The sequence below is a fragment of the Bacillus sp. FSL W8-0848 genome (genome assembly GCF_038007805.1).
In the GTDB taxonomy this organism is placed as follows: domain Bacteria; phylum Bacillota; class Bacilli; order Bacillales; family Bacillaceae; genus Bacillus; species Bacillus glycinifermentans.
This window is the reverse complement of record NZ_JBBOYB010000002.1, coordinates 1-57,247: the sequence shown is the minus strand read 5'-3', so window position 1 is coordinate 57,247 and position 57,247 is coordinate 1. Positions and strand designations below refer to the sequence as shown.

Sequence of the window (57,247 nt, the reverse complement as noted above, 5' to 3'; positions counted from 1 at the left end):
GCTTGACGCAAGGCCGATTTTTAGTCCGAGTTCTTTTGCCGCCGTCAAGTAGGCCTCGACTCCGGGGCGCGCTTTTTCGCTTTCAAGCCGTTTCAAAAAGCGTTCTTTCCGCAAGCTTTCCAGCCTTTCCTGATCAAGCTTCTTTTGCACCTGTTCTTCCAGGTAAACAAAAGGCTGAAAGCCTGCAGCCGTTCCGATCACCTTCCCCCATACCGACATCGGAAGAGCTGAGCCGTGCTCTTCAAAAATTTCTTGAAGCACTTCATAATCGTGTGTTTCTGTATCTAAAATAAGGCCGTCAAAATCAAAGATCACTGCTTTTATCATCGTGCTTTGTCCAACTCCTTTTGCCTGTTTGCACACTAATTGTATCCTTCTTACTTTCCCTTGAAAAGCCCGGAGCATTCAAAAATGTTATGTTAAACACAAGAAGAGCCTGCTCATTTCGGCAAGCTCTTTTTGCTTTATTGCGTTTGAGTCGGAGTGGAAATGTTCGTGAGCGCCTGTCCCGCAGACTCGTTTGACAACTCGTTTACCGCGAGGTCCCCAAGCGCGACAATGCCGACTAAATGATTGTTATCCACAATCGGCAGACGCCGGATTTGACTCTGTGCCATAAGGTGTGACGCTTCTTCAAGGCTCATGTTCGGATTGCCTGATACAACATCCGTCGTCATGACATCAGAGACCGGTGTCTGGCCGTCCTGGCCTTGAGCCGTGGTTCTGAGCGTAATGTCGCGATCAGTGATCATCCCTTTCAATACACCCTGGTCAACGACCGGAATCGCTCCGACATTATGCCGGCTCATCAGTTCCGCCGCTTCTTTTACCGTCTGATTCGATGAAACCGTCACCACCTGCTTTGACATCGCATTGCTGACTTTATTCAATAGACTGCACCCCTTTCGGTTGTTAGTATGCACAGACAACGAACAGGCTACAAAGGAAGTTGAAACCATCCTTGTGTTTTTCGTATTTTTCCTTTATAGTCTTTTCATAAAAAAGAAGAGCTCTCCCCTGGGGGAAAGCTCATTACATCAGCAATTCCTGTTTTTCACTGTGCGGGATATGGAAGTCGGACGATGTTAACGGAAAGTGCAGGCCGCAAGTATTGAGCTTCCGGCTGTTTTTATCAAAAAGCTCGCGGTCTTTTAATACCCATTGTCGTTTCGATTTTGTAAGCAATGTGTGGATCAGCTGCAGGCTGGTGATGATCTGAAATGCTTCATCGAGCGTCCCCTTGTATACATGCTCCTTAAAATCGAGCACACCCTGCTGTTTCAGCTCTTTCAATTGTTGTTTGCTAAAGTAAATCGGAAATACTTGATAAAGCTCTGAGACAAGTTCTTCAATATAGATTTCCTGTTCTTCTGTTGCTGCTTTCACAATGCGCATATGTATCACCCTTCATCCCTTGTTGAAATCTCTTCAAACAGAATAGCATACAAAAACCCGGGGCTGTGAAGGTAAGTGTTTCCTGACGGCTGAAAGGCTTTAGACAGAAAGGAGAGTAAAAATGAACCAACAATATCGCGGCTTGACTTTCCTTGCAGACAGCCGCCACGACGGCGTCCATTTGTTTACGTTTTTGAAGCGGGAAACGAAAGCTTCCAAGCCGGTCATTCAATATTGGACCGTCAATCAAAAAATAAAAATCAATCATAAAGCGGTATCTGACAACGTGCGGCTGAAAAAGGGGGACAGAATCGACATCGATCTTAGAGAAGAAGAAGACAGCGGCGTTATTCCCGAGTACGGCGAACTGTCCGTTTTATTCGAGGATGAACATATGCTGATCGTGAATAAGCCCCCTGGCATGGCGACGCATCCTAACGAAAAGGGGCAGACAGGAACGCTCAGCAATCTTGTCGCATTCTACGATCAAACATACGGTGCGGAACGAAAAATCCGCCATGTCCATCGCCTTGATAAAGATACGAGCGGGGCGGTCGTATTCGCCAGGCACCGCCTTGCCCACGCACTATTGGACGAACAGCTGCAAAGAAAAGAGCTCGCAAGAACATACATCGCCATAGCGGAAGGCGCCTTCAAAAACAAAAAGGGAACCATTGCAAACCCGATCGGGAGGGACAGATACCATCCTGTCAGAAGACGTGTATCCCCGACAGGACAGCCGGCCGTCACCCATTATGAAGTAAAAGGCTACCGGCCAAAATACGATGTCTCATTGTGCGAGCTGCGGCTGGAAACGGGCAGAACCCATCAAATCCGGGTTCACCTTTCCCATCTCGGCCATCCCATTTCAGGAGACGCTCTGTACGGCGGCTCAACCGGCCTCCTGAAAAGGCAGGCGCTGCACGCCGCAGAAATCAGCGTCACCCATCCGATCAGCGGTGAACGTCTGACCGTCAAAGCTCCGCTTCCCGATGATTTGAAAACCGCTGCCGCAAAAGCGGAACTGCTATGATCACGCAAAAAAGGATGATCCTCTGAAGTTTTCAAGATCATCCTTTTGCATTTAATTTTACCCTTTAAGCGGGGAAAGTGTCCGTTCCAGCCAGCTCATGAGAAGATCGGCGATAATCGCCATGAGGGCGGTCGGGATTGCCCCCGCCAAAATAATCGCCGTTCCGTTTGTTGCATTTGATCCCCTGACGATGATATCGCCAAGACCGCCCGCCCCGACGAATGTTCCGATTGCCGTTATGCCGATCGCGATGACAAGCGCGGTTCTCAAGCCTGCCATGATGACGGACAGGGCAAGCGGAAGCTCCACCATCCGAAGCACCTGCAATTTCGTCATGCCCATCGCTTTCGCGGCTTCTAAATAGGCGTGGTCAATGCTTTTGATCCCAGTATAAGTGTTCCTGATAATCGGTAAAAGCGAATAGAGAAACAGCGAGACGATCACCGTATTCGCTCCGAGGCCAAGCACAAGCATCAAAACGGCGAGCATCGCCAATGCCGGAATCGTTTGAATCACATTCGTTACGGTAAAGATCCAGCCGCTCAATGTTTGATAGCGGGCGATGAAAATTCCCGCCGGAATGCCGGCAATTGCCGCAAACAGCACGCCGTAAGCGGACATCAGAAAATGCCTGTAACATTCTTCAAGAACATAACCGCCGTTATGAGCATAATACGTGCCAAGCTGCTGCAACACATCCATTACCATCGATCCCTCCGTTTCATTCAAAATAGTGATGTTTTTCTAAAAACTGCTTGGCGACGACAGACGGCTCCTTGAGCTTTCCGTCAACCTCATAGTTCAGTTCCTGCATCGTCTCCGTGTCGATTTTTCCGATCAGCTTATCGATAACGCCTTCAAGCTCCGGGTGCTCCTTCAGCACGTTCTCGGGAACGACGGGAGAGCAGTCATACGGCGGGAAAAACCGTTTGTCGTCTTTTAACATTTTCAGGTTGTACGCTTTAATCCGCCCGTCTGTTGAATACGCGAGAACGACGTCCATCTTCCCGTTTTTTACCGCGTCATAGACGAGGCCGATCTGCATCGGGTACGTGGAGCCGAATGCGATGCGATAATCGTTCATAAAAGCGTTGTATCCGTCTCCCTCTCTTTTCATCCAGTAGTTATCGACGCCAAGCTTATATTGGGATGCGTCCTTTTTCAAATCGGATATCGTTTCAAGGCGATGTTTTTCCGCCAATTCCCGTGTCACGGTGAACGTATAGGTGTTATCAAACCCGTACGAATCAAACCATTTCATTTGATACCGTTTTTTAAATTCCTTTTGCGTCATCTTGAGCGCCTTTTCAGGATCCTTTTCAGGCTTCATCCTCAGCGTTCCTGTTAAAGCATCCCCTGTGTAGCGGGTTGCCGCCACATCGATTTCGCCCTTTTGCAAAGCCTGCTGCTGTACCGCATTGGATCCGAGGTTTTTGATCGTTTCCGTTTGTAAACCTGTGTCGTGTTCGATCAGCTGGGCGAGTATGCTGGCGATGATTTCCGATTCGCTCATGCTTTGCGCCCCGATCTTTATCGTTTGTCCGGCGTCTCCTTTTAGTCCGGGGAGGGCGCAGGCGCTGAGCAGGATAAAAGATGCGGCGATCAGTGTTCTCCTGACATATGTCATGATCATATTCAGCCAACTCCTTATGAAACTTCTTTCAGCCCTTTTAATCCGTTCGGCGTCACTTTTCGTTCCGTCCGTGATAATACAGCGTCGGTTATCATGGCGAGAAGCGTTACCGGTACGGCGCCTGCGATGATATATTCCGGCTGATACAAATTAAGCCCGATGAAAATGTAGTCGCCAAGGCCGCCGCCGCCGATGAAAGATGCCAAGGTCGCCCAGCCGATCAAATAAATCGCCGATGTCCTGATCCCTGCCATGATCACCGGAACCGACAGCGGCAGCTCCACGAGGCGGATCTGTTCCCATGCAGTCATACCGATTCCTTTTCCCGACTCCAATAAATTGCCGTTCACACTTTTTATCCCTGTATATGTGTTTCGTAAAATCGGTAGGACTGAATAGAAAAATAAAGCTGCGATCGCCGGTACCTTTCCAACTCCTAAAAGCGGAATAAAAAATGCCAAAATCGCAAGGCTCGGCAGCGTCTGAATGACATTTACAACCGCGATGACAGCACCCGCTCCCCTTTTCATTCTCGTCAACAGCACACCGAGAGGAACCGCCGCAATGATTCCGAGGAATAGAGAGATGAACGAAATATAAAAATGCTCCCATGTTTTATAAAGCAGTTCTGATCCGTTTGTCTGCAAAAAATGAAGAGCTTCAGCCAAACGAAGCACCTCCTGCGCTCAACAGATTTTCTTCTCCCCAAATCGATTCGTATACGATTTCGACGAGGCTCGCTCTTGTGACGATGCCTGTGAGGCGGTTGTGCTCATCGACGACAGGCACATATTTGATGCCCCGTTTTAAAATTTTCCTTACGGTATCGCGAAGAAGCTCGTGTTTTTTCACCGTATAAATGCCGGTATGGACGACCTCGCCGATGAGCTTTGCTTTTCTTCGCATCTGATCGATGATTTCAACATCGACATATCCGCGAAACCGCCGCTTTTCATCGATGACAAGCAGCGAGTCGACGCGATGCCGCCTCATGATTTGAATCGCCTCTGACAACGTTTTATCAGCCGTTACGGTGACGGGATCGGCATTCATGATCTGTTCCACGCGTTCGATTTCGGGGGTCGATTGAATGAGCCTGTCTTTTCCGATAAAATCTTCGACAAAATCGTTTGCAGGGTACCGCAAGATGTCATCGGGAGTGCCGACCTGGACGATCTCGCCGTCTTTTAATATGACAATCCGGTCCGCAAGCTTGATCGCTTCATCCATATCATGTGTCACAAAAACGATCGTTTTGTTTAAGGTTTTCTGCAATTTTTTAAACTCTTCCTGGAGCGTATCACGGGTAATCGGGTCAAGCGCGCCGAACGGTTCATCCATTAAAATTAACGGCGGCCCGGCGGCGAGTGCCCGCAAAACGCCGATTCTCTGCTGCTGTCCCCCGCTCAGTTCGTGAGGGTAGCGGTCCAAATAATCCGGCCCCATATCAACAAGCTTTAACAGATCGCGCGCCCGTTCTTTCCGTTTTTCTTGAGGCCATTTCAGCAGCTTCGGAACGAGCGAAATGTTCTCCTGAATCGTCATGTGCGGAAAAAGCCCGATTTGCTGAATGACATAGCCGATCTTTCGGCGAAGCTTGACGGCGTCCTGAGTCATGATATTTTCACCGTCAATATAGATGCTGCCTGACGTCGGTTCGATCAGGCGGTTGATCATTTTCATCGTCGTCGTTTTTCCGCAGCCGCTCGGGCCGATGAAACAGATAAATTCGCCTTTTGCGATGTCCAAATGAATGCCGTTAACAGCTTTTTTGCCTCCTTTATACACCTTTGAGACGTTTTTCAGTTTCAGCAACAACTGCACCTCCACAATTTTGTTAAAAATATTAAAATCGTTAAATTTATTTTTGTTTTTTCAGAAAAATTTAACGTTTATATTATAAATGATCATCTGAAAAACCTAAAGCTGATGAAGCGGCCATATTAGATGTGAAATATTTGTGAATGCAAGTGTCCTCTGTTCAACTGCCGTATCCTCAAGTTTGCTCCATATTCCTTTGGAATCCTCGTGAAATAAGCAATTTGTCACGAATAGGAAAACGGCTGTCAGCCATGTGACAGCCGTTGCTTTCTTAAAGCGGCTTCGCGTATATAATATAGCGCTGCGGCGCGTTTCCGATGTAAGAAAACGGATAACACGTCGTCAACACCAATTCCTCTTTTTTGTTTTGCAGCGTGATGATCGAAGTATCGTCTTGGTCAACGATTTTTGTTTTGATGATTTCGTATGCATAACGGCCATACGGCACTTCTATTTCCAGCCGGTCTCCGAGTTCAAGCTCTCCCGTTCTGCGAAAAACCGTGTCCCTGTGCCCGGAAAGAACGATTTGGCCGTTCTGCTTAGGATAGTAGCTGCCTTTATAATGGCCGACGCCTTTTTCTAAATCATCAGCACCCGTACCTTCCATGATCGGCAATTCGGCCTTTAATCTCGGAATGTATAAAATGCCGACAGCTTCTCCCATTGCAGGTTTGAACGATTCGGCAGACGATCCGTCAAGGGAGCCTCCCGCGGCGACCGCCTTTTTGGCATCTGTCAATGAATCTCCCGTTTGCCTGTTCGTGTCGTATATTTTCCAGCCGCCGTAAACGATAATCAATAAACCGGCTGCAATAAGCAGCAAAGAAAACACCTTCATTTTCATAGATTGGATGACCCCTTTTTCCGCATATAAACGATTATACCGGAGAAAAGAAGCACAATTCCCAAAAACAACGGCCTGTACAGATTCGCGGCGGTTTCCGGAAGGAAATGCCGGTTTTGTTCGTCATCGCTTCTTTTCCCCGGAAATATTCCGTCCGAACGTTCTGCTGTATGGGTACCTTGAGTAGCGCTAATATCGTCTCCGCCCCGCCCGGGCAAAAATCCTTTTGCGCCTTTAGGCGAGCCCGGCAAAGAGCCGCCTGCATCATCAGGTTTTTCATCTTCTCCGGGCAAGGGATCGTTCGGAGCATCATCAGGCGGTTCACTGCCGCCGTTTCCCGGTTTCTCTCCCGTACCTCCGTCGGCCCCGAGCTTTTTAATTCTTCCTTCAGAAGTATATGATATCGGTTCTTTAAAGCTTTTGATAAATTGCACCGTTGCCTCAATATCTTCAGGCCCTGTCACCGGGTTTTTTCCGAGGCGGGAAATCGGCTGATATTTGCTGCCTGATGCAGATGCCATAAAATGATTGACGGTCACCGTATAGGTCCGATCTTTGTCAATCGGTGAGCCGTCCTCTATGAGGATTTCGACCGTTTTGTTTGTTTTTGGATCCCAGGTGTATGTAAAGCCGCTGATACTGTAGTCAGGACCGTATACCGGAGAAATTTGCGCATCGATGATGTCGTACAAATCCCTTCCTTTAATCTCAAGCTGGACAAGGACGTTTCCGAATGGCTGGATATTGAAAGCATCTCCCCATGTAATCGGGCCTTTTTTTAAGTCCTGGCGGATTCCGCCGCCGTTCATTAAGGCAAAGTCAGAGTTCATCGCGTGCTTCATTCCATCGGCGATTAAATTTCCGAGCGGGGTATCCCCGTCGTTTGAATAGCCGCCGGCCATGTCATGAGCCGCCTCACCGATTTTTTCTCCGATGATTGGGCCGACCATCTGCTCATATTTTTTTAATATGCCGGCGGCAGCCGGATCGGGGTTGATCGTTTTCTGGTTGACGTATTCGACTTCCGCCTTTTTTCGGACGATATCCTTCGTGTCCTTGTCGATTTCCAGGTCAACCACACCAATCGCTTTGCCGTATTCTGAGGCTTGAACGATTAAAGCCCCGCCTGCCTCGCCGTTTACTTCTTCATGATTATGCCCGGCAAAAATCACATCTACTTCAGGATCCACCTTTTTTGCAAGCTCGGCCGACTCACCCGTTACACCGGTGCCATGTTGCGAAGCCGGCATATGAGCAAGCACGGCGATTGAGCGGACGCCTTTTTGCTTCAATTTACTAACGGCCTGATTGACAGCTTTTGTCTCATCGGTGAATTCGATGTCCTTGATTCCGTCAGGCATGACCATATCGGCGGCAGACCTTGTAACCACGCCGATGAAAGCAACCGGAACGCCCTCCACGTCAAAAATCTCATACGGAGGCAAAAAGGCGGCACCGCTGTTTTTCAGCTTGCAGTTGGCGCAGACGAGCGGAAAATTCTGCCCGTCGTAGCCTTTCGTCCCTTTGCCTTCCGGATGCTCTCCGCCGTGCAGGATTCGAAGAAGCTCGTCTGTCCCTTCGTCAAATTCGTGGTTTCCGACCGTACCGACATCAAAGCCGATTTCCTCCATGAGTTCGACCGTCGGTTCGTCTTGAAGCAAAGAAGATACAGGCGAGCTTCCGCCAATCATATCTCCCGCATGAACGAGGAGCACGTTTTTCCGCTCGGCTTTTCGCTCTTTTATTAAAGCGGCGGCATAGTCCATTCTGCCGAAGGTTCCGTCCGTTTGTCCGTCACCGTTAAGATCAAGCTTATACTGCTGATCGATTTTGCCGTGCAGGTCGTTCATACTTAAAAGGCGCAAAGAGATATTTCCGCTGTTTTCCTTTTTCGAATAGCCGGCCCTTTCCGCTTCCTCTGAAGATGCGAAGAAGATTCGTCTTTCAACCGGAACCTCGCGCCATTTGTCAGGCGCCACATACGTTTTGTCCTCCGAGTCGCCGACATACCTCGTCAGCCCTTTCTCCTGCTCTCTTGCACGGAATTCAAACGGCAGTTCAAGAAGCGGGTCATCTGGGTCCCACATGCCAAGCCGCTCGTCTTTCGCTTGTTTGACCGCCTGTTGGAACAGCTCGTAGTCCGTTCCGCTGCTGACAGGCCAAATAAAATATGTCACAGCCAGCCCTTTTTTGACGAGTTCCAAATTCGTGTTTACGCCATCCTCTGTCATGACCTGGGCGAGCAGCCTGCCGTAGCTGTCCTTCGCTTCTTTGCCGACTTTTACGGTTACCTTGTCTCCGCTTGACAACATCGACTGCAAGTATTGTTTCGCACGGTTTCCGTGTTTCAGCTGGTTTTCATCCAGCTCGTTTTTTGGTGTATGATACGTTTCAGGCGTATCCATATTCACAAATCGCACCTTTGTCGTCCCGAGCACCGGTTCCTTTAAGTGGATCGTATCCCCGTCAACGACGCGGTCCACAACGCCTTCATACTCGCCTTCCGAAACGGGAGGCGGATTGTCGATCCCGTCCAGCTTTTTGATGTCCTCCCGCTTTCTCGGCAGCAGCTGAAGCGTATTATAACGGCTTAAAATCCCAGTAACCTCGAACCATTTGCCTTGTTCAATCACGTGAGCGGCGTTCGTGTCTTCCATTACCCGGAGCGTCAGCGGGTTGTAGCTTGCATCGATCATCGTGATGTTGTAGCCTCCCCCCGCCGGGGAGTCAGGCTTTGTTTCAATAAATCCTTTTATTTTCACGAGGCGCCCTTCATATTGATCCGCGATTTCTGCGCGTTTCAGTTCTTCTATGGTCAATAAGAACGGATTCGGCAGGGTCGCACCTTCACCTGTTACCTCGATTCCGCCGGAGGCGGGAATGATTTCTGTCAGCCCTTTATATGACGCGACTTTTCCAGTGACCGTAACGTTCATCCCTTCCTTCAGCTCCGGAAAATCAGCTTGGGAAGCAGAAAAAATGTTGATTCCCCCCGTATCGTCCTGCATGTAGGTTGACAGTTTCCCGCCGCCTATCGCAGACTGGTTCGCCGTGACGGTCCCTTTGATTGTAACGGTTTCATTCATACGCTTGCGTGCTTCCGATATCGTTACGTCCGGGCGGGGAGGTTCTCCGCTGCCCTCCGTCAGCTTGATGGATTGAACAGATTTTAAACCCGGGGAATGAAAATATGAGGAACGTTCTCCTTTGACGATCAGTTTTTTTCCGATAAGGTGCGGATTCGTTTTTAAGCCGAATTGGCTTCTGAATGCTGCGGGAATTTGAACGGGAAGTATGTTCTCAGGCGTTGTTTCATCTTTTTGATCAGCGATTGCCATGTTGTAATCATTCTCAAATGGGCCGGTGAATCTGTAGCTTCCTTTCGAAACGGTGTGGCCGACGATATACCCTTCAACAAGAGCGCTCCCCGAGTTATTGCCGATCGCTTCCCTTACCGTTATCGGCTGCTCCTCTCCTTGAGACACTTGTGTATACGGCGCGAGGAACGATGACGCCATAAACATTGCGATGACCGCCAAAAGCGCAAAACGCTTCTTTAACATTTTGACCATATATTCGCCCCCTTTTTGTTGCTTCCTGTCAAATGTACCTGATGTTTATAAAATCCATATAAGGATTTTGTAAACATTTAAAAAAAGAATGAGAACAGGGCTGACCTTATTCTCATTCTTTAGCCGGAAGCTTCAATGTCACCTTGGTTCCCTTGCCTTCTTCACTTTCAAAATGAATGCTTCCCCCGTGATTTTCGATGATTTTAAACGTAACCATGAGCCCGAGGCCCGTACCTTTTTCTTTGGTCGTGTAAAAAGGCTCGCCGAGCTTTTCGAGCGCTTCTTTCGAAATGCCTTTGCCTCGATCTTCAAAGGATATGAAGACGCTGTCTTTTCCCCTGTATGAGCGGATGGAAATCACTCCTTCGGCATGTTCCATCGCTTCGATCGCGTTTTTAAGAATGTTAAGAAACACCTGTTTCAGCTCATTTGAGACTGCGAGAATCTCAGGAAGTTCCTCGCTCAGCTCCTTCTCGATCCGTACATTGTTCAAAACGGCTTGCGATTCCAAAATCATGCAGACATCGTTGAGGAGCGTGTTCACCTGGACCTGATCAAATGTCGCCGATTTTGTTTTCGCCAATACGAGAAACTCGTTGATGATCGACTCAAGCCTGATAAATTCCGACATCATCACTTCGGCGTATTCCTTCTCGTATGTTTTCGTCTGAATCATCAATTGGAGGAATCCTCTCAGCGATGTAAGAGGGTTGCGGATTTCATGGGCAATGCCTGCTGCAAGCTGTCCGATGGCTGAAAGCATTTCCGATTTGATCAGCATTTTTTCCGATTGCTTCTCATTTGTGATATCTTCGGAAATCTGTAGAACCTGCTGCACATTCCCCATCCTGTCTTCCACGGGAACGAGCGAGACCTGCTCCCACCTGTCGCGGCCTTTCTCATCTTGATAATGAATTTCGCCGGTCCAGGGCTGCTTTTCAGCGGCCAGTTTCCAACGGGCAGAAAGTTCATCACACATAAAATGATGTTCGTACAAAGCTAAAACGTGTTTGCCGATGATCTCGCACTGTTCTTTATCGATCAGCTGACAAAACCGTTTATTCGCATATTGGACGGTTCCGTCGACAGAAGCGATCAAAATATTGGCCGGGCTTTGTTCAATCGCCTGAGCGCTGATATGCAGCGCCTCATTCGTCGCTTTCAGCTCGGTAATATCGGAAAACGTCATCACGATCCCCTCCGCTTTTTCGCCCGAATAGGAAGGGATCATTTTGACGGCGTACCAGTCACCGTTCCCCGCTTTTATTTCCTTTTGAATCGTTTTTTTCTCAACCAGCGTCCTTTTTAAGTCTTCCGTATAATCGGCATATTCTTTGAGATCGCCTATCGGTCTGCCCGTGTCACTCTGCTTCAATTGAAGCATCTTTGCCGCTTCAGGAGTGAACCATTTCACGTTCAAATTCCCGTCCAAAAAAAGCGCGGCTATGTTCGTGTTGATCAGCAGATGGTCCAAATGGTCATTGAGGGAAGACAGCTCTTCAATTTTCCTTTCAAATGTCTGATTGATCGTGATCAATTCCCTGTTTGCGGTCATAAGCTTTTGATTGGCGGCGGTCAATGCTTCATTAGAAGCCTCAAGATCCTTTATCATCCGGTACAAATGCCGAATGTCGGGATGGGTCTGGTCTTCGTCATCTTCAATAGGCGGCTGCTTGTTTGTCCCCGTTTTTTCTTCTTTCATAAACAGCACGTAAAGCGTATGGTATTGGCGGGGGAAACGCTTCAGCTTCAAGGTGACGAAAGAAAGCTTTCCGTTCAAATAAACCGGAGCGTGATTGAACTCGACTTCCCTTTTTTCTTTTCTTGCCTTTTGCAAAGCTGCGCTGACCGGAACGGAGAGACCGGCGGGAAAAACGCGGCTGCTGTTTCCTTTTGAACATTTTAAAAATTGATCTGCACTGACCGAAGACGCCACGATTTCTCCCCTGTCATTGAGGATCAGGCACGGATTTACATACTGATCGATCAATGACAGATAGATATCATCCAGTTTGTGGAATTCACTTAGCTCATGGATTTTTTTATATACGTCCGTTTGCACCTTTGAATACACAGTTTCAGCATCAGAAAATAAACCTGATCGTTTTCCGATTGTTTCACTTGAGCCCAGCATATAAAATCCTCCTTTTCTAAGCGCAATATAAAAAAGGAACAAACCTTTTTTTCTCAAGAATCATGATGAAAATAAATGCTTCGGCAGCTGATACGTTTTTTCCGGAGGGAGAATCCTTACAGATGAACGCGGAGAGGCGGTAAGGGATGTTAGAGAGTACACTTCCTTTCATTTCAAAAAGCTTTCATGACGAAAAACCGGCCGGTTTCGTAAGTTCCGAAATTCCGGCGGGCCCTCTGATTTGGGCACAATCATGTTTTACTTTCGCCGGCCTTTCGCCCATAACAGACGGGGGATCTGACAAGATTCGGAGACCGCCATTGTTCGCGGGCTAAACCCTAAGGAGGATTCAGCTATGAACCCCTTTTAATTTGTTCTTCTGAACTACTCTATTCGACGGTTCGTACAAAATCCCTTTAAATCCATTCCAGCGAATACTCCTTTTTTGAATAAAAATGCAGGTTCAGACAAAAAATAACACCTGTACTAAATTGAAGGAGGATTCCACAATGAATCAGCAAAACCAGGATCAAATGCAAATCAACCAGGGCAACGAAGGAATGCAGCACATGAATCACGGGGGCCACGAGGTTTTTGACATGCACGAAGTGCTGTCTGGTATGATCGGCATCCTTGAGCAGTACATGATGTTCAGACAGCATGTCCAGGATCGTGAGCTGATGGACATTTTAGACAGACAGCATCAATTTATTATGTCACAGTACAACCTTACGGCGGAGTGCTTCCGGACGGGACAAAAGCCTAGCCAGGAAACCGCTACTTATATGATGAAAGAGAATCGTCAATTCGTATACGGCTTAAAGGAAACCCAGCCGAAAAAGCCGAAGATGTCCCCTCAGCAAATTGATGATGCGTGCATCAGCAGTTTCATGCTCGGCTTGCTTAAATCGGGCACTTCAGCTTTGGCGATGGCTGCTCCGGAAGTGACAAACCCGGTTTGCAGAAGGGTGCTGGCGGACCAAATTCCTCACTATATTGAAATGGCCTACGAAATTTTTGTTTATCAAAACAAGCACGGCTATTATCAGGTTCCGCAGCTCGCTCCTCAGGACATGCAAAAAATGCTATCCCTTTACGCCCCGGTCCAAGGCCAAATGCAGATGCCAACTAAAGGCGCAGGACAGCAGGGACCCATTCATTAACAAAGAAAACGGCATTGGAGCGCACAATGCCGTTTTTTCGTGATCATATTTTCGTTTAAACTCCTCTTCAAACTGTGATATATCCTCGCTGACGGCGGCTTTGAAGCCTTGTTCGAAAGTATGGCCCTCCGCCGTCTCTTTCATGATATCGAGGATAACGCTTTTGCCTTTTTTTCTGACAAGCTCATCAATCATGTAATAGCTCTGCAAATAAATGTCCGCTTCATCCTCCTCGCGCATTTTTTGCCATTGCCGGTCAGTCTTTAATTTGGCAAAGGGGACGACGGACGGCAGCGCCCGCACATATGCCGTATCATGGGCCGCAGCCCATTCGGCGACACCCTCATGAAACCAGAGCGGATAGTCCTCAGGCTCTGATCCGAGCTCCCTGAGCTTTTCATGAAAGGCATAATGAGTATATTCATGAATCAACACCCGCTCGTAAAGAAAAACGGCAAATCCTTCTCCTTTAAAAAGGCGCTCCCGTTCCTCAGGAAGCAGTCCGATTATTCGCGTTTCATCCGAATAAAAGCCTGTGATATTTGACAGCTTTGAAAATGCTTCGATTTCCTTTGGGCTTGAAAAAAAGACGAGATCAATCCCGTGTACACGCAGGTTTTGAAACAGCATCCGATTGAGATCTGCGGCATCGTTCAGCGTCTGTTTCGTCAGCTTCAGCAAAGGCTTTTCCCGTTCTGAATAATACATGTTGACTTGGCGAAAACGGGTCATCTCCTTCGACTTGAGCAATTCCTGCGTTTCCGGGCCGCCGGAAACGGGAATATCGCCTGCCTTGTCTTGATGAAAAACGGCCGCAAACAATATGCCCGCCGCCAATAGAACGAGGGCCGCTTTTACACGTTTCCCCACCTCTGCACCCCCACTTTAAGAGTGTGTCTCTTACTTTATGCAGGGAACTCTAAATGTGTGCTTTCGGCCAAAATAAAAAAGGCCGGCGATTTTTAAATCGTCTGCCTTTTTCAACCTGGTGTTATTTTTGCTCAGGGAACACCCTGCGGGTCATTTGGCCAAATTCATCAAACAAACCTTTAATTGGTTCGCCTTTTTGAATTCTTCTTCCATAATCGGTCATTCGGTCAACAAAGTCCGGATTAGCCGAAACATAAACGTTGTCAATGCTTTTATCTTTTGCTTTAACCTTATCGGAAATTTTGTTTTTCAGGCTTTCGCTGACTTTGCTTTGCTTATTTCCCGTCAAAACAACCGCCACATAAGCGTTGTTGTCTGTCACGATGACAGTCGCATTTTTAACTTCTTTCATGTCAGTGATTCTATCCGCAAGATCGTCAGCCACTCTCATATTGTTTCCATCGCGGTTATCATCATTTACATTGTTGACATCATTGACGTCTCTGACATTATTTCTATCTGCGACATTGTCCATCGGGGTACGGTCATTAGCATCGCGGTTATCCCTGTATGTTACGTTTCTAAAATTATCGTTGTTGCGGCCGTTCTCTCCTTGATTCGCCATTCCGCACCCGGTGACCAACATTAACGGGAGAAGAAAAGCGGCAATCGCGCTTATTTTCTTGTTAAACATGAAGAAAGTGCCTCCTTTAATGATTTATCTTTAGGTTTTTCTTTTTCGTGTTATTTATTCGTACAAAGCACGATTTTTATACCCGCAAATCTGTTATGATGATCTTTGAGGACATACAAAAATTGGAGGTGTTTTGAGAAGTGCAGCATAACGATGCATTGAAGAAGGCGAAACAAATATTTGACGTTTTGCGCATTACCGATTTTGCCGTCCATCCTGAGGAAACCCAGCTTGTCTTTGATACCAACCTCAACGGAAAATCAAACCTGTGGGCGATGGATCTTCCTCACCTCTATCCTTATCAGCTCACCTTTTTGAATCAGAATTCAAGCGGAATCGCCTACAGCAAAGACGGTTCAGAGCTCTTTGCCGGATTTGACAATGACGGAGATGAACAAAGCTGTTTATACCGCTTCCCATCTGAAGGCGGGGAGATGCGGCTTTTAAACGGAAATCAGCTCGACCGCCATTTTTCGCCGATCCCCGTAAAACATGCTGTTTATTATTCATCTGAAAGCGGCAACCGGACATTCTTGAATACATACAAGTACGATTTGCAGACAGGCGAAGAACGGCTCGTCTTTGCAGGAAAAGACGGTTCATCGCAGCTGGGTGATGTAAGTCCGGGCGAGAAAGCCGTCAGCATCCATGTGTCATATGTCAACAGCCATTCCGTCTGTATGGTTCAAACCGGGGACGGACACACGAAAGCGGTCGTTCCCGATGAAAAAAAGCCGCACATGGTGCATTCATCATATTTTCAATCAGATGACATACTATATGTGACAACGAATTACGATTCAGAGTTTTCCTATCTTGCGTCATACACCATCTCTACCAACACATTCACTCCGCTTCTTTTACTCGACAAAACAGAAATCACATCGATTTGTGCAGACCGGGAAGGAACAACCCTTTATGTCACCGGAAAAAAAGGCGTCCTAGATCTGCTGTATCAGTATGACACAACAACCGGAGAAAGCCGCGTCATCGATTGCCCGTGCACGTCGATCACCAAAGTCGTCTGCGTAAAATCCGGATCGCTTTACGTTCTCGGGTCAACCCCGACGAAGCCGGCTAACATTTTTATGAAGGCGAAAAACGAATCCGAATGGCAACAATTAACAAAACATCAAGTTCCCGGTTTTGCCGGAGATGAGCTCTCCTATCCGGAAATTGTCATATATCCGTCCTTTGACGGGCTGCCGATTGAAGGCTTGCTCTTTAAACCAGATTCAGAGGAGGCAAACGGCTATACCATCATTTGGCCGCACGGCGGACCGCAAGATTCTGAGCAATTCAGATTTTTCGATATCTTTCAAATTGCAGCCAAAATGGGCTACCAGGTTTTCGCGCCGAATTTCCGGGGCTCGGCGAACTACGGCCACACGTTTTATCAAATGGTAGAGCAGGATTGGGGGGAAGGACCGCGCCTCGATATGGTGTCAGGGATCGACTGGCTGATTGATAAGAAGCTCGCAGACAGGGACAAGCTGTTTTTGATGGGCGGCAGCTACGGCGGGTATATGGCTCTTCTTCTGCACGGGAGGCATCCCGAGTATTTCCGTGCCGTCGTCGATATTTTCGGTGTGAGCAACCTGTTTACGTTCGTCGAGTCGGTGCCTGACTTTTGGCGTCCCCTTATGGAAAAGTGGGTCGGGCATCCGGAGCGTGATCAGGAAAAAATGACTGCCGACTCACCGATCACCTACTTGGAGCAAATGACAAAGCCTATGCTGATCATTCAAGGAGCTAACGACCCCCGCGTCGTAAAGGAAGAATCCGATCAGATCGTAGATAAACTGAAGCGTTTGGGGAGGACGCCTGAATACATCGTCATGGAAAATGAGGGGCACGGTTTTTCAAAAAAGGAAAACAGAGTGATGGTGTTTACTGCGATTTTCAGCTTTTTTGAAAAACACCGGTTACGCGCAGCCGCCGGTACTTTAGAATAAAACGAAGACGTTAGGGGGATGGTATACATAAAAAGGAGGTAATCCCTTTGTTCAGAAGAAAAACAGGCATTCATCCGGCCGTTTTAGTTCTCGGATCTGCTGCGCTCACTCTCGCCTTTTCCCCGGAGCTTCGCAAGAGAGTCACCGGCATGTTTGCAGGCCGAATGGGCGGACAGCGTCAAAACAGCTCCGCGAAAAACATGATGATGAACCCGGCCGATTTCATTAAACAGGCATTCACTCAAGGAAACCAAATGCAAAGCAATCAGGGGAGCACCCAGAACCAGTACAGCACAGCAAGCAGCCAGGGAGCTTCCGGACAAATGGCGGAAAGTCACACAAACGCCGCATATCATCACGGACAGGCACAGAGCCATACGAACCATATGCATTAAAAAAACCCGCACACGCTTAAAAAGCGGTGCGGGCTCTTTTTTATACTTCAGCTTCGATGATGTTCGTTCGGTCTTGATACGTGTCTGTTTCAAGCTCCTTCGTCACTTTGCTTGTGATCAGACCGGACGTCATGCTGCCGCTGACGTTAAGGGCCGTACGTCCCATATCAATGAGCGGTTCGACCGATATCAATAAGCCTGCAAGAGCAACCGGCATATTTAAAGCAGACAGCACGAGAAGCGCCGCAAACGTTGCACCGCCACCGACACCGGCTACACCAAAGGAGCTGATCGCAACAACGGCAACAACGGTGACCAAAAATGACGGATCGAGCGGATTTTGTCCGATAGTCGGCGCGATCATAATCGCCAGCATTGCAGGATATATTCCCGCACAGCCGTTTTGACCGATCGACAGCCCGAATGATCCGGCAAAGTTCGCAATTCCTTCAGGAACCCCGAGGCTTCTTTGCGTTTTAATGTTCAAAGGCAAGGCCCCTGCGCTTGATCTTGACGTAAATGCAAAGATGAGGACAGGCAATACTTTTTTCAAGTACGTCACCGGATTCAGTCCGCTGAACGTAATCAGCAGCAAATGAATGATGAACATAACGATCAACGCCGCATAAGAAGCGATCACAAATTTACCGAGCTTGACGATGCTGTCGAGATCGCTTGTTGCGATCGTATTTGTCATAATCGCCAATACTCCGTAAGGCGTCAGCCTTAAAATCAGCGTGACGACACGCATGATGATCGCATAGACGGCATCAACCAGCTTTTTGAAGAGCTCGGCTTGTTCCGGCTGTTTTTTCTTGACGCCAAGGTATGCAATCCCGAGAATAGCGGCAAAAATAACGACTGCGATCGTTGATGTCGGTCTTGCTCCCGTAAAGTCTAAAAACGGATTGCCCGGCAGCAGCTCGACGACTTGCTGCGGAAGCGTTTTGGCTTCCATATCCTGAGATTTCTGCTCAAGCTCCGCGCCTCTTGAAGCTTCCGCGCTGCCGTGGTCCACCTGAACGGCCTGAAGATCGAAAGCGAGCGCTGATGCGATCCCCACCGCCGCAGCGACAGCGGTCGTTGCAATCAGAATCCCGATGATGAGACTGCTGATTTTTCCGATATTACTTGTCAGTTTAAGCTTTGTAAATGCCCCTAAGATCGAAATGAACACAAGCGGCATGACAACCATCTGCAAAAACTTGACATAGCCGCTGCCGGCTATATTAAACCAATCAGATGTCTGAGTGATCGTTTCTGAAGACGAACCGTATATAAAATGCAAAGCAAACCCAAAGACGATTCCAATTCCGAGCGCAGTAAACACCCTCTTCGAAAACGAAACGTGCTTTTTTTGCATGATATAGAGGAGCGCCATCAAGCAAAGCAGAATGAAAATATTTAAAATAACCAAAAATGCCATAAAACACATGCCCCCCAGAATTTTTTAACAATATAAAACTATAGTACAATAAACCTTATTGGTCAAGTAGGAATTAACGATATTCGCCATTCTCTCAAAAAGTTTATTCCCCGATTTTTTTTAGCGGTACAAATGTCGGAAGCTGGGCTCCGTTAAATTCTTTTTTGATGAATTCAGCCGTATCGTCAGACTGATAGAGCTTGACGATCTTTTTTAAGTCTTCGCGGTTTTTGTCTTCGGTTCTGGCCGCGATGATATTGATGTAAGGCGTTGCCGTTTCGTCTTCAAGCTCAATCGAGTCTTTGACGGGATTCAGTCCGGCATCAACGGCGATTCCGTTGTTGATGACAGAGGCGGCGACATCCTGGAGCACCCGCGGCGTTTGTTCTGCAGCCACTGTCGTGATCTGAAGCTTCTTAGGATTTTCCTTGATCACGTCAAGCGATCCGTTCCCGTCAAAGCCGTCCTTCAGCTTAATTAACCCCGCCTGCTGCAATAGGAGAAGCGCTCTTCCCATGTTTGTCGCTTCATTCGGCACAGCAATTTTTGCGCCGACCGGAATGTCTTTAACCGATTTGTAATGATCCGAATAAATGCCCATCGGCGCGATGATCGTCGTCCCGATCGGCGATAAATCAAGGTTGCGCTCTTTTTTAAATGAATTGAAATACGATATCGTCTGGAAGGCGTTTGCGTCGATGTCCCCGCTCGACAGGGCCATATTCGGCTGTACATAGTCCGAATATTTGACGATTTCGATTTTTAAGCCTTCCTTTTCGGCTTTTTTCTTTACAAAATCCCACACCCTCGTATCCGTTCCGCTGACACCGATTTTAATCGACCCGCTTTCGGAATTTGAACAGCCTGCAAACACGCTTAAGATGAAAAGAACAATCGTGATGAAAGCAAATTTTTTCATAGCTGGTTACCTCTCTTTTTATCGTCTTCTTATTTTTTTGCTTAGCACATTACCGGATGACTGCAATCCCTGGACAACGATGACCAGAATCGCAACCGTCACGATCATCGTCACAGTATCAAATCTCTGATAGCCGTATGTAATCGCCAAATCTCCCAGTCCTCCGGCGCCTATCGCACCTGCCATCGCCGAAGCGCCGACCAGGCCGACTGTCGCTACCGTAAAGCTTAGCACTAAAGAACCGAGCGCTTCGGGAATCAAAAACCTGAAAATGATCTGCCGCGGAGTCGCCCCCATTGCTTCAGCCGCTTCAATCACCCCCGGATCGACTTCCAAAAGCGAATTTTCAACAAGCCTTGCGATATATGGCCCTGCATAAAACGTAAGCGGAACAACCGCGGCCCACGTGCCGATCGACGTCCCCACAATCAGCCGTGTCAGCGGTATAAGGGCAACCATCAAAATGATAAACGGAACAGACCGGAAAATGTTGATGATAACATTGACAACCGTAAACAGTGCCGTATTTTCGAGAAGGTGCCCCTTTCTCGTGACCACGAGGAGAATCCCGAGCGGAACGCCGATCACGCTTGAAAACAAAAGCGAAAACACCGTCATTTGAATCGTTTCGATCAAGGCATCAATGATTTGGTCATATGTTACAAGCATGTCACTTTACCTCCTTAACTTGAATGTTTGCTTGCCTGATAAAATCGAGCGCCTTGGCAATTTCTTCGTCTTGGCCCGCGAGTTCGACCGTAATGCTTCCAAACGGAATTCCCTGCAGCTCTGTTATCGTGCCGTGAAGAATATTGACGTCCACGTCAAAGCGTTTTGATACTTGGGAGAGAAACGGCCTTCCTGACGATTCCCCGACAAATTGAAATCGGTAAAGGTGCTTGATATTCAATGTTTTGATCGATTCCGGAAGTTCAAAATCGATCTCCGAACGGATAAAGTTTTTCGCCGTTTCGGTTTTTGGGGCGGAAAAGACGTCAAACACGCTGCCCGATTCGATGATTTTCCCTTTTTCGATCACCGCGACTTTGTCGCAGATTTCCCTTGCGACATTCATTTCGTGGGTAATTAAAAGAATCGTAATATTATATTGTTCATTGACTTGCTTTAACAGCTTGAGAATATCGCTCGTCGTCTGCGGATCAAGGGCTGATGTCGCTTCATCGCAAAGCAGAACCTCCGGGTTTGTCGCAAGCGCGCGCGCAATGCCGACGCGCTGTTTTTGCCCCCCTGAAAGCTGATCCGGATAGGCGTCAGCCTTATCCTCAAGACCGACAAAGCGGAGCAGCTCCGTCACCTTTTTCTTGATTTTGGCTTTCGGTGTTTTGACGAGCGTGAGCGGAGCCGCCACATTCGCAAAAATCGTCTTCGAATTTAATAGATTAAAATGCTGAAAAACCATTCCGATTTTCCGTTTAACCGAGCGGATTTCGTTTTTTGGCAAGGACGTCAAGTCCCGTCCGCCGACGAAAACCTTTCCCGCCGTCGGTTTTTCAAGAAAATTGACGCAGCGGATCAGCGTACTTTTTCCCGCTCCGCTAAATCCGATGACCCCGTAGATGTCCCCTTTTTCGACATGAAGGTCAATGCCGTCAAGCGCCCGGATTTTCTGCCCGTTTCTGTCATAGACCTTTTCCACGCCCTCGAATGTAATCATGTTGATCCCTCCGCTGTTTTTTGGATAACAAAAAAGGCTTCCTCTTAGAAAATAAGAAGAAGCCTTTAGACTCATTAGCAATAAAGAGTGCATCCGACCTTCTTATCTTCCAAGCCTTTTTCGGCTTGTTGGAGTTGGCACAGTATTCTGCATCATGCAGAACCCGCTGCCGAGGCTTCATAGGGCCAATTCCCTCCGCCTCTCTTAATAAGAAGTAATGAAAGTGTGAAGTTTTACCTAACTTTACAGCTTCTTCGGAATGTTGTCAATCGCATTTTTAACATTTTCGGGCTCATATGCGCTTCAAAAAAAGCCCAATTTCCGGCGCTGAGAGCGGCTTTTTACTTTTTTAAAAAAATTGCGTTCAAACAGTTGTAATTTCCCTTAAACACTGGTAAAGTAAAGGTAATTATTTTTGTTCGAACTATCTTTAAGAAGAAAGTTTTGTAAGAGTTTTCGTCTTGGAAGTTTGTTTCAGAGCAAGAATAGTGAATTTAAGCGTTATCGCTTTAGGAGGAAATTTCATGCTAGAAGGTAAAGTAAAATGGTTTAACTCTGAAAAAGGTTTCGGATTCATCGAAGTTGAAGGACAAGACGATGTATTCGTTCACTTCTCTGCTATTCAAGGCGAAGGCTTCAAAACTTTGGAAGAAGGCCAATCCGTAACTTTCGAAATCGTTGAAGGAAACCGCGGACCACAAGCTTCTAACGTAGTAAAAGCGTAATAAGCTTTTCTTCGGGACTGCTGACTTTGTCAGCAGTCTTTTTATTTTTATAAAAAAGCACGGCGCCTAAACGGTGCCGTGCTTTTTCTGCTTATGAAGCGATGTCCCTTTTTGTAAACACGCCGAATGCAAGCACTTGAAAAATGATAAAATAGACCGCCAAGACTGAAATCGAGAACCCCATCGTCATGCCTGACACAAGTGGCGTTCCGTCGACATACTGCGTTAAATCAGTGTTGGCAAATAAAATGTATTTCGCCCAGTCGAATTTCATCGCAATAAGATTGGTTACCGTGCCGCCCATGACGAGCAGAAAGATCGATATCCCGACGGCCAGCGAGCTGTTTCTGAATACCGCCGAAATCATAAATGCCATCGTCGACATCATCAAGAGAGAAATCGAATGAAGCAGATAGCTCCCGGCCAGGTGCAAGATCAGGCTTTGTTCTTTAACATTTCCATTTGCATATGCCAAATGGACCTGGCTCCCGTCTCCCGCTCCGAACAAAACGAGACCCGTAATACCTGCGCTTGCAAACAAAATCGCAATCAAGGCCAACGCCAAAAGCAAAACGGTAATGTATTTGGATAACAGAATCTTAAAGCGGCTGATCGGCCGAATGACGAGCAGCTTCACCGTTCCCCAGCTGAATTCGTTTGCGACGATTCCCGCCGCAACCGTAATCACAAACAACCCGATCAAAGAAATCATATCCCCGGCATCACTAATGAACGACATTGCCGAATACGTCCCGTCTTCCGGCGGCAAATCGTGTTTAATTCGATATTCATTAATGGCAATCGACTCTTTATAGTTGTTTTCAAGCGTCGGGCTATTGACACTTTTCAGCTCTTTCTTCATATCGGCATTTTCCTGAGCCAGTTCCTTTTTCCAGTGCGTACTCGGGTCTGTTTCTCCGATCGTCTTGGTTAGAATGCCCATCCCGATAACGACGATCAGCAGGATTCCGATCATGACATAGGTTCCTTTGCGGTTGAAAATTTTGATCCATTCGTTCCAAATCAGATTAAGCAAGCTTTGTCCCCTCCCGTTCCTCGGTGATTTCCAGGAATCTGTCTTCCAACGATTTGGTGACGGCTTTCGCTTCATATAAACGGACGCCGTTGTCGGTCAGATGTTTAATAAGTTCAGGCACTTCTTCTTTTAAAAGGCTGAGTTCGATTCCGTCCTTCACTTGTTCAATGCTCCGCTCTCCAAAAGCTGACGCATGACGAAGCAGCGCATCTCTGTCATCGGCCTGAAGAAAGTACCGCTTCTTCTCATCTGCAGCAGGTTCATGGACATGTTGAATATCGCGGAGCGTTCCGTTTTGGATAATCGCAATTCTGTCGCACATGATTTCCATCTCTGACAGGAGGTGGCTTGACACGATGACGGCCAGGCCCTTTTCCTTTGTCAGCCTTCTTAAATAATCGCGGATTTCCCTGATTCCGGCCGGATCAAGGCCGTTTGTAGGCTCATCAAGGATAAGCAGCTTCGGATCGTGCAGAAGGCTTTGGGCAAGACCGAGCCTTTGCCTCATTCCGAGCGAATACGTTTTCACCTTATCGTGAATCCGGCTCTTCAAGCCGACAAGCTCAATGACTTCATCGATTTTGCTTTTCGTTACCCCTTTTGACATGCGCGCGTATTGCTGAAGGTTTTGGTAGCCCGTTAAAAATTTATACAGTTCAGGGTTTTCGACAATCGCCCCGATATGCCGGGCGGCTTTTTCAAAGTTCTCTTTTACGTTGACGCCGCATACGATAATGTCGCCCGATGATATGCCCATATGGCCGACGATCATCCTGATCGTCGTCGTCTTTCCCGCGCCGTTCGGGCCCAGAAAGCCGAATACCTCTCCGGCGCGCACATCAAAGCTCAAGCCGTCGATAATTTTCTTTCCTCTGATCGTTTTTGAAACGTTTTTTAACTGAAGCAGCGTTTCCACTGATTTCTCCTCCCTTATTTGTCTTTGAGAAACGTTTTAAACCATTGCAAAAGCGACACCCCGAATTCTTCGCGCAGCTCTTCGACGTTCCTCTTCTCTTCGATCCGCCCGTTTAAGACGACAATGACTTCATCCAAAATCTGTTCGATTTCGTTAATCTCATGCGTCGCGATGATCACCGTCTGTTTTTCAAGGTCAAGATACGAAATCAAGCCCTTTACGATCGACTCCCTCACAAGAGGATCAAGGCCTGACAAAGGCTCGTCAAGCAGAACGACCGGGGCGTTGCGGGCTAAAGTCAGCGCCAGCTTCAATCTGCCGCGGTTCCCTTTGGAGAGCTTACTGATTTTTTGTTCCCCGTCGATTTTCATTTCTTTCAAAAGGTCAAACGCTTGATCAAGCTGAAAATCGGCGAACTGGCTTTCATAAAAATAGACGGCATCCTTTACGTAGAAAGGCTCATAAAACATGTCAAGCTCTGTCAAGTAAGCGATGCTTTTGCTCATGCTTCTTGCGGCCGGATCATTGCCGACTGAAACCGTCCCCGAATCGGGATATACAAGTCCTGCGATCAGCTTTAACAACGTGGATTTGCCGCTGCCGTTCGGACCGGTCATTCCGTAGATTTTGCCCAGAGACAGCGACAGCGAAGCATCCTTTAAAGCGAATTGTTTACCGTATTTTTTCGTCACATTCTTTAGCTCAATCACTTAGAATCACCTTCCTGCAAATAGCGGTCAAGTTCGGAACGTATTTCCTTCTTCGACAAGCCGAGCTCTTCCATGCTCCGGACAAACTGCTCCGTGACCTCCGCCCGCATTTCCCGATTAAAACGATCGATGACCTCCGGCTCTTCAACAACAAACGTCCCCTGTCCCCGTCTCGTTTCCACGATTCCCATCCTTTCCAGTTCATTGTAAGTTCTTTGAATCGTATTCGGATTGACCTGCGTCTCGACAGCCAGCTCGCGGACCGAAGGCAGCTTATCTCCCGGGCTGATCTCGTTCCGGATCATTCTTTTCAAAAGCTGTTCGGCAATTTGCCGGTATATCGGCTTTGATGATGAAAAGTTATCTGCCATATGATCACACCTCGACTTTTTTATCAAGCAGCTTGCCGGAGGCATAGAAAAGGCAGGCGGCTAAAACGGCGTAATACACGATGAGAACAATCGGAATATCAATTTTTGAAAATACAACAGTCCATCTTGCATCTTGATAGTGAAATTTGAAATTCGTTTTTAACGAAATGCTCCAGAGTTTCTGCACATTCTCAAACAAAACGCTTATTATGTACCTGCCCTCCAGCAAGGTGTAAGCATTATAGATTAACAAAGGAACAAGCCAGCGGATATTCTTGAGCGCCGGATATTTTCTGAGTGCTTCATATACCGTCCACAGAAACATGACCCACACGGCAAGGAGCACAGACCCTAAAAAGACGGCAAAGCTGACCAGAAATAGATCCCAAACAGAAAACATACTGTCGGTTGCGGATTGGAGGATGCCTCTAACAACCAATCCGAACATAAACAGAATCGCTTGGGAAACGAATTGATAAACAGCGGCTGAAGCCAGTTTTGACAGCAGCAAAACCGCACCCTTGTTCGGATTGTGCAGCCACAGCTGGGTCTTCCCTTCCAAACGGAGCTGGCTGATCATCATGAAAGGGCAAAACAGACTATGAAACAATAAGATGGCGACAAATCCCCCAAACATCGCCATCGGTTCGCCTGTGTAATAGGCAAACGTACAGCAGGCAGCGATCGCAAACAGCATAAACAGCACCCAAACGACGGACCAAAATCTTGAGATGAGCAAATCTTTTCTAAATAAACCGCCGAAAGATTTCAAACGATATCCTCCTCTGTATTAGAGTACTATTCATATAGTACACTAATACAGAGATAATGACAATAAAAAAAAAGCAAATCCGCTGATACCCAGCGAATTTGCTCTTAATCCTGCTTGCGTTTTTGCATGGACTTTAACGCATTCCGATAGTCCATATCATCCATTTGCGTTTTTTCTTCAACCTTATTCTGTTCTTTAGGCTGATGAAGTTTTTTCAGCGTTTTCCGGTATGTCTCATCATTCATGGCGTATGGATCATCCGGTTCGGAAGAGCCTTCCGGCAGCCTGAGCCGGTGTTCTTCCCGCTGTACTTCTTCAGGGGCTTCTATGTCTTCCGTACGGTCCTCCACAACAGCCTCGTCTTTGTCCGGAGATGCGGATCGTACATTAAACACAACGAGTCCGATAATGACGATAATTGCAGCGATAACGGTCACGATTATGGCCATGGCAATCGCTCCTTTACTGCCCGCTGACGAAACGGCCGGTAACCTGTGCGACGCGTCTGCCCAGAGCCCGTCCCAGCTGAAGCCCTTCTTCGGAAATCAATTCGTCGCTGTCTACCGGACAAGTGACGCCGACTCCGTAGTAAGAACCGTATAACGCATTTTCGGGCACGTTTCCCGGCAAACCGACGACCACCATGCCCTGATGCAGCATCGGGGTGATCAAGTTGAGCATTGTCGCTTCAAGTCCGCCGTGCGTCGTAGCCGTTGTGCAGAAAACCGCGCCGACCTTATTGATCAGCTTTCCTTCCGCCCAAAGGTACCCCAATCTGTCGATCCAGGTTTTTAAGCCTGAACTGATCGTGCCGAAATGGCCCGGACAACCCCAAACGATGGCATCCATATCCTCAAGCTTTCTAATGTCCGCCTCGCTGACATGGTCGATCAGCACTTCTGCAGATTCTGATTCCCGTGCGCCTTCGGCAATTGATTGAGCTAATTTTTTCGTATGCTCGCCTTCACTGTCATAAACAACATAGATTTTCATGTTAAAACCTCCTGGTTTAAGACTCTTTCGCTTCCTTCGGAGCCGGCAGCAAAGTCAGCTCTTTCTCTTTGTATTTCTTGCGTTCTTTGTCTTTCCTTACGTCTCTTAAGAACAGGCTTAATACCAGTCCGACAATACAGAGTCCAGCCGCCCACATAAAGGCGTCATTAATGCCCATGACGTTAGAGTTAAGCTGCGACTGACCTGCCAGGTATTTCATCACATATTGTTGTGCTTGTTCGGCAGATATATGCATAGATTGCGCGACTGACTGGATCGTTGACTGCAATGTGTGCATAAACGTCGGATCGGCCGTATTGGTTTGATCGGCCATTGCAGCGTAATGGAATGTCGTACGGTTCGTATAAATCGTCGTAATCAAGCTCGTTCCAATTGAACCGCTGATTTGGCGCAATGTATTCGCCATCGCCGTTCCGTGGCTGTTCAATTGTTTCGGAAGCTGGTTCATTCCGGCCGTCATAATCGGCATCATCAAGAGCGACATACCGAACGCGCGGATCGCATAAATCACGACAATGTGCATATACGGCGTATCAAGGGTAAGCGTCGTAAATTCGTAAGTTGTAACGGCGGTGATCAATAAGCCGACGATCGCCAGAGGTCTCGGTCCGACTTTGTCGAACAAGATTCCCGAAATCGGCGACATAATAAGCATCACGATAGCGCCCGGGAGCAATAACAGCCCTGACTGAAGCGCCGTAAAGCCGACAAGGTTCTGCAGATAAATCGGGAGCAGGAACATCCCGGCAAACATCGCGACCGTAATAATCGCATTGATCACGCTTGATAGTGAAAACATATCGTATTTAAACACCCTGAAATCGAGCATCGGGTCTTTTGATTTCAATTGCTGAACGATAAAGGCAATGATGCCGATTGCACCGACTATAACGGTCGTAAGAACGATCGGATCATCCCAGCCATCAGAGCCCGCTTCACTTACACCGTAAAGCAATGATGCAAAACCGACGATGGACAGGATCGCGCCCGCGACGTCAAGCTTCACCTTTTTAGGCTCTGTCATATTTTTAAACAGGAGGAATCCGAAAATAATGACGATCACTCCGATCGGAACGAGTCCGTAAAACATGATCCGCCAGCTGTAATTTTCGATGATCCAGCCGGATAAAGTCGGTCCGACCGCCGGTGCGAACATCATCGCCAAGCCGAAGATTCCCATCCCTTTCCCGCGGCTCTCCGGAGGGAAGATGAACAGAATCGTAGTCATCACGAGCGGCTGAAGGATTCCTCCGCCGGCAGCCTGGATGAGGCGGCCGATCAGCATCGTTGAGAAGTTGGGCGCGATTCCGCATACGAACGTTCCGATCGTAAACAGCGCCATGGCTGTCAAAAATAAACTGCGTCCGCCAAACCGCAAGATCAGAAAAGCCGATAGCGGAATCAAAACGCCGTTGACAAGCATATATCCTGTTGTCAGCCATTGAATGGTCGTGGCGCTCACGTTAAACTCCGTCATCAAGTGCGGCATCGCCACATTAAGCAGCGTCTGGTTCAAAATGGCCAGAAATAACCCGGCCATTAATATGACAAGCAGTGACATATTACTTTGTTTGTTTTGGGAAGCCACTTAAGACATCCTCCTTTCCTGTTTTTTATCCCCTCAGGTTATTTCGAAATTTTCACGGATGCGTTCATTCCCGGAAGCACTTTGTCAGAAGGGTTTTTAATTGAAATTTTCACAGGTACTTTTTGCGTTACTTTCGTGTAGTTTCCGCTTGTATTTTGTTGCGGCAGCAGATCGAATGTTGAGTTTGTCGCATATCCGATTTCTTCAACGTTTCCTTCAAATGTCGCGCCCGGATCACCGTCGACGACGATATCCACTTTATCCCCTTTTTCAATGTCCTTCACATCTGTTTCCTTAATGTTTGCTGTAATGTAGAGGTGGTCCATGTCAATCGTTTGGGCAAGCGTTTGTCCAGCTTGTACCATTTGTCCGTCTTTTGCTTCATTTTTAACGATCGTTCCGTCCATGATAGACTTCACATCAACCGTTTGTTCACCTTTGATTTTTGCTGTTTTTTCGTCTTTCGTCACTTTTGTTCCTTCATCAATATCCCATCCTGACAGCTTTCCAGAAGCCGGTGCGGTGATTTCCGCCATGTCTCCTGCAACGTGCGCTTCGTCTGTTGTCACGTAGCTCACACTGTTATAGTAGTAATACGCGCCTCCTGCTATAATGGCAAGCACGACGATAAGTCCGATAATGTTTGTTAAAATTAAGCGTCCTTTGCTCATTTTTTATTTTCTCCTTTCGTGTTCCTTCTATTTTTTCATATAACCGCAGATCGTTTATTAATCAGCGATTTACACATGCCTGCATATTACGTTTCCCAATTTCCGCCCAGAACATTACGGACGTGTACATGAGCTACTTATGTAAAAGTTGCTCAAAACTGAGCAAGAAAAACCGGAAACCGCAACACGCAGTTTACCCCTACACAACAAAATAAAATAGTTAACAAGATTAAATATTAGTTAATGTAATCAAAAATGTCAATGAAATTGTTCAAAAAAATTCATATAAATATTTTCCACGGCAAAAAAGCCTCTGAAAACAGAGGCCTGACATGTTTCTGTTACGTATATTGATGCTGTTCTTCATTGCTGAAAAAGCTCTTCAGCGCTTGAAACACATCCGCTTTTTGCTTTAAAATATAATACTTGAATTTTTCATTTTTTATATTTTTATAGGCAGACATCAATGTTGAATGCCTGTTGTACTGATTGACTTCGCCATAGCAAAACAAATTCGCTTTTTCCATGATTTCGCCGACGAGCTTGACGCAGCGTGCATTGTCAGACGTTAAATTGTCCCCGTCGGAAAAATGAAACGGATAAATATTATAGCGGGTCGGATGGTATTTTTCTTCGATCAGCTCAAGCGACTTTCTGTAGACGGATGAACAGATCGTTCCCCCGCTTTCTCCTTTTGAAAAGAAATCTTCTTCAGAAACGACTTTCGCTTCCGTATGATGGGCGATAAATTCGATTTCGACCGTTTCATACTTTGTCCGCAAAAAGCGTGTCATCCAAAAGAAAAAGCTTCGGGCCATATATTTTTCCCAGACGCCCATCGAGCCGCTCGTATCCATCATCGCCAGCACGACGGCCTTCGATTCCGGCTTTACGGAATCATTCCATGTTTTGAATTTCAAATCCTCTGGAAAGATCGGATAAAACGACGGTTTTCCGGTCATCGCGTTGCGCTTGAACGCCGAAAGCATCGTCCTTTTTTTATCGATGTTGCCGGTCAGTCCGGTTTTGCGGATATCGTTAAATTCAATGTCTTCAACGACGATGTCATCGCGCTCTTTCCGCTCTAAATTCGGCAGCTCCATCTCGCTGAAAAGCGCCTCTTCCAGATCCATGAGCGACACTTCCGCTTCATAATAATCCTCGCCGGCCTGATCGCCCGCTCCCCGTCCTTTTCCGGCGCCGCTCCTTTTATCGGGGCCGTCTCTCGCCACGATATCTCCGACTTGACTGTCCCCGTCTCCCTGTCCGGCATGTTTATTTTTGTCGTAGTTGTAGCGGATTTTGTACTCATCTAATGACCGAATCGGAATTTTGACGACATCCTTGCCATTGGACATGATGATGCTTTCTTCTGTGATCAAGTCAGGCAGATTGTTTTTTATCGCATCCTGCACCTTTTTCTGATGGCGCTGTTGGTCATCATACCCTTTTCGATGGAGGGACCAGTCTTCCTGAGAAATAATAAAATGGCCGTTGTCTTTATGGGACATGAATTCCCCTCCTTATTGATAAATCCGAAAAGCCAATCGCTGTAAACAAGTCTTAAAAAATATTTATTTTTATCCTATGCAGGATGCTGATGACGCTTGACAAACATTTGCGAAAATGGGACAAAAGAGCCCGCCCTTTCCGGACGGGTCTTGATTTACCGGTTTAACAAGCTTCCTACATATTTCAGCAGCTCGTTGGCGCTCGTCGAGTTATAGCCGTGTTCATCGATGAGCCGCGCGACAACCTCATTGATCTTTTTGAGCTGCTGTTCATCAGGCGTTTTTGTCGACGTCGTGATTTTAACAACGTCCTTCAAGTCTGCAAACAGCTTTTTCTGAATGGCCTCCCGCAGGCGTTCGTGCGAATTGTAGTCAAACCGCTTCCCTTTTCTCGCATAGGCGGAAATCCGGATGAGGATTTCTTCGCGGAATGCTTTTTTGGCATTTTCGCTGATTCCGATCTGTTCTTCGATCGATCTCATCAGCTTTTCGTCAGGATTCATTTCCTCGCCTGTCAGCGGGTCGCGCAGCTTGATTTTATTGCAGTAAGCCTCCACATTGTCGAGATAATTGTCCATAAGGGTTTTAGCCGACTCCTCATACGAATAGACAAACGCTTTTTGCACTTCTTTTTTCGCCATCTCGTCGTACTCTTTTCTCGCTGCCGAAATAAAGTTCAAATAGCGCTCGCGGTTTTCAGAAGAGATCGAAGGATGCTGATCAAGCCCTTCCTTTAAAGAACGAAGCACATCAAGTGCGTTGATCGATTCCATGTTTTTGCGGATGATCGTCGAGGAGATTCTGTTGATGACATACCGCGGATCAATGCCGCTCATCCCTTCGTCATTGTATTCTTTTTTCAAATCCTCGACATCGGACGAATTATAGCCTTCAACGCTTTCCCCGTCATACAGCCTCATTTTTTTGACGAGATCGATATCAGACCGCTTCGGTTCTTTCAGCCGTGTTAAAATCGAAAACATCGCAGCCACTTTCAACGTATGCGGGGCGATGTGCACATCTGATACATCGCTTTCTGCGATCATTTTCTCGTAGATCCGCTCTTCTTCAGATACCTTGAGGTTATAAGGGATCGGCATGACGATAATGCGCGAATGGAGAGCTTCATTTTTCTTATTGGCGATAAATGAGCGGTACTCGGTTTCATTTGTATGGGCGACGATCAATTCATCGGCCGAAATCAAGGCAAACCGGCCGGCTTTAAAATTCCCTTCCTGCGTCAGGGACAGCAGATGCCAGAGAAATTTCTCATCGCATTTCAGCATTTCCTGAAATTCCATCATTCCCCTGTTCGCCTTGTTCAATTCCCCGTCAAACCGGTATGCGCGCGGGTCGGATTCTGATCCGTATTCGGCAATCGTCGAAAAATCGATGCTTCCGGTCAAATCGGCAATATCCTGCGACTTCGGATCAGAAGGGCTGAACGTTCCGATTCCTGTCCGTTTATCTTCGGAAAAAAAGATTCTTTCAATCTTTACATCTTCGATTCTTCCGCCGTAATCCTGCTCAAGGCGCATCATGTTCAGCGGCGAAAGGTTTCCTTGGATACGAATGCCGTATTCCTGGTAAAAATCCTCTCGCAAATGCTGCGGAATGAGGTGAAGCGGATCTTCATGCATCGGGCAGCCTTTAATCGCGTAGACGGCTCCTTCATCCGTCAATGAATAGGCTTCAAGCCCTCTTTTCAGCATCGTTACAAGCGTCGATTTCCCGCCGCTTACAGGCCCCATCAAAAGCAATATTCTCTTTCTGACATCAAGCCGTTTTGCGGCCGGATGAAAATATTCTTCAACAAGACGTTCCAAAGGCTCCCCAAGTCCAAACAGCTCTTTGTCAAAAAAGCGGTATACTTTTTTTCCGTCTTTTTCTTCTATGCCGCTGTTTTTTATCATATTGTAAACACGGGAATGAGCAGATTGAGCGACAATCGGATTTTCTTTGACGATTTCCAAGTAATCAGCGAAGGTTCCTTCCCATTTCAGACGCTGCTCTTCCTCTCTATACTGTTCAATCTTTTTTAATATATCCATAAGAACCTCCTATATGATGATTGATGCAAGGTGAAAAGTGAATCACTGTTACATTCAATCTATGCGGAGATGTCCCTTTCGATGCTTTTTTAGGTTGAATTTGAAATGCACTTCCTCTAATTGACAAGGACGGAACAAACCGGTCATAATAAAAGCAGATAAGCCCGGACCGCAGGCTGCACGCGGACCGGCTGATACACCGCATGCGAACAGACAACAAGGGACAAACGGATGGAGAGGGGGATTTGATGAAAACGCTGATTATGATGGGGGTCATCCTCACGTTTCTCGTATCCATTTTCACCGCCGGGTATGAAAGCAAACCCGGAAAGAAACACTAAAAAGAAAAAGGATGGTTCGGGTACCCGGCCATCCTTTTTCTTTATTGTAACATAACAATGTTTCATTATATTTGTCGATTCTCTTTTACTTCAGCCTTATCGGAAACGTGATAATCGCTGTTGTATTCAACGGTTTCAATCCGGCAGCCTGGTCCTATGCGCACACGGTTTCCTCTGACGATCCCGGCCGAAGTATTCTCCAGATAAATATCGTCTCCCTCGATGACTTTTGCTGATAGAAAGCCGCTGTTTTTTTTAAACAGCCCCCGCTTGTTTCTCACCTTGATGGCCGTGCCGCCGATTTCTCCAACCGAACTCTGCCCGAACCGCAGGGCGACGTCAACCTCGCCTGCGTTAAGGAGGCCGTTTATTTCAAGGTTCCCGTTTAATGTAAAACGCTCTGCTTCACAATCGCCTTTAACGGCAGCGGTCCCTTTAATGTCGCACTCATCTCCCGTTAAGTTTCCCCCGATCGTAAGAATGCCCTTCACGGCAGTTTCGCTGATGTCGGCATTGCCGGAAATCTCAGCCGTACCGTAAATTTTCGCTTTATCTGCTTTCAGCCGCCCGGTAACTTCCGCCTCGCCGTATATATGCAATGACTGCACTTTCGCATCTCCGGAAAGGACGCTTGTGCCGTAGCAGCGAAACTTCGCACAGTCAAGACCTGCCCCGATCGTTCCTTCGCCTTTGATGACGACGTTGTGATAGGTGCCTCCGGCCGCACTCCCGGACCCGTTGATTTTTAAATTGTTTCTCTCCATATCATAGACCCTCCGCTAGATGTTTTGACTGTCTCCGACCTTTGCCGATTTCGCCTGCCGGAACTCTTCTTTATATTCGACAAGCCCGATGTCGCAGTTTTCGCCGATGATAACCGTATTGCCGCGGACGATTTTCGCCGTCGTATTCGCGAGCTCAATATGATCCCCTTCAATCAATTCGGCAGTCAGCGCCGGGCCGGGGAGAAACGGCTTTAATAATGAAAGAAACTTTGACCGGTGGGCCGTGCAGCGTATCCGCCGGCCGCCGATTTCCTTCGCCCTGCTTTCGCCCCCGTGGATTTTGATCTCAACCTGTTCAGCGTTCAAAAGGCCGTCAATCGTAAAACAGCCTTCTGCCGTAAAATGTTCCACTTCACAGTCTTTTCCGATTGAAGCTTTTCCCCGGATGATCAGGTCGTCGCCTTTTACATGACCTGATAAAGACGCATGTCCGGCGATCTTTACTTTATCGGCATCTACATCTCCTTCGACCTTGGCCGAGCCGTCGATCCGCACGGATGAAGCAGCAATGCCGCCATGAACGCTTGCGCGGCCGCTGATTTTCACTGTTTCTGCTTTCACATGGCCTTTCAGCGTCCCCGCTCCGTTGCAGGAAAACTGTTTGCACTCGACATCTCCATTGATCGTTCCTTTTCCGTTTAGCTCGACGGTTTGAAATGTGCCTCCCCCCGAGCTTCCAAATCCGTTTATCGTTAAGCTTTCCATCGCTTTTCCTCCATTACACCAATTTTGTCTTCAATTCTTCCCCGGCTTCTGCGAGGCTGATAGTAGCAACCACTTTCACCGCCTGTTCAAAGACGGCTTCTCCCTCGGCAATCAAGCATGTGGCAATGCCGAGCTTCCTCAGCACGATCAGCCTGCCGCGTTCAGGGCGCGCCCCGGAGAGCATCACCTCAAGAACCATTTTCCCTTCCTCAAGACTGATGTCTCCCGATTGAAGCAATCCTTCCAGCACATATAGCGCAAGCACTTCCTCCAATCGAAATGAGTCATCTCGTTTATCAGCATTCTCTTCAAAAAATGACATGACAGGCTCTGATATCAGCCCTTTTTCAAGCAGCTCGCTGCGGCTGATCTCCAGTTGATCGAGCTTCGGAGAAAACATTTCCGCCATTTCATCAAGAGACAGATTCTCTTTCATGCTTTGAATTTTTTTGATTCTTTTCAGTATGTCTTCTTTTGGAAAAAACGTTTCCTGACCGGTAAAGGTAGATTTTCGGATAAACCAGTCCTCGGGTATTAAATTTTTCCGTTTCCATCTGTACAGCTGCCCGTAGGAAATCGATGTTGCATCAAGCAGCTCTTTTTTTGAAATTAAATCTTCCCGGGCCATTTGCTTCACTCCTTCCGCTTCATTGTAACATAACACTGTTACGTTTCAAACAAAAAAAACCGTCCCCCTTCTTTTATGGGGGACGGAAATGTCATCCATTATGTTAAATCTCTGTAGTTTTGCTGCCTAAGCGCCTCATACACAAGGATTGCGGCTGTATTTGACAAATTCAATGATCTGACGTGCTCTGTCATCGGCAGACGCAGGCAGCGGTCCATGTTTTGTTCGATCAGATCTTTCGGAAGACCGTTCGTTTCTCTGCCGAATACGAAAAAATAATCCTCGTTTTGATCTGAATAGTCGAATGATGTGTGCGGTTTTTGGCCGAACTTTGTAATAAAGAAAAATTTCCCTTCAGGATGAGCCTCAAACAGCTCTTCTAATGAGTCATGATAAACGATATTGACGAACTCCCAGTAGTCAAGTCCTGCGCGCTTAAGCATTTTATCATCTGTTGAAAAGCCGAGCGGCCTGATCAAATGAAGAGTTGTGTCTGTTGCTGCACAAGTTCGTGCGATATTTCCTGTATTCGCAGGAATTTCGGGTTGATATAATACGACATGCAATGCCAAAATGTTCACCTCTGTTTTTCTAAAATCCGTGTTTATTATACCACTCATTACGCTTTTGTCGTATCATCCGCAATATGAAAAAACGCATAACGGATCGACGGAGTGTACGCGGGGGAATCTTCGTATGACCAGTATCTCATCCGGCAGTCATGGGTCTGGGCGTTTACAAGCGGCATGTTGCCTTTATCCTTCGCGGTCACGATTGCCACGTGGTCAAACCTTCCGTCACCGTTGAAATCGTAGCAGATGACATCGCCTTCCGTCAGCTCTTCGGCTGCGCCCGTTTGAATTGCGCGGAGACCTGTCTTTGACCGCTTCAAAAATGTTCTGAGCGAATGGGCGACGGTCCAGCTGTAGCTCCACGAATGATTCTGCATCCACCATCCTGTGCCTCTGTTCGGATAGCCGCGCATCGGCGCATCTCCGGCGCGGATGCATTGGGAGATAAAATTTGTGCAATTGTCTTCAAAATTTTTATAAGCCGGATTCCGCTTATTCCAATATGTTTCGGCGTAGCGGACGGCAGACAGCCTGTCATAGGTGAACGCCCGCCCCAATAGTTCGCGTTCTTCGGAATCGGCGCAGGACTCATTATCAGAAACCGGCTGAACGGACGGACGGGGAATTTCCGTATCCTTGATCACCATTTGGCCATATAAAAGAGCGGTCCGTTTTTCGATTTGTTCTTCCATATACATATCATCCCCATCTTTGCACAAGTATGCCGCATGGGATTGATAATTGACATGCGCCGTTCCGTCATCTTCAAGCCAATGATCTTTGATCGCCGTCTTCATCTTGGCTTTGACGATTTTGACTCCGCGCTTTTCAAAGAGCTTCTTTTTCCGTTCAATGACTTCGGCTTCACCGGCGTCACGCCAGCTTCGATGATCATTGCCGTTGATTAAATAGTCCAGCCTTGCCTTCAACAGCTGTTCGATAATCTCTTTCAAAGGCTACACCACCATATGTTTGATGATCGAAAAATACCCGCCTTCCAAAACGGAAGAACAAGCGGTTTTTCGTTCCTGCTACAAAACATATGTCAGGACAGCCCTCATTTAGTCATGGCGGTTTCTGTTAAAAGCCGAATGCCTTTTTGGATTTCCGCTTTTGCTTCGTCATCCTCTTCGCGGGACAGCGCTTTTTCAAGCTCCTCAAGCATATCCGCTTCCCCGATCTTTCCGATTGCCCATGCCGCAGTTCCCCTGATGACGGGACGCGGATCTTGATGCATAAGAGAAACGAGCTCAGGAAGTGCGCCCGTTTCCTTAAAGTGGGCAAGAGCGATGATCGCGTTGCGCTGAATCGGTTTTTTCCCCCTCCAGGAACCTGCGATATGGCCGAATTTTTCTTTGAACTCTCGGTTCGAGATCGTAAGCAGAGGCTTTAAAAGCGGCTTGGCAATCTCCGGATCGGGCTCCATTTCAGGGTGAAGGTGAAAGTCCACGCCTTTGTTTTTCGGGCAAACCATCTGGCACGTATCACACCCGTAGATCCGGTTGCCGATTTTCGTGCGGAACTCATCAGGCAGAAAACCTTTCGTCTGCGTCTGGAAAGAGATGCAGCGCTGGGAGTTGAGCTGTCCGGGATTGACAAGCGCACCGGTCGGGCAAGCTTCAATGCATTTGTTGCATGAACCGCATTGATCCTCTATTCTCTCATCAGGTTCAAACGGTATATTGGTGATCATCTCTGCCAAATAAACGTATGAGCCGAACTCGGGGGTGATGATCATGCAGTTTTTTCCGCTCCAGCCGATGCCGGCCCGTTCGGCGACAGCCCGGTCTGAAAGCTCACCTGTATCAACCATCGATTTCGTTCTGACATCTTCATGCTGCGACTGCAGAAATTCTTCGAGCTGATCAAGCTTTTCCCGCAGCACGTGGTGGTAGTCTTTTCCCCAGGAAGCTCTGCAAAAAATGCCCCTCCGGTCCCCTTTTACGCTCCTTGGCGCATTTTTCATTTTTGAAGGGTATGCGAGCGCAATTGCGATGATCGATTTCGCCTTCGGCAATAGGAGCTGCGGATTTGTCCGCTTTTCAAGATCAGGCTCTTCAAATCCGGACTCATATCCAAGCTTTCTGTTTTCGATTAAACGCTCTTTTAACGTTTCGAATGTATCAGCGCTGGCAAAGCGTATCTTATCGATTCCGATTTGCTGCGCGAATTCAATCACATCTTCTTTAAGCTGTTTCACGTTCATAACGGATAAACCTCCTTTCTTTGTTTTGATTTTCAGTAGCTGTATAATACAAGTGTACCATGACGAAGGGAGTTAAAGTCCGATATGGAAATCAACCTGCAAATCGCCCCCGCTGTTTTAGAGCGCGTCCCCTCCTTTAAGGTCGGCGCTGTTTTATATAAAGGAATTGAAATCGCAGACTCGCCGCAAATGCTAAAAGGCCGGCTGCGCCTGTTTCAGGAATCGCTGTTTTTTGATTATGCCGACAGGGATCTCTCCGATGAGCCTGCAATCAAAGAATGGCAGGAGACCGTTGCCTTAATTGACCCGTCTTATACCGGCCGGCAAACAAGCCTTGAACGGCTGCTGACGGACATCAAGCACCAGCAATACATACCCTCCGCCGATTCGGCATCGGATTTAAGCCGTTTTTTCTCGCTTAAATATTCTGTTCCGGTTCATATTTATGACGCCCGGATGCTAAAAGGTCCGATCCGTATCGGGATCGGCGGAAAAGAAGATATCCTTCTTGTCTCCGGCGAATCCGGTACGTTCGGATCCCTTTCAGATCAGATCAACCGCTGCCCCGTCAAGCCGGGGACGAAGGATGCCCTTCAGCTCGTTTTTTTCAGGCCTTCCACCTCAAAAGACGAAGCCATCCGGCTGCTAGAAGCTTTGACAAAAATGTTTGAACAGATTCACGGCGGAGAACATATATCCGCTGTCATTCCTTAACACCTGCTTTCCGGAAGCAGGTTTTTTCATACATGAAAAAACGCAATGCTTCGTTTAATCTGAGAAACGAAACACTGCGTTATAAACAGTATGTATGGAGCGGGTGATGGGAATCGAACCCACGACATCAGCTTGGAAGGCTGAGGTTTTACCACTAAACTACACCCGCGCAATCTATTCAAAACCGTTCATCGTTTTGACTTTTATAATGTTACACGTTTATTAAATTTTCGTCAAGGGGATATTAAAAATTTGTCGAAAAAAAGCGCCGAAAAAATCGGCGCCTTTTTTTTAGTATCGGGCTTTTTACCAGCTCGATTTTTTCACTCCCGGAATTTGTCCTTTGTGAGCCAATTCCCGAAACGCAATCCGCGACATGTTGAATGTTCTCATATATCCTCTCGGCCTTCCGGTCAGCCCGCAGCGGTTATGCAGCCTTGACGGCGCTGAATCGCGCGGAAGCCGGCTGAGCGCTCTGTAGTCCCCTTTTTCTTTCAGTTCTTTTCTGATGGCCGAGTATCGCTCTACAAGTTGTTGCCGTTTCTTTTCCTTGGCGATTTTCGATTTTTTCGCCACTCTTTACCCTCCAGTCATAAATCGTAATTATTACGTTTTGAATATATCATACATTTCCTGATGCCCGCAAATAAAAAAGCCTGCATAAAGCAAGCCTGATGAGATATTATTTCTTTTTTTTTCCATAAAAAGAGGATATGACAGCCGTTATGATAAAGATGCCGATAAATAGTCCGATCATAATGAAGAAAAAATTCGGCTTCACCTTCAGCGAAAAAGCCGACTCGCTCTCCATCACAATAGACAGACTGTTAAACAAAATACCGGTATTCGTTTGACTAGAAAAAAAGTGGTAGAACAAAAGAGCAGCAGCAACCATCGGAAATGCCAGGAAGCTTGAGAAACTGGCAAATATGAGTCCCTGCTTTAAAGAATTTGCATTCATGATGATTTCCCTCCAATTCCCCTGATCATCAGCTGTTTCATTATCGATTTGCCATCCCCCATAAACGGAAGCAGATAGATCATATGCAGAGCATAGGTCGCAAAGAACAGGAGTATGCCCGCTGACACCATGTTTTCCCGCAGGCAAAGGATCGTAAACAGCACGCCGGCCACTCCCAAAATCCCCGGAACGAGCGGACCGAGCACCGTTATCCAAATCATTTTTTTCCTGTACGGAGAAACCGCCGGCCTGACAAATTTTACGGACATCATGTCAGCCGCCAAAAATCCCCCCGGCCCCTGTTTTCCGACGAACCTCCTGTGCACGGTTCCATGCACCGTCTCATGCAATACCGTTCCCGAAATTAATCCGGCATAGATGATAGAAAAATAAACGGCGATGTTGACAATCGACTGATCGGGAACCGCAATATAAGCTGCAATCGACAGTACCAAAAAGAGAAACCAGAATAAAATAATTTTCCTTGAAATAATATGAAGACATGTTATGTAAAGAAACAAAAATGAATCAGAACGGCCTGAAAACCTTTCCCTGTAGCCGGGGCGGTACTGACTCAAAAACTGTTGAAAAAACCCGCCATATTTCCAATTGATCAGATACCGGCGGTTAAGTCCTGTCAACAATTCGTGCAAATCTTTTTGCAGTACCGATTCGCTGATGCGAAAAACACCCGCAAGGCCGGCTGCAATCTCCGCTTCATCCTTTTTTCCGTCGATTTCTTTCAGCATGCGGTAGGCTGTCGGATTGATCGGAAAATCGGCGCCAAGGTCATGATCTGAAATGTATTTTTCATTAAGCGTCACATGCTCCGGAAAATAGGGAATTTTTTTTACCGCAAAATATGTTTTCAGCATATTAATGATCATAATGGTACCTCCATTTAAACCCGCCGTGCATGAGCAGGATTAACAACATTTCCAGAAACGGGACGAAAAACAACAAGCCCTGCCCCAATATCTTCTCTATTACGTAATTTCCTATAAAAAACAGCGGAATCAAAAAGAGAAGGAGCATCCCGAACGAGAAGATTCCCATATACGGATTATTTCGGTCAAGCGGAAACATGATGCCTGCTAGATAAAAGACCGCAATCGAATTGAGAAGGACGGCCATCGTCTTCCAAAAGACCGCGAAGCTGTCCGGAAAGGTCCAGGTCAACAGGGAAAACATGCATAGCTGCACAAGCCCCAGCGCACACAATCCGAGATATTTCGACCATAAAACCGTTGTCATTTTCAGATGAAGCGCCTTGTACACCGTCATCATCCGCTTATCATTGCCAAAGGAATTGAACGCCGCGATTCCGGTCACGCCGCCAAGAACGATGTAGCTCTCCCCGGTAAACCCGACCTGGAATTTGTATTTTAAAAAGCAGAACGCCAAAAGCAGAAAAATGAAGTTCAGCACGTTTTCCTCGTTCCTGGCTTGTGATTTGATTTCTTTCACCGCCAGCGCCAACGGTTTTGCCGACGGCATTTTCAAAAACGAAAACAGCTTAGACGATCTTTTTTCGGTGAGAATCGGCACAAGATTCAGCGACAAAAAAGAGGCTGATACGGCGGCTGCCATTACAGTCAAAATCGCTGCAGCACCAAAGCCCGCTTCCTGACCGTTCATAAGCTGAAACAACGGTACTGCAAAATACGCCAAGTTGTAATCAAAGGACAGATAGACGTTTTGAATCCTTTCCACATCAAAGCTGGACAGACCGTAATACACGGCCAGCGCGATGAGCGCAAACAGCGAAAAAAATTTTTGCAGCGGAAAACCGAATGCTAAAATGACGATGTTCGCAAGGTTGTATACAAGATGCAAAATCGAGAAGAAAAAAATGATTTGCAAAAACAGCGCCGCAAAAAACGCAGCCGTAAATCGAATTCCTGCACCGCTGGCAATAAAATTTGGCACGAGCAAAATAAACATGATAAATAAGACCAGGCACGCAACTGCTCCGGCAAATGGAATAAAGTAACCGAGACTTCTCTGAAAGGGCGTCAGCGGAAACCAGCTCAGCTGCATCGAGAAACTGTTCTGCTCAGGCGTCCGTACCTTGAACAAAATAAAGAAGACAAACGTAAAAATCGAGACGTTCATCAGCATTGAAATGACGAACAATCCGAGCGGGCCCTCGTCGCCGTTTAAAAACGAGCTTAAAAACATCCCGGTGAAGCTATATCCGACCAAGCCCCCTACTCCGATTGCCATAAGCAGAAAAGATAAGGCCAGCATTTTTTTCGTACCGGTGTTTAACAGCTTGTTTATTTCCTTTTGCCACATTTTCAGCATCATCTTAGAAATTTCGAATGATTTGATCAAAATGCGCACCCCTATCACTCAGCATAGAAGCTTTTAAAAATACTTCTTCAAGCGAATCGCTGTTATATTTAAGCTTTAATTCGCCTACCTTTCCTTCATCCATTTTGACTCCTTTTGAAAGGATGGCGATTTTATCACACAGCTCTTCAGCTGAAAGCATGTCGTGCGTCGATAGCAGAATCGATCCCCGGGTTGCGGTATAGCGCTTCATCAGTTTTTTCGTATTGATGACCGCTTCAATATCAAGCCCCCGAAACGGTTCATCCATGATGACAAACTCGCTGTCCAGCATAAAAGCCGAAATCAGCTGCGTCTTTTTTTTCATTCCGTGGGAATACGTTTCAATCGGCTCGTGCAGAGCCTCCTCCATGTCATAGAGTTCAATTAATTGTTTCCTCCTTTTCTTTGATGTACAATGATACATTGAGGAAACAAAATCCATATATTCGGCAGCGGAAAGGGCTTCCGGCAGCAGCAGGTCATCGGGAACATAGGCGAGCTTTTGCTTAAATTCTGCCGTCTCGTTCGACAGACCGTCCAAAATAATGGTTCCTTCACTGGGCTTTATGATGCCCAAAATTGAATTGATGATAGTCGTTTTCCCGGAACCGTTCGGACCTGCTATCGCGACAATTTGATTTCTATCAATCTTTATATGAAACCCGCTTACGGCAGTCACATTGTTTTTATATGTTTTAGACAGGTGATCGATTGTAAACATAATGCCTCCAGGGTAATGATAGATGGTAGAAGGACTTAACCGCCCCCCACAGACGGTTAAGCCCTTGTTATGATATGTCTCGATGTATACAGATGACCCTAAGTATAGCTATTTCTTACACTCAATTTTAACCTCAAGTCCGTTGACCCATTTGACGGCTCCCGTGAAGCTGCCGTTTCCGTTGGCCACGCACCATACCGCTGCGCCGAGAACAATCGTTGCGCCCAGTGCCAGCAATACTGCAATAAACACTAGAAACCATGCTTGATCTTCGATCGCAGGACTTACGGAATAATCAACCTGCGGTGCTGCGTATGTCATTTTTCCCCCTCCTTTCTATCAAGTACCCACAGAGTAACATATCCAAAATCATACTGAAATCTATGAATTTTACTATTCTTCAAATATTACATTCCAACTATTTATTTAATTTTTTTTCAGATCCTTCTATCTATTTTCCCACTCATTTTCGCATGGAATCGGCTTTTTCTTCCGCCTTCATTCATTCCTTCCCTGAAATTGATCACTTTTTCCCATTCCCTCCATTTCTCCGGCTTTTTTTGAACGACAGTGTTAAACTTGCCCTTTATGACAAAAGAACCAAGATAAAAGATTTATCTATCCTCGAAATGCAAAGCTTAAAACAACCATAAAGCCCCTTTTTTAGAAGTACGGAATAGTCCAATTTGATTGTTCCATTTTTGTCAATTTTATGTATAAATTAAAATGTTGTAGAGGACAAATCGTCGTTTCTAGCCCAAAAGATCTTGATTGCTTTGTAAAAAGAAATTAACATTATGTTAAGTTGATTTAACAATATATCAAATATACTATATAAACAAAGAATTGCAGGTGGTACCATGAATAACAAGGTCAGGGAACTGAGAGCGAGGTACGGGTATTCACAGGAAGCTCTCGCAAAAGCGGTTGGAGTGACGAGGCAGACCGTTGCGGCTATCGAAAAAGGCAATTACATACCGTCTCTCCTGTTAGGATTAAAGATTTGCGAAGTATTTCAATTAAAAATGGAAGACGTTTTTTGGTTGGAGGAGGATATAAGATGAGTATGAAAACGAGAACTTTTTTTCACATCCTTCTGTTCGGACTTGCCTGCTGGACGTTTATTTCGTTTTTTCATGCTGCGGAGCAGATTGCCGGCATTCTGAAAACGGGCGGGGCAGACTTGCATGTTGTGCTGAATCTTATTCCGATTCTGCTGTTTGTTTTCGTACTGGCGATTTATTCATACTTGGAAAAAAGGGGGAACTCCCGCAGGCATAGCCTTCTTCTCATACCGGATGAATTTAAAGAGCAGGATGAAAGGGAACAAATGATCACCGCCAAAGCTTGCAGAACCTCTTATATCGTCCTGTATGTGGCGATGCCCGCCGCGGCGCTTTTATTGATCTTTTATCCGTTTTTCCAGGCGAAAATGCCGTACTTCCCGATCATCGTCATCTTTGTATTAATTACGATTCAGCATCTGTCATACATGCTTTCCTTTCATAAGCACAAATAAAAAAACTCCAGAACGCCTGGAGTTTTTTTCGTTTACAGCGTTTTTTCCTTATGCGTTGACGGAAAGTGGTCATTTCCGATGACTTCGCCTGACGCTTCTCTTTCAAGTTTCGTCCGAAACGGAAGGAGCGGAAAGACCTTTTCGGCAAAATGATACGCTTCTTCAAGATGGGGGTAGCCCGAGAAGATAAATGACTCGATCCCGAGATCGGCATATTCTTTTATCCGGCGGGCGACCGTTTCCGGATCGCCTACAAGCGCCGTGCCGGCTCCGCCTCTGACAAGTCCGATGCCGGCCCAAAGATTCGGGCTGATTTCCAGCTTGCTTCTCTTCCCTTGATGAAGCTCAACCATTCTCTTTTGCCCTGATGAATCCATCCGCTTCATCGCATTTTGGGCCGCCGTGATCGTGTCGTCATCAAGATGGCTGATCAGTTTATTTGCTGCCTGCCACGCCTCTTTTTCCGTTTCCCGGACGATGACATGCAGCCTGATACCGAAACGGACGGTTCTTCCTTCTTTTTCAGCCAGCCTTTTGACGGATTCAATCTTTTCTTTGACGAGAAAGGGCGGCTCTCCCCACGTTAAATAGACATCCGCGTGTCTGGCGGCCGTCTCCTGGCCCGCTTTTGAAGATCCGCCAAAATAGATCGGCGGATGCGGCTCTTGAACCGGCGGGAAGAGGAGTCTGCCGTTTTCGGTCTTCAAGTGCTTTCCCCTGTAGCTGACAGTCCCGCCTTTTAAAAGCGAACGCCAGATGTCGAGAAATTCATTTGTCGCTTCATACCGTTCATCATGGCCGATAAACAGACCGTCTCCCGCCAGTTCATACGGGTCCCCGCCGGCGACCACATTAATAAGGAGCCTGCCGTCAGCAAGACGGTCGAATGTGGATGACATTCGCGCGGCAACCGACGGCTGCATCAAACCCGGTCTGACAGCGACCAGAAATTTCAGGTCTCTCGTGACCGCCGCTAAAGCGGCAGCCGTAATCCACGGGTCTTCGCACGATTTTCCCGTCGGCAAAAGAACCCCCGTATATCCCAGCCTGTCAGCCGCCTGAGCCACCTGCTTGAAATACGTATGGTCGGCCGCTCTGCCTCCTGTGTTTGTGCCGAGATAACGTCCATCACCATGAGTTGGAATAAACCATAAAATTTCCAAACCGATCTCCCCTTTACTTTTGATTTCCTTGATAGCTGTTTCTCCAGCCCAGGCACTTCCTTTCCAACACTCTGACGAATGAATCCGTCAACTTTCCGACGGCTGCAAAAATCAAAATCCCGACAAACACCTTATCGGTTTGCGAAAACTGTCTGGCATCCATGATCATATATCCGATTCCCGCGCTTGATCCCATCAGCTCGGCAACGACTAGTCCGAGCCACGATACGCCGAGCGACAGGCGGATTCCTAAAAGGATGTTCGGAAGCGATGCAGGGAGAATGAGCTTTGTCACCTGCTTCAGCCAATGAAACTCCAATACCCTTGCCACATCGAACAGCTTTGAATCGACGCCCCTGATCCCCGAAAATGTATTGATATACACCGGGAAGAAGGCGCCAAGAGCGATCAGCAGCACCTTTGACAGCTCGTCAAAGCCGAACCATAAGATAAACAGCGGCGTGACGGCGAGATGCGGAACGGTCCTCAGCATTTGCAGAGACGGATCGAGATAATCCTCGGCTATTTTGGAGAATCCGGTGACCAGCCCGAACAGGAGCCCGAGTCCTGCCCCCAGGAAAAAACCGAGCGCGGCGCGCTGAATGCTGATGCCTAAGTGAGCAAAAAATTCTCCCGATGCGATAAGGTCCCGGAAGGTCAGCAATATGTCAAAAGGCGCCGGAAGCACGGTCTTTGAGATGAGCTCCAATGCTCCGACAAGCTGCCATAATAAAATGATGATGACTGGCAATACCAATCCTTTTCCCCAGGCAAGCCGAAAAGCGGCAGGCTTATGTTTGGCGCCTGTTTTCGGCCCGACTGCGGCGGTGTTTGGTGAAACTGCCCTCATTCGTCGTCTCCTCCTTTGAGCACTTTTTTCATAAACGAGTTGTCAACCACTTCTTTTACATCAATCTGTTTGTTGATCGCTTTTAACTCGTATTGAAAATCGGCAGTTTCCTGCTGCGTTTGAATGATGCGGTCTGTGATCGGTTCGTTTAACGGTTCCGTGTTATTCAGCACGTTTTCTACGACCTCTTTGTCGATGCCTTTGATTTTCGAATAGGTTTCAACCGCTTCTTTTTTATGGGCTTTCTGCCACTTCACGGCTTTGTCGTACACCTTCAGAAAACGGACGACCTCTTCTGGATGCTGTTCGGCAAATTCGCTCCGAACAAGCGTAAAACCCGGGGAATACCGGTCAATTTGTTCACCGTCTACCAATATCTCAGCATCGCTTTTGATTGTTTTAAGGGACAAAAACGGCTCCCAAATCGACCACGCGTCAATCGCCCCGCTGTCAAATGCAGGCATAGCCTCGTCAGGCTGAAGCTGGATGATGTTCACGTCGGAAGGCTTCAAACCGGCCTTATCGATCACTTTATAAAGAAAATCGAATCCGCTGCTTCCTTTTGCGACAGCCACCTTCTTTCCTTTCAAATCCTTGATGTCAGTGATGCCGCTCCCTTTTTTGACAAGGATGCCGTTCGCTTTTAAGCCGTCTTGTGAGAGGCCGATTTCCTTAAAATCGATGCCTGCCGCCTGTCCTGCGATCACCGGCGAATTGCCGACCTGGGAAAAATCGAGTTTGTCCGCGGCGATTCCTTCAAACTGCGGCGGACCGCTTTGGAACTCCGTCCATTTCACTTTGATTCCATCTCTGGCAAACTCTTTTTCAAACCAGCCTTTTTCTTTCGCAAGCAGCAGCGGGCTCAAGCTTTGCTGCACCCCGATGTTAATCACTTCCAAATCCTTGCCGCTTCCGTTTGATCCTGCTGCTGAACAGCCTGCAAGCAGCAGGCAGCCCAGTACATACAACGCCCATTTTTTCATCCGTTTCCGCTCCTTTCTGCTTTAAATCCCCGAGCCTTCTTGAAAGCTGAATTCTTCCGTTTTCTCAAATTCTTTCAGCACTTTTTGCCTGATTGACTGAAAAACAGGAGATGTTCTGCTGCGCGGAAATGGCAGATCAACCGGAAGCAGTTTATGAATTCTCCCCGGCTTTGCGGTGAAGACCGCGATCCGGTTGGCTAAATAAACGGATTCGTCGAGATCATGGGTGACAAGGATCATCGTCATTTTCTTCTCTCTCCAAATGTCTGCCAGCACATCCTGCAGATGCTTTCTCGTAAAGGCGTCCAAGGCGCCGAAAGGTTCATCAAGCAATAAAATCTCGGGTTCCCGCAAGAGTGCCCTGGCTATCGCGACCCTTTGCGACATTCCCCCGGACAGCTCGCGCGGATACAGTTTCTCCGCGCCTTTCAGCCGTACCGTTTCAATCAATTCATCGACTTTTTTGCGTACCGATGGTTCTTTCAGGCTTAAATCTGCGGCGATATTTTGCTCAACCGTCATCCACGGAAAAAGCCGATGCTCTTGAAATATAAAGCCTTGCTGAATCCCCGGACCTTTGATCTCTCTGCCGTTCATGCTGATTCGCCCTTCATAATCCCCGTCAAGCCCTGCAACGATTTTTAAGAGCGTGCTTTTTCCGCACCCGCTTGGTCCGATGACAGTCAGGAATTCACCGTTTTCGACCGCTAGCTTCACGTCTCGAAGCACGCTCGTTTTACGGCCGCCGTATACAAACGCTTTTTCGTTAACACGGATTGATAAAGACATCTTGTTCCCCTTTCTTTGCCATTATGAAAATAAAAAGCTCTTATCCCAAATTGAGATAAGAGCCTTCGGTTGACCGATCAGCGCTGATGGAATGTTCCGAAATATTAAATAACATACTAATTCATATTATTCCGACCTGTCAACCCTATATTATAAAAAAACAGATGAAAGGTTCCCCTTTCATCTATCTGTATTGCCCGTCTTTAATTGTAAATGTTACCGCCTGCTTTTTTAAATTCCTTCGCCTTCTCTTTCAGTCCTTTTTGAATAGCCTTTTCTTCAGCAAGGTTGTTTTCCTTGGCATAGTCGCGAATATCCTGGGAAATTCTCATGCTGCAAAACTTCGGCCCGCACATCGAACAAAAATGCGCCGTTTTTGCGCCTTCAGCCGGCAAGGTTTCATCATGGAATTCAAGCGCTCTTTCCGGATCAAGCGACAGGTTGAACTGATCTCTCCAGCGGAATTCAAAGCGCGCCTTTGACAGCGCATCATCGCGGAGTTGCGCACCGGGATGGCCTTTAGCGAGATCAGCCGCATGAGCCGCGATTTTGTATGTGATGACGCCTTCGCGGACATCGTCTTTATTCGGCAGTCCCAAATGTTCTTTCGGCGTCACATAGCAAAGCATGGCCGTGCCGTACCAGCCGATCATCGCCGCTCCGATCGCAGACGTAATATGGTCATAGCCCGGCGCGATATCGGTTGTCAGCGGCCCCAGCGTATAAAACGGCGCTTCCTTGCAAATCTCCATTTGCCTGTCGACGTTTTCTTTGATTTTATTCATCGGCACATGCCCCGGCCCTTCGATCATCACCTGAACATCGTGCTTCCAAGCGATCTCCGTCAGCTCGCCAAGCGTTTCCAATTCGGCAAATTGCGCTTCATCATTCGAATCCGCAATCGAGCCCGGACGAAGGCCGTCTCCCAGCGAAAATGCGATATCATACGTTTTCATAATCTCGCAAATCTCCTCAAAATGCGTGTACAAAAAGCTTTCTTCATGGTGCGCCAGACACCACTGCGCCATGATTGCCCCGCCTCGGGATACGATTCCGGTGACGCGCTTCGCCGTTAACGGCACATACCTGAGAAGGACGCCGGCATGAATCGTAAAATAATCGACACCTTGTTCAGCCTGTTCGATCAATGTGTCGCGGTAAATCTCCCATGTCAAATCTTCGGCCACTCCGTTGACCTTTTCGAGCGCCTGGTAAATCGGCACAGTGCCGACGGGGACGGGACAGTTGCGGATGATCCATTCCCTTGTCGTATGGATATCCTTTCCTGTGGATAAGTCCATCATCGTGTCTGCTCCCCAGCGGATCGCCCATGTCATTTTCTCCACTTCTTCTTCAATTGAGGAGGTGACGGCTGAATTGCCGATGTTTGCGTTTATTTTTACGTGGAAGTTCCGTCCGATAATCATCGGTTCGCTTTCCGGGTGGTTAATATTTGACGGAATGATCGCCCGGCCGCTGGCCACTTCTTCCCGGACGAATTCGGGAGACACATGCTCGCGGATCGCGATGAATTCCATTTCAGGCGTAATGATCCCCTTTCTTGCGTAATGCAGCTGGGTGACATTTTGCCCCTTTTTCGCACGCAGCGGTTTTCGTTTCAGGCCTGGATAGCTGTGATTTGCTTTCTCTTTGCTTTTATAGCCGTTATCCTCCGGCTTTACTTCTCTGCCTTCATATGTCTCGGTATCGCCGCGTTCTCTGATCCAGGACGCCCGCAAAGGCTTCAGCCCCTTCTGAATATCAACCTTCGCATTGGCGTCTGTATAAGGACCGCTCGTATCGTATACGCGGACAGGCCGATTTTCTTCTTCTCCAAATGATCCTGTTGTAGGACTTAAAGAAATTTCTCTCATCGGCACTTGAATGTCAGGACGCGATCCTTCGACATACACTTTTCGGCTTCCTGAAAAACTTGACATCATCGCGATGTTTTTTTGCTGTACTGACTCATGTTTCATGTGAAAATCCTTCCCCTCTTTAAAAATGATCAGGACGAAACTCCAGAACAGCACCAGCACAAAAAAACCAGGCACATTGTTCATGAACCTGGTTTAAAGTCAGTAAAATCGGCAGATGACCGCATCGCAGCCGGACATCCCTATCCTTCATCTTTTTACTTCCCCACGCTGGTACGAACCAGATCAGGTCCAAAGGGTTAAGAAACGCAAGTTGTTTCTCTCTCAGCCCTCAACAGGGCACCCCTAGTAAAGCTATTATATTCGTTTCTAATAGTAACACATCGATTTGACAGTGAAAATCATTCAGAAATAAATGAATCCTTTTGACTATAAACAGCGTATAAAAATTGCTTTTATTTCAGGATAAAAGGAGAAGATCGAAACATGTCACTGTTTAAAAAGCTTGCGGCAAGCGCAGGCATCGGAGCGGCAAAGGTCAATACGATTTTGGAGAAAAATGAATATCTGCCGGGTGAGAAAGTGAACGGAAGCGTTCTTGTAAAAGGCGGCAACACCGAACAGCACATCAGGTACATTGAATTATTGCTGGAGACCGAATACGCCATCGTAAAGGATGATAAAAAAGAATGGAAAACCGTCACCATGGAATCCCGCAGGGTAACGGAATCATTCACCATCAGCCCGGGGAAAGAAAGGCGCTTTCCTTTTTCATTCATCATGCCGCTTGATGCGCCGATGACGATGAAAGGGACGCGCGTTTTCTTATTGACAGACCTGGACATTCAAGGCGGCATCGATAAATCGGACGAAGACCCGATTGCCGTCAAACCGCACCCGTGGATCAAATCTGTGCTGGAAGCTATGGGAGACCTCGGATTCAGGCTTCAAGAGGCTGATTGTGAACATGCGCCATACTTTAACAGGCGGATGCCTTTCGTTCAGGAATTCGAATTTGTACCGGTCTCGCAAAATTACCGCCGACTGTTTGACGAATTAGAGCTCGTATTTCTTCTTGAAGATAACGGGTTGGACGTCATCATCGAAGTCGACCGCCGCGCCAGAGGATTGCGGGGCTGGCTGGAGGAAATGTATAACGAAGGCGAAAAGCTCGTCCGCGTCCGTTTTGACGAATCACAACTTAAAAATAGAGAAGAGCTGAAAACATCGCTTCAGGCGATCATTGAGCAGTACGCCGGATAAAAGGAGAAGGAGCCGCTCCGGCTCCTTCCTTTATTCATATATTTCGATGCAGCACGTCAAGGATCTGTTTCAGATCCCCGGCCGCAATTTGGCCAGGTGCGGATGCCTTTCTGGCCGCTCCGAAAGTCATCGCTGATCCAAATAACTCTCCGGCCAGCCGGCTGATCACGCCTTTTCCGGCCATCGACATCGTAATGATCGGGCCCTCCGCGTACCGCTCATACATCGTATGAGTCGCCTCAAGCAATGTCAGCACATCTGCCGCCGTTTCAGGCATCACCGCAATCTTGGGCAAATCGGCTCCCAGCTCCTGCGCTCTGCGCAGCCGGGACACGATCTCTTCCGCTCTTGGCGTTTTTTCGAAATCGTGGTTGGATATAATGACGAAAACATGATGCATATGAGCCGCTTCAACCAGTTTTTTTACATCCTGCTCTTCATTGAACAGCTCAACATCAATCACATCTGCCAGCCCTGTTTTGGCAACGGCATGATTTAAAGAAAAATAAAATTCCTTGCTGACTTCTTTTTCGCCGCCTTCCTCTATGCTGCGGAACGTAAAGATCAGCGGAATGTCTTGCAATATGGCACGGATTTCAGCCAGCGCTTCTATCACTTTTTCAACGTCTTCCACATTCTCAAAAAAATCCGCCCGCCACTCGACAAGATCCGGATCGACAGACTGCAGAAAAGCAGCTTCTTCTTTCAATTGTTCCAGCGTTTCTCCAACAAGCGGCACGCAAATTTTCGGAGCTCCCTCTCCGATTGTCACCCCTCTGATCTTCACCGTATTCATCAACGGCCTCAACTCCTGTTCTATATATCACAATGTTCTTTGCATTAACGGTACCGGAGATTGGTCATAAGCGCAAGCAGAAATTAAACCACTCGTATACCAACACGAGATCACCTTTCGATAGCTTGTTTATTTAAAAATGAATCTACGATCCCTTGCAGAATATCACTCATTTCTTCAGGCGATTCTTTCCTGCCTCTCTCAAACCATTTTGAAAGGATATTCCAAAAACCCCCGGAACTAAATGCAAGCCCATACTCCAAACTGATTTGATTTTTAAAATGAAAGGTGTCTTCTTTAAACTTTTCATGAAGAGCCGGTAATAATTCATTATATTTCTCAACGACCAAATAAAACAAATGATTCTGATGAAGGGCTTGTAAAAAATCGGCATGTCTGCTCCAAAAGTTGAAGTATGCATGCCCAAGACTAGATAAGTCGATATGTTTTTCCTGAACAATGTAATTGGAATATTCACTGCAAAGCTGCTCAAAATAGCGGTCTAATATATCTTTTTTTGATTGGAAATGCCGATAAAACGTTCTTCTGTCAAGCTGTGCTTTTTCCGCTATCTCCGTAATGGTAATGTCAGAAAAGCTTTTTTCCTTCATTAGCTCCAGCAGTGAATGCGTCAGCCAGCTTTTAGATTGCTGTGCTGTTTTTGAGAGCATTTGATTCATGTTCTCGCTCCTGTCTCACTTTTTATTGCGATGTAGCACTTTTCGTTGTCTTATTGACTTTATTTATGATGAAATGTCACAATTGTGGCACATAAAAGGGGGAATGTAAATGGATAAGATGCAATTGATTGCCTGGCTGCTGCCGACATTATTTATACTGCATGATTTTGAAGAGATGGTGATGGTTGAGGCATGGGGCAAAAGGTATCAGAGCAAACTGAACCAATTGAAAAGAGCGCCATTCGGTCATTCCACGACTGCTTCTTTTGTTTGCGCCGTACTTGAAGAATTTATATTAGCTGTTGTTGTAACGATCGCCAGCATTTATTTTAATCAATACATTGTCTGGTTTGGCTTCTTTTTTGCCTTTACTGTTCATTTTCTTGTTCACATCGTCCTATGGTTGACATTTAAACATTATGTACCAGGTATACTGACTGCAATCCTTATGCTGCCGTTTTGTTGCTATCTGCTGATTGTTGCAGCGGAAATAGAGACATTCAGTTTCTCTTCAATGGTCTTATCGGGCATAGCCGGAATGCTTATCACCTTTTTAAACCTTATGTTTCTGCATAAAAAGATGGGACTTATTCAAAAAAAGCTTGAAACATATGCCCGAATATGAAAGTCAATAAAACAAACGGACGTCCCCGCTGTGTAAAGATAAGAAGTGTGTTTGTCTCACAGTCTCTTAAAGGGTCAATTTTAATTCTGTTCTTTCCACTTTTCTGCGTTTCATTCCTTCGCGTGCAAGTTACCGGAGGATGCCTCCTATTGCGGAAGCTTGAATGTAGCATGAAGCGTTCGTTTCTCTGTCATTGAAGCCACATGTTTGTCCAGCTTCATCTTTTGAGATTTCTTTAGATTTGGCGCCTTTACTTTTGTCTGCTGACCGGACGCCACCCCCTTGGATGCCTGCGCCACAGCAACGCCTGGGGTTATCGCTCCCAGCAGCATCGCAAGTGATAAAACCAACATTAGACAATACTTTGTGAACGATTTTTTTAACATAGAAAATGCCATCCCCATTTCTTTTAGTGCATGATCATTTCAAGTTGTAAAAAGCAAATCCAAGGGTGAGCGGTTCTAGCAGGTCTATGCTTCTTCATTACGTTTATGAATAACATAAACCTGAGAGAACCTTGGGTTCTGTATTTCAGCAGGCTTACAACTTCCTTTTACTTTGTACATGAACTCATCCGCCGCGTACTCCGATACATCCTGCAGTTTCCGCTTATAAGACTTAACCTGAAGGAGCTGTCAGCTCAGACGTTTCCTTCAGGCAATACTTCGACATGTTAAAGACGACCGCCTACCTCGGTGTCGTCGGTCCAGTGACAGGCCCCAAGGCGCTGAATATCCGGTCAAAGCGTCGCATCGCTGTCTCGAGCGGACCGGCAGGGAGCCGTGCAATCAGCCACCCTGTCACCGTCGTCACGGCTGCGACGAGCAGATCACCGAATGGAAGTGCCCCGATATCATACTGGGCCCCCGAGATTTCAAGAGCCCATATGACAACAAACTGAGCTGCATACATCGTCAACGCTACACGTCCGACTCCAGCGAACGCCTTTAACACGGCAGTGGTCTTCTGCTGCACGAGACATACCAATCCAAGCACCAGAAATGCGGCCCCTAGCCCCAGCATCGTCAGGAAAGTTGACGCACTGTGCGGAGCTATCGAAAGAAGATTGTGCCACAGTGGCGGTGTCACGTTGTGCGGCCAGATAGCATACTGATCCGGCTCGGCGACGGCGGTGCCTTGAACACTTACGAGCCACTCTTCAAAGGAACGGCTCAGCCCTGGAAGAACGAAAGCGCCCAGGAGCTTAGAGACTGTGAGCATGATTGCGCCGCTGCCCGCGAGCCAGAGTGCGGTACGCATCTTGGTAAGATCAAAGCGCCCGATCGCCATACCGGCGACGAAAGCGGGTGCAAGTGCGAGCGCGGACATCGGGCCGCCTGCAATATCACGAAGTAAGAAAGCTCCAGACAGGACGCTTCCTCCGAGAATCATCAGAGGTGGGCTCACTATAATCAAAGCTGCTGCTTTCGCAACGAGCACACGCGTCGAACGGCGAACCAGCACCAACGCCAGCACGAACAGTGCAGCATAAGCGGCAAAATCACCCCGAACGGAGTATTCAGCATGATGAGTAGATATCCTATAATATCGATAAATACCGCGCGGGCAAGCATCCGCGTCCGGAATGCAGTCGGCTCCGCTCCCCGATCCATTATGCGCCCGGCCATGATCGAGTAAGAGATGCCGCCGCAAAGCACAAATAACAGCGTCGTATTCCCGGAAACGATTGAAGCGTTCGTTTCGTTCAGGGCGAAGTGCTGTAAATACATTCCTATGACCGCCAATCCCCGCGCTGCATCAAGCGCCACAAGACGCCTTGCCCCCCGCGAATTTCCCAGTACGGTCTTCTGCCCTTCAGCTGAGTCCCGGGTGACGATTTCAACGTGCGCACCGTCCTGAAGCGGAGTTGATAAATCGACCAGCTTTCCGTTTAATTTGCCTGCAACCGCATTTTCCAGTCCTCCGCTAATAGAAGCCGCGACATCCTCGATGCTTGCTTCCTCTTCAAATTCTCTGACAGATCCGTCAGCCAGTTTAATGCTGATTGACAACTTCTATTCCTCCTCAAAAGATTAATGCTTTACCTGATCCATTGTTCCTTTTCCTATATTTAGATGAGATCTTGCTGTATTCCAAGATAGCGGGCAGATGTCGCTAAAGTTTGATCAACTTGTAAACAAAACGTAAAAAGGTCATAACTGTCAGAGGATAAGAACATATACATTAGGTATCCAAAATTTGTGCCGAGCTTCAATTCTTAAAACAAATAAAAGCACCTTGTCAGTGACAGGTGCCTGGTCCTTGTTAAAAGTGATCATTTGATTGGAGGGATTTCAATGAGGAGATCGTCAAACAAGAGCTGAACTGCTTAAACGTTATGAACCATTCATGGTGCAATTAATGAAGACTACAATACACCCTTGACGGTTCGCCGCTTTAATAAGGAATAAATAAAAAGAGCGTTCCTTTAATAAGGAACGCTCTTTCATCGCTTGGCAATACGATGTTTAGTGATACCGGTGGTCGGGGTCGAACACACCCCTCAAACCATTGATTTATCAAGGTTTTTGTTTACCTTTGTGCAAAATTTGTGCAAAAAAATTTTCGGAGGGTTTTCCTGTATTACGGACAGACGTATATCTAATTTTGTTATAATAAAATCACCAACACAAAAGGGACGAAGGAAAATGAGTATCCAATCAGATCAGCTTTATACAAGGCGGCAAAGATTTTTGTGGATGTCAACGTAGTAAAAAACGGAACTATCGGAAAGGGATAGCTTGCCGCGCTGCCGGTTAGGTAAGCTGTAGTCCATATAGAAAATCCCCCTCTTTTGTTTTAAAATGTAAATGTTCGTTTTAAAACAAGAGGGGGTTTATTATGGCTTTATTTATTTCAATATTTGCTGCTTTTATGCTTATAGGAGCACTTATAGGTGTATTAATGCTAATCCCAGTTCAAACAAGAAAAGCTGGACTTCGGCTGGCTCTTTTTTGTATTATTATTTTACTTTCAATATCACTAATTAATAATTTTTTTCTAAAGCACAAAAATGAACCGGTTGCCACCATTACTCCAGAAGAGTATAAAAAAATAAAAGAAGGAATGACTTATGATGAAGTCAAAAAAATTGTTGGTGGAAAAGCGAAATCTGTAGAAAAAGTTGGTCATTCCTCATCAAAATTTTATGATTTCGACGGAGAGGGCGGCTTAGAAAATGATGCAGAAGTATCTCTTTATTTTGTTGCTGGTGAGTTAAGTTTCAAAAGTGAATATGGGTTAATTACTAAAAATAATCAATCCGAATTAAATCATTCATCTACTGAGAATGAGACAAGCGATACAAGAAATATAATTGAAGATTTGGTCGATAAACATTTAAAGAACGTTTCTATTGAAGACATTGAAGTCAATCAAAATTTGGGGCATGATAAAAAAGATCAATACATTACGCTAGTTCACTTATCATTTGATCTTAAAAATTCACCAGCAACAACAAAAAAGATAATTGAACTATATAGTGAGGATTTGGCTGCTCGTCTTGCTGAGGAAGACACAAGCGTTAGCGAACTTTCTGTATTTTGGAAAGCACCTTATATAGATGAAGACGAAACTTTAGCAAAATTCTCTTATAAAAGATCTGGTGAAAAAATGGTGACCAGTGCAAGAAATGTTTCTCAACTCTTAAATTAAATTATGAGCCCATTCGAAAGGATGGGTTATTTTTCTTGTTGAAAACAGAACAAATGTTCCTATATAATCATCTCAAGGAGATGACACCATGAATGACAACTTGAGAGATCGAGGAACGATTAAATGGACAGCAATGATGCTGCCGGAGCATGTCAGTTTGCTTCGAGAGTTAGAAAGCAACCAC

At 46.8% G+C, this 57,247-nt stretch carries 57 protein-coding genes, 1 tRNA gene, 3 pseudogenes and 2 riboswitches (1 of these 63 cut by a window edge); of the genes and pseudogenes, 12 read left to right on the top strand and 49 right to left on the bottom strand.

Annotated features, from left to right (window positions below; translation table 11 throughout):
• From NSQ39_RS21040 to NSQ39_RS21030, 3 genes are all read right to left on the bottom strand, one after another.
• Nucleotides 1-327: the 5' end (the start) of an HAD family hydrolase gene (locus tag NSQ39_RS21040; RefSeq protein WP_046129765.1), read on the bottom strand. Its footprint begins 336 nt before the window's first position; the window shows 327 of its 663 coding nt (coding positions 1-327); its start codon is at nt 325-327; the stop codon falls past the left edge of the window.
• Between the two features lie 137 nt (nt 328-464).
• Nucleotides 465-869, bottom strand: coding sequence for a CBS domain-containing protein (locus NSQ39_RS21035; protein ID WP_373688041.1), 405 nt, complete (start codon nt 867-869; stop codon nt 465-467).
• Nucleotides 870-1,032: 163 nt separating this feature from the next.
• Nucleotides 1,033-1,395 carry a DUF5365 family protein gene (locus tag NSQ39_RS21030; RefSeq protein ID WP_046129694.1) on the bottom strand — a complete coding sequence of 121 codons (363 nt, stop codon included), beginning with the start codon at nt 1,393-1,395 and terminating at the stop codon, nt 1,033-1,035.
• 121 nt (nt 1,396-1,516) lie between these two features.
• On the opposite strand from NSQ39_RS21030, the gene NSQ39_RS21025 reads away from it, so the two are divergent.
• Nucleotides 1,517-2,428, top strand: a complete 912-nt coding sequence (locus NSQ39_RS21025; protein WP_175076711.1) for an RluA family pseudouridine synthase — start codon at nt 1,517-1,519, stop codon at nt 2,426-2,428.
• Nucleotides 2,429-2,485: 57 nt separating this feature from the next.
• On the opposite strand, the gene NSQ39_RS21020 is transcribed toward NSQ39_RS21025, so the two are convergent.
• From NSQ39_RS21020 to NSQ39_RS20990, 7 genes are all read right to left on the bottom strand, one after another.
• Nucleotides 2,486-3,130: an ABC transporter permease gene (locus tag NSQ39_RS21020; protein WP_175076771.1), complete on the bottom strand. Its 645-nt coding sequence runs from the start codon at nt 3,128-3,130 to the stop codon at nt 2,486-2,488.
• 19 nt (nt 3,131-3,149) lie between these two features.
• On the bottom strand, nt 3,150-4,061 hold the full coding sequence (locus NSQ39_RS21015; RefSeq protein ID WP_175076712.1) for an osmoprotectant ABC transporter substrate-binding protein: 912 nt from the start codon (nt 4,059-4,061) through the stop codon (nt 3,150-3,152).
• Nucleotides 4,062-4,075: 14 nt separating this feature from the next.
• Nucleotides 4,076-4,729: an ABC transporter permease gene (locus NSQ39_RS21010; RefSeq protein ID WP_175076713.1), complete on the bottom strand. Its 654-nt coding sequence runs from the start codon at nt 4,727-4,729 to the stop codon at nt 4,076-4,078.
• Complete coding sequence (locus NSQ39_RS21005) at nt 4,722-5,876, bottom strand: betaine/proline/choline family ABC transporter ATP-binding protein (protein WP_175076714.1); 1,155 nt, start codon at nt 5,874-5,876, stop codon at nt 4,722-4,724. Before NSQ39_RS21005 ends, NSQ39_RS21010 begins: the two co-directional genes overlap by 8 nt.
• A 277-nt stretch (nt 5,877-6,153) precedes the next feature.
• Nucleotides 6,154-6,726: a class D sortase gene (locus tag NSQ39_RS21000; protein WP_175076715.1), complete on the bottom strand. Its 573-nt coding sequence runs from the start codon at nt 6,724-6,726 to the stop codon at nt 6,154-6,156.
• The gene (locus tag NSQ39_RS20995) at nt 6,723-10,298 is read right to left on the bottom strand and encodes a 5'-nucleotidase C-terminal domain-containing protein (protein WP_341017293.1); all 3,576 of its coding nucleotides are present in this window, start codon (nt 10,296-10,298) and stop codon (nt 6,723-6,725) included. Before NSQ39_RS20995 ends, NSQ39_RS21000 begins: the two co-directional genes overlap by 4 nt.
• A 112-nt stretch (nt 10,299-10,410) precedes the next feature.
• Nucleotides 10,411-12,432 (bottom strand): ATP-binding protein, encoded by a 2,022-nt coding sequence (locus NSQ39_RS20990; RefSeq protein WP_175076717.1) that lies wholly within the window; start codon nt 12,430-12,432, stop codon nt 10,411-10,413.
• A gap of 509 nt (nt 12,433-12,941) precedes the next feature.
• Between NSQ39_RS20990 and NSQ39_RS20985 the strand changes: the two genes are divergently transcribed.
• The gene (locus NSQ39_RS20985) at nt 12,942-13,595 is read left to right on the top strand and encodes a spore coat protein (protein WP_175076718.1); all 654 of its coding nucleotides are present in this window, start codon (nt 12,942-12,944) and stop codon (nt 13,593-13,595) included.
• On the opposite strand, the gene NSQ39_RS20980 is transcribed toward NSQ39_RS20985, so the two are convergent.
• Nucleotides 13,518-14,465 carry a peptidase MA family metallohydrolase gene (locus NSQ39_RS20980; protein ID WP_309245934.1) on the bottom strand — a complete coding sequence of 316 codons (948 nt, stop codon included), beginning with the start codon at nt 14,463-14,465 and terminating at the stop codon, nt 13,518-13,520. The two genes, NSQ39_RS20985 and NSQ39_RS20980, sit on opposite strands and share 78 nt — an antisense overlap.
• A 121-nt stretch (nt 14,466-14,586) precedes the next feature.
• A complete protein-coding gene (locus tag NSQ39_RS20975) occupies nt 14,587-15,159 on the bottom strand; it encodes a YhcN/YlaJ family sporulation lipoprotein (protein WP_175076719.1) in 573 nt (190 codons plus the stop codon).
• 140 nt (nt 15,160-15,299) lie between these two features.
• Between NSQ39_RS20975 and NSQ39_RS20970 the strand changes: the two genes are divergently transcribed.
• Entirely contained in the window at nt 15,300-17,114 is a 1,815-nt protein-coding gene (locus NSQ39_RS20970; protein WP_336885365.1) for a S9 family peptidase, read from the top strand.
• 47 nt (nt 17,115-17,161) lie between these two features.
• The gene (locus NSQ39_RS20965; RefSeq protein WP_236809805.1) at nt 17,162-17,509 is read left to right on the top strand and encodes a hypothetical protein; all 348 of its coding nucleotides are present in this window, start codon (nt 17,162-17,164) and stop codon (nt 17,507-17,509) included.
• A gap of 40 nt (nt 17,510-17,549) precedes the next feature.
• Here NSQ39_RS20965 and NSQ39_RS20960 read toward each other — a convergent pair whose 3' ends face one another.
• The 4 genes from NSQ39_RS20960 to NSQ39_RS20945 all read right to left on the bottom strand — a co-directional run bounded on the left by NSQ39_RS20960 (nt 17,550) and on the right by NSQ39_RS20945 (nt 21,529).
• Nucleotides 17,550-18,935, bottom strand: coding sequence for an L-cystine transporter (locus tag NSQ39_RS20960; RefSeq protein WP_175076720.1), 1,386 nt, complete (start codon nt 18,933-18,935; stop codon nt 17,550-17,552).
• A 103-nt stretch (nt 18,936-19,038) separates the two neighbouring features.
• Entirely contained in the window at nt 19,039-19,854 is an 816-nt protein-coding gene (locus tag NSQ39_RS20955) for a MetQ/NlpA family ABC transporter substrate-binding protein (protein WP_175076721.1), read from the bottom strand.
• 18 nt (nt 19,855-19,872) lie between these two features.
• Complete coding sequence (locus NSQ39_RS20950; RefSeq protein ID WP_046132991.1) at nt 19,873-20,523, bottom strand: methionine ABC transporter permease; 651 nt, start codon at nt 20,521-20,523, stop codon at nt 19,873-19,875.
• 1 nt (nt 20,524) lies between these two features.
• On the bottom strand, nt 20,525-21,529 hold the full coding sequence (locus NSQ39_RS20945; protein WP_046132990.1) for a methionine ABC transporter ATP-binding protein: 1,005 nt from the start codon (nt 21,527-21,529) through the stop codon (nt 20,525-20,527).
• A 99-nt stretch (nt 21,530-21,628) separates the two neighbouring features.
• Nucleotides 21,629-21,743, bottom strand: a riboswitch (SAM riboswitch).
• A 310-nt stretch (nt 21,744-22,053) separates the two neighbouring features.
• Between NSQ39_RS20945 and cspD the strand changes: the two genes are divergently transcribed.
• The gene (gene cspD, locus NSQ39_RS20940) at nt 22,054-22,254 is read left to right on the top strand and encodes a cold-shock protein CspD (RefSeq protein ID WP_046132989.1); all 201 of its coding nucleotides are present in this window, start codon (nt 22,054-22,056) and stop codon (nt 22,252-22,254) included.
• Nucleotides 22,255-22,345: 91 nt separating this feature from the next.
• Here cspD and NSQ39_RS20935 read toward each other — a convergent pair whose 3' ends face one another.
• From NSQ39_RS20935 to queG, 17 genes and pseudogenes are all read right to left on the bottom strand, one after another.
• Complete coding sequence (locus NSQ39_RS20935) at nt 22,346-23,290, bottom strand: ABC transporter permease (RefSeq protein WP_175076722.1); 945 nt, start codon at nt 23,288-23,290, stop codon at nt 22,346-22,348.
• Complete coding sequence (locus tag NSQ39_RS20930; RefSeq protein WP_046132987.1) at nt 23,283-24,206, bottom strand: ABC transporter ATP-binding protein; 924 nt, start codon at nt 24,204-24,206, stop codon at nt 23,283-23,285. The genes NSQ39_RS20935 and NSQ39_RS20930 overlap by 8 nt, the downstream gene beginning before the upstream one ends.
• A gap of 14 nt (nt 24,207-24,220) precedes the next feature.
• The gene (locus tag NSQ39_RS20925) at nt 24,221-24,916 is read right to left on the bottom strand and encodes an ABC transporter ATP-binding protein (protein WP_175076723.1); all 696 of its coding nucleotides are present in this window, start codon (nt 24,914-24,916) and stop codon (nt 24,221-24,223) included.
• A complete protein-coding gene (locus NSQ39_RS20920) occupies nt 24,913-25,287 on the bottom strand; it encodes a GntR family transcriptional regulator (protein ID WP_046132985.1) in 375 nt (124 codons plus the stop codon). Before NSQ39_RS20920 ends, NSQ39_RS20925 begins: the two co-directional genes overlap by 4 nt.
• A gap of 4 nt (nt 25,288-25,291) precedes the next feature.
• Nucleotides 25,292-26,059 carry a hypothetical protein gene (locus NSQ39_RS20915; RefSeq protein WP_052948589.1) on the bottom strand — a complete coding sequence of 256 codons (768 nt, stop codon included), beginning with the start codon at nt 26,057-26,059 and terminating at the stop codon, nt 25,292-25,294.
• A gap of 104 nt (nt 26,060-26,163) precedes the next feature.
• Nucleotides 26,164-26,508 (bottom strand): hypothetical protein, encoded by a 345-nt coding sequence (locus NSQ39_RS20910; protein ID WP_046132984.1) that lies wholly within the window; start codon nt 26,506-26,508, stop codon nt 26,164-26,166.
• Between the two features lie 13 nt (nt 26,509-26,521).
• Nucleotides 26,522-27,052 (bottom strand): NAD(P)H-dependent oxidoreductase, encoded by a 531-nt coding sequence (locus NSQ39_RS20905; protein ID WP_046132983.1) that lies wholly within the window; start codon nt 27,050-27,052, stop codon nt 26,522-26,524.
• A 16-nt stretch (nt 27,053-27,068) separates the two neighbouring features.
• Nucleotides 27,069-28,634, bottom strand: a complete 1,566-nt coding sequence (locus NSQ39_RS20900; protein WP_099047099.1) for a DHA2 family efflux MFS transporter permease subunit — start codon at nt 28,632-28,634, stop codon at nt 27,069-27,071.
• 65 nt (nt 28,635-28,699) lie between these two features.
• Nucleotides 28,700-29,352, bottom strand: a pseudogene (locus NSQ39_RS20895) (HlyD family secretion protein); the annotation flags it as partial.
• A gap of 321 nt (nt 29,353-29,673) precedes the next feature.
• On the bottom strand, nt 29,674-30,843 hold the full coding sequence (gene yhbH / locus NSQ39_RS20890; protein ID WP_046132980.1) for a sporulation protein YhbH: 1,170 nt from the start codon (nt 30,841-30,843) through the stop codon (nt 29,674-29,676).
• Between the two features lie 155 nt (nt 30,844-30,998).
• Nucleotides 30,999-32,894, bottom strand: a complete 1,896-nt coding sequence (gene prkA / locus NSQ39_RS20885; RefSeq protein ID WP_046132979.1) for a serine/threonine protein kinase PrkA — start codon at nt 32,892-32,894, stop codon at nt 30,999-31,001.
• Nucleotides 32,895-33,300: 406 nt separating this feature from the next.
• Nucleotides 33,301-33,999, bottom strand: a complete 699-nt coding sequence (locus NSQ39_RS20880; RefSeq protein WP_046132978.1) for a hypothetical protein — start codon at nt 33,997-33,999, stop codon at nt 33,301-33,303.
• Between the two features lie 15 nt (nt 34,000-34,014).
• The gene (locus NSQ39_RS20875) at nt 34,015-34,725 is read right to left on the bottom strand and encodes a polymer-forming cytoskeletal protein (protein WP_046132977.1); all 711 of its coding nucleotides are present in this window, start codon (nt 34,723-34,725) and stop codon (nt 34,015-34,017) included.
• A gap of 13 nt (nt 34,726-34,738) precedes the next feature.
• A complete protein-coding gene (locus NSQ39_RS20870; protein ID WP_046132976.1) occupies nt 34,739-35,353 on the bottom strand; it encodes a YhbD family protein in 615 nt (204 codons plus the stop codon).
• 98 nt (nt 35,354-35,451) lie between these two features.
• A complete protein-coding gene (gene trmL / locus NSQ39_RS20865) occupies nt 35,452-35,934 on the bottom strand; it encodes a tRNA (uridine(34)/cytosine(34)/5-carboxymethylaminomethyluridine(34)-2'-O)-methyltransferase TrmL (protein ID WP_175076773.1) in 483 nt (160 codons plus the stop codon).
• Nucleotides 35,935-35,972: 38 nt separating this feature from the next.
• Nucleotides 35,973-36,878, bottom strand: coding sequence for an amidase domain-containing protein (locus NSQ39_RS20860; protein WP_175076724.1), 906 nt, complete (start codon nt 36,876-36,878; stop codon nt 35,973-35,975).
• Nucleotides 36,879-36,982: 104 nt separating this feature from the next.
• A complete protein-coding gene (gene queG, locus NSQ39_RS20855) occupies nt 36,983-38,131 on the bottom strand; it encodes a tRNA epoxyqueuosine(34) reductase QueG (RefSeq protein WP_046132973.1) in 1,149 nt (382 codons plus the stop codon).
• 84 nt (nt 38,132-38,215) lie between these two features.
• On the opposite strand from queG, the gene NSQ39_RS20850 reads away from it, so the two are divergent.
• On the top strand, nt 38,216-38,845 hold the full coding sequence (locus NSQ39_RS20850; RefSeq protein WP_046132972.1) for a B3/B4 domain-containing protein: 630 nt from the start codon (nt 38,216-38,218) through the stop codon (nt 38,843-38,845).
• Nucleotides 38,846-38,940: 95 nt separating this feature from the next.
• Here the strand turns inward: NSQ39_RS20850 and NSQ39_RS20845 are convergent.
• The 7 genes from NSQ39_RS20845 to NSQ39_RS20815 form a co-directional block, all read right to left on the bottom strand.
• A tRNA-Gly gene (locus tag NSQ39_RS20845) sits at nt 38,941-39,014 on the bottom strand.
• Between the two features lie 137 nt (nt 39,015-39,151).
• Complete coding sequence (gene rpsN, locus NSQ39_RS20840; protein WP_046132971.1) at nt 39,152-39,421, bottom strand: 30S ribosomal protein S14; 270 nt, start codon at nt 39,419-39,421, stop codon at nt 39,152-39,154.
• Between the two features lie 106 nt (nt 39,422-39,527).
• A complete protein-coding gene (locus NSQ39_RS20835) occupies nt 39,528-39,806 on the bottom strand; it encodes a hypothetical protein (protein WP_341017277.1) in 279 nt (92 codons plus the stop codon).
• Nucleotides 39,803-40,693, bottom strand: a complete 891-nt coding sequence (locus NSQ39_RS20830; protein WP_065894211.1) for a PqqD family protein — start codon at nt 40,691-40,693, stop codon at nt 39,803-39,805. Before NSQ39_RS20830 ends, NSQ39_RS20835 begins: the two co-directional genes overlap by 4 nt.
• Nucleotides 40,683-42,152, bottom strand: coding sequence for a hypothetical protein (locus tag NSQ39_RS20825; RefSeq protein WP_216899512.1), 1,470 nt, complete (start codon nt 42,150-42,152; stop codon nt 40,683-40,685). Before NSQ39_RS20825 ends, NSQ39_RS20830 begins: the two co-directional genes overlap by 11 nt.
• Nucleotides 42,118-42,864, bottom strand: coding sequence for an ABC transporter ATP-binding protein (locus NSQ39_RS20820; protein ID WP_046132969.1), 747 nt, complete (start codon nt 42,862-42,864; stop codon nt 42,118-42,120). The genes NSQ39_RS20825 and NSQ39_RS20820 overlap by 35 nt, the downstream gene beginning before the upstream one ends.
• A gap of 108 nt (nt 42,865-42,972) precedes the next feature.
• Nucleotides 42,973-43,185 (bottom strand): hypothetical protein, encoded by a 213-nt coding sequence (locus NSQ39_RS20815; protein WP_046132968.1) that lies wholly within the window; start codon nt 43,183-43,185, stop codon nt 42,973-42,975.
• A gap of 539 nt (nt 43,186-43,724) precedes the next feature.
• Between NSQ39_RS20815 and NSQ39_RS20810 the strand changes: the two genes are divergently transcribed.
• Together NSQ39_RS20810 and NSQ39_RS20805 are read left to right on the top strand one after the other, a co-directional pair.
• A complete protein-coding gene (locus tag NSQ39_RS20810) occupies nt 43,725-43,928 on the top strand; it encodes a helix-turn-helix transcriptional regulator (protein ID WP_046132967.1) in 204 nt (67 codons plus the stop codon).
• Nucleotides 43,925-44,383 (top strand): hypothetical protein, encoded by a 459-nt coding sequence (locus tag NSQ39_RS20805; RefSeq protein ID WP_046132966.1) that lies wholly within the window; start codon nt 43,925-43,927, stop codon nt 44,381-44,383. Before NSQ39_RS20810 ends, NSQ39_RS20805 begins: the two co-directional genes overlap by 4 nt.
• 32 nt (nt 44,384-44,415) lie before the next feature.
• Here the strand turns inward: NSQ39_RS20805 and ssuD are convergent, their stop codons facing one another.
• The 5 genes from ssuD to thiC all read right to left on the bottom strand — a co-directional run bounded on the left by ssuD (nt 44,416) and on the right by thiC (nt 50,147).
• Nucleotides 44,416-45,546 carry an FMNH2-dependent alkanesulfonate monooxygenase gene (gene ssuD, locus NSQ39_RS20800; RefSeq protein WP_046132965.1) on the bottom strand — a complete coding sequence of 377 codons (1,131 nt, stop codon included), beginning with the start codon at nt 45,544-45,546 and terminating at the stop codon, nt 44,416-44,418.
• Between the two features lie 13 nt (nt 45,547-45,559).
• On the bottom strand, nt 45,560-46,396 hold the full coding sequence (locus NSQ39_RS20795) for an ABC transporter permease (protein WP_046132964.1): 837 nt from the start codon (nt 46,394-46,396) through the stop codon (nt 45,560-45,562).
• Nucleotides 46,393-47,379 carry an aliphatic sulfonate ABC transporter substrate-binding protein gene (locus tag NSQ39_RS20790; protein ID WP_175076726.1) on the bottom strand — a complete coding sequence of 329 codons (987 nt, stop codon included), beginning with the start codon at nt 47,377-47,379 and terminating at the stop codon, nt 46,393-46,395. The genes NSQ39_RS20795 and NSQ39_RS20790 overlap by 4 nt, the downstream gene beginning before the upstream one ends.
• Nucleotides 47,380-47,400: 21 nt before the next feature.
• Nucleotides 47,401-48,168 (bottom strand): ABC transporter ATP-binding protein, encoded by a 768-nt coding sequence (locus NSQ39_RS20785; RefSeq protein ID WP_046132962.1) that lies wholly within the window; start codon nt 48,166-48,168, stop codon nt 47,401-47,403.
• A gap of 203 nt (nt 48,169-48,371) precedes the next feature.
• The gene (gene thiC / locus NSQ39_RS20780; RefSeq protein ID WP_175076727.1) at nt 48,372-50,147 is read right to left on the bottom strand and encodes a phosphomethylpyrimidine synthase ThiC; all 1,776 of its coding nucleotides are present in this window, start codon (nt 50,145-50,147) and stop codon (nt 48,372-48,374) included.
• Between the two features lie 143 nt (nt 50,148-50,290).
• A riboswitch (TPP riboswitch) is annotated at nt 50,291-50,402 on the bottom strand.
• Nucleotides 50,403-50,531: 129 nt separating this feature from the next.
• Between thiC and NSQ39_RS20775 the strand changes: the two genes are divergently transcribed.
• A complete protein-coding gene (locus tag NSQ39_RS20775) occupies nt 50,532-51,308 on the top strand; it encodes a sporulation protein (RefSeq protein ID WP_046132961.1) in 777 nt (258 codons plus the stop codon).
• A 34-nt stretch (nt 51,309-51,342) separates the two neighbouring features.
• Here NSQ39_RS20775 and aroD read toward each other — a convergent pair whose 3' ends face one another.
• The gene (gene aroD / locus NSQ39_RS20770) at nt 51,343-52,104 is read right to left on the bottom strand and encodes a type I 3-dehydroquinate dehydratase (protein ID WP_046132994.1); all 762 of its coding nucleotides are present in this window, start codon (nt 52,102-52,104) and stop codon (nt 51,343-51,345) included.
• A 110-nt stretch (nt 52,105-52,214) separates the two neighbouring features.
• Nucleotides 52,215-52,784, bottom strand: coding sequence for a TetR/AcrR family transcriptional regulator (locus NSQ39_RS20765; RefSeq protein WP_175076728.1), 570 nt, complete (start codon nt 52,782-52,784; stop codon nt 52,215-52,217).
• 109 nt (nt 52,785-52,893) lie between these two features.
• Between NSQ39_RS20765 and NSQ39_RS20760 the strand changes: the two genes are divergently transcribed.
• Nucleotides 52,894-53,409, top strand: a complete 516-nt coding sequence (locus NSQ39_RS20760) for an HXXEE domain-containing protein (protein WP_216899516.1) — start codon at nt 52,894-52,896, stop codon at nt 53,407-53,409.
• 146 nt (nt 53,410-53,555) lie between these two features.
• Here NSQ39_RS20760 and NSQ39_RS20755 read toward each other — a convergent pair whose 3' ends face one another.
• Nucleotides 53,556-53,795, bottom strand: coding sequence for a hypothetical protein (locus tag NSQ39_RS20755; protein ID WP_046132958.1), 240 nt, complete (start codon nt 53,793-53,795; stop codon nt 53,556-53,558).
• Nucleotides 53,796-54,096: 301 nt separating this feature from the next.
• Nucleotides 54,097-55,421: pseudogene (locus tag NSQ39_RS20750) on the bottom strand (TGS domain-containing protein).
• Nucleotides 55,422-56,250: 829 nt separating this feature from the next.
• On the opposite strand from NSQ39_RS20750, the gene NSQ39_RS20745 reads away from it, so the two are divergent.
• Nucleotides 56,251-57,063 carry a hypothetical protein gene (locus NSQ39_RS20745; protein WP_017474571.1) on the top strand — a complete coding sequence of 271 codons (813 nt, stop codon included), beginning with the start codon at nt 56,251-56,253 and terminating at the stop codon, nt 57,061-57,063.
• A gap of 88 nt (nt 57,064-57,151) precedes the next feature.
• Nucleotides 57,152-57,247: pseudogene (locus tag NSQ39_RS23150) on the top strand (YolD-like family protein); the annotation flags it as partial.

Excerpts from the sequence above, each read along its gene's own strand:
- NSQ39_RS21035 (WP_373688041.1), bottom strand. The coding sequence starts at position 869 with ATGTCAAAGCAGGTGGTGACGGTTTCATCGAATCAGACGGTAAAAGAA.
- NSQ39_RS21030 (WP_046129694.1), bottom strand. The coding sequence starts at position 1,395 with ATGCGCATTGTGAAAGCAGCAACAGAAGAACAGGAAATCTATATTGAA.
- NSQ39_RS21025 (WP_175076711.1), top strand. The coding sequence starts at position 1,517 with ATGAACCAACAATATCGCGGCTTGACTTTCCTTGCAGACAGCCGCCAC.
- NSQ39_RS21020 (WP_175076771.1), bottom strand. The coding sequence starts at position 3,130 with ATGGATGTGTTGCAGCAGCTTGGCACGTATTATGCTCATAACGGCGGT.
- NSQ39_RS21015 (WP_175076712.1), bottom strand. The coding sequence starts at position 4,061 with ATGATCATGACATATGTCAGGAGAACACTGATCGCCGCATCTTTTATC.
- NSQ39_RS21000 (WP_175076715.1), bottom strand. The coding sequence starts at position 6,726 with ATGAAAATGAAGGTGTTTTCTTTGCTGCTTATTGCAGCCGGTTTATTG.
- NSQ39_RS20995 (WP_341017293.1), bottom strand. The coding sequence starts at position 10,298 with ATGGTCAAAATGTTAAAGAAGCGTTTTGCGCTTTTGGCGGTCATCGCA.
- NSQ39_RS20990 (WP_175076717.1), bottom strand. The coding sequence starts at position 12,432 with ATGCTGGGCTCAAGTGAAACAATCGGAAAACGATCAGGTTTATTTTCT.
- NSQ39_RS20985 (WP_175076718.1), top strand. The coding sequence starts at position 12,942 with ATGAATCAGCAAAACCAGGATCAAATGCAAATCAACCAGGGCAACGAA.
- NSQ39_RS20975 (WP_175076719.1), bottom strand. The coding sequence starts at position 15,159 with ATGTTTAACAAGAAAATAAGCGCGATTGCCGCTTTTCTTCTCCCGTTA.
- NSQ39_RS20960 (WP_175076720.1), bottom strand. The coding sequence starts at position 18,935 with ATGGCATTTTTGGTTATTTTAAATATTTTCATTCTGCTTTGCTTGATG.
- NSQ39_RS20955 (WP_175076721.1), bottom strand. The coding sequence starts at position 19,854 with ATGAAAAAATTTGCTTTCATCACGATTGTTCTTTTCATCTTAAGCGTG.
- NSQ39_RS20950 (WP_046132991.1), bottom strand. The coding sequence starts at position 20,523 with ATGCTTGTAACATATGACCAAATCATTGATGCCTTGATCGAAACGATT.
- NSQ39_RS20945 (WP_046132990.1), bottom strand. The coding sequence starts at position 21,529 with ATGATTACATTCGAGGGCGTGGAAAAGGTCTATGACAGAAACGGGCAG.
- cspD (WP_046132989.1), top strand. The coding sequence starts at position 22,054 with ATGCTAGAAGGTAAAGTAAAATGGTTTAACTCTGAAAAAGGTTTCGGA.
- NSQ39_RS20920 (WP_046132985.1), bottom strand. The coding sequence starts at position 25,287 with ATGGCAGATAACTTTTCATCATCAAAGCCGATATACCGGCAAATTGCC.
- NSQ39_RS20910 (WP_046132984.1), bottom strand. The coding sequence starts at position 26,508 with ATGGCCATAATCGTGACCGTTATCGCTGCAATTATCGTCATTATCGGA.
- NSQ39_RS20905 (WP_046132983.1), bottom strand. The coding sequence starts at position 27,052 with ATGAAAATCTATGTTGTTTATGACAGTGAAGGCGAGCATACGAAAAAA.
- NSQ39_RS20900 (WP_099047099.1), bottom strand. The coding sequence starts at position 28,634 with ATGTCACTGCTTGTCATATTAATGGCCGGGTTATTTCTGGCCATTTTG.
- yhbH (WP_046132980.1), bottom strand. The coding sequence starts at position 30,843 with ATGTCCCATAAAGACAACGGCCATTTTATTATTTCTCAGGAAGACTGG.
- prkA (WP_046132979.1), bottom strand. The coding sequence starts at position 32,894 with ATGGATATATTAAAAAAGATTGAACAGTATAGAGAGGAAGAGCAGCGT.
- NSQ39_RS20880 (WP_046132978.1), bottom strand. The coding sequence starts at position 33,999 with ATGGAGAGAAACAATTTAAAAATCAACGGGTCCGGGAGTGCGGCCGGA.
- NSQ39_RS20875 (WP_046132977.1), bottom strand. The coding sequence starts at position 34,725 with ATGGAAAGCTTAACGATAAACGGATTTGGAAGCTCGGGGGGAGGCACA.
- NSQ39_RS20870 (WP_046132976.1), bottom strand. The coding sequence starts at position 35,353 with ATGGCCCGGGAAGATTTAATTTCAAAAAAAGAGCTGCTTGATGCAACA.
- queG (WP_046132973.1), bottom strand. The coding sequence starts at position 38,131 with ATGAACGTGAAACAGCTTAAAGAAGATGTGATTGAATTCGCGCAGCAA.
- NSQ39_RS20850 (WP_046132972.1), top strand. The coding sequence starts at position 38,216 with ATGGAAATCAACCTGCAAATCGCCCCCGCTGTTTTAGAGCGCGTCCCC.
- NSQ39_RS20835 (WP_341017277.1), bottom strand. The coding sequence starts at position 39,806 with ATGAATGCAAATTCTTTAAAGCAGGGACTCATATTTGCCAGTTTCTCA.
- NSQ39_RS20830 (WP_065894211.1), bottom strand. The coding sequence starts at position 40,693 with ATGATCATTAATATGCTGAAAACATATTTTGCGGTAAAAAAAATTCCC.
- NSQ39_RS20820 (WP_046132969.1), bottom strand. The coding sequence starts at position 42,864 with ATGTTTACAATCGATCACCTGTCTAAAACATATAAAAACAATGTGACT.
- NSQ39_RS20815 (WP_046132968.1), bottom strand. The coding sequence starts at position 43,185 with ATGACATACGCAGCACCGCAGGTTGATTATTCCGTAAGTCCTGCGATC.
- NSQ39_RS20810 (WP_046132967.1), top strand. The coding sequence starts at position 43,725 with ATGAATAACAAGGTCAGGGAACTGAGAGCGAGGTACGGGTATTCACAG.
- NSQ39_RS20805 (WP_046132966.1), top strand. The coding sequence starts at position 43,925 with ATGAGTATGAAAACGAGAACTTTTTTTCACATCCTTCTGTTCGGACTT.
- NSQ39_RS20795 (WP_046132964.1), bottom strand. The coding sequence starts at position 46,396 with ATGAGGGCAGTTTCACCAAACACCGCCGCAGTCGGGCCGAAAACAGGC.
- NSQ39_RS20790 (WP_175076726.1), bottom strand. The coding sequence starts at position 47,379 with ATGAAAAAATGGGCGTTGTATGTACTGGGCTGCCTGCTGCTTGCAGGC.
- NSQ39_RS20785 (WP_046132962.1), bottom strand. The coding sequence starts at position 48,168 with ATGTCTTTATCAATCCGTGTTAACGAAAAAGCGTTTGTATACGGCGGC.
- thiC (WP_175076727.1), bottom strand. The coding sequence starts at position 50,147 with ATGAAACATGAGTCAGTACAGCAAAAAAACATCGCGATGATGTCAAGT.
- NSQ39_RS20775 (WP_046132961.1), top strand. The coding sequence starts at position 50,532 with ATGTCACTGTTTAAAAAGCTTGCGGCAAGCGCAGGCATCGGAGCGGCA.
- aroD (WP_046132994.1), bottom strand. The coding sequence starts at position 52,104 with ATGAATACGGTGAAGATCAGAGGGGTGACAATCGGAGAGGGAGCTCCG.
- NSQ39_RS20765 (WP_175076728.1), bottom strand. The coding sequence starts at position 52,784 with ATGAATCAAATGCTCTCAAAAACAGCACAGCAATCTAAAAGCTGGCTG.
- NSQ39_RS20760 (WP_216899516.1), top strand. The coding sequence starts at position 52,894 with ATGGATAAGATGCAATTGATTGCCTGGCTGCTGCCGACATTATTTATA.
- NSQ39_RS20755 (WP_046132958.1), bottom strand. The coding sequence starts at position 53,795 with ATGTTAAAAAAATCGTTCACAAAGTATTGTCTAATGTTGGTTTTATCA.
- NSQ39_RS20745 (WP_017474571.1), top strand. The coding sequence starts at position 56,251 with ATGGCTTTATTTATTTCAATATTTGCTGCTTTTATGCTTATAGGAGCA.